The following is a 57,671-nucleotide window of genomic DNA, read 5'->3' as shown; positions in this document are numbered from 1 at the left end:
AAGGTACAGTACTGGACCCACCACAAGCATACGCTTCACGGGAGCCTCCCAATGCACAAGCACTGAAATCACGCTCGGACTGAGTCAGGGCCTTGATATCACGGAAGGTACCATACAAAGTGACATTACCACGACCATCGGCCGTGTTAGCTCCTAACATGAAAGAGAAGTCATTAGAATGACCATCCCTTACATTGCTGTTTGGTAAATCAAAGTCACGTGCTTCAACAACGCTCTGTATATATTCATTATCGTTTTTGTGCTGATAAAAACTGTGCTGATAATCGAAGCTAAAGCCTTCAAAGTCGTCTTTGAGGATAAAGTTAACCACCCCGGCGACGGCGTCAGAACCGTAAGTTGCAGATGAGCCACCGGTCAGCACTTCGATACGCTCAATCAAAGACGCAGGAATTTGGTTAACGTCTGCAGCAATACCACCTGCACCCGGTGAACCAGAAGGCAGGCGACGACCATTAACCAAAACCAACGTACGCACAGAATCTAGGTTACGTAGGTTCAGCGTCGCAGTACCGGTTGAACCGTTAGCAACGTTGGCAGTCTGAGCAGCAAACAGAGCCGGCATATCGTTAAGGATATCTTCAACACGGGTCAGACCAGTGATGGCGATATCAGCCGCAGTGATTTCTGTTACCGGGCTGGCGCTAACCATGTTAACGCGTTGGATACGTGAACCCGTAACGGAGATTTTTTCTACCGCCTGAGCTCCATCTTCCTGAGCAAATGCTGCAGGAGCGAAAGCTGCAGAGGTAGCACCCAGAGTCAGTGCCAAACGCACTGCTCCAGACAGTCTGGATCTTGTATACATGTTTTGTCTCCCTGGACCACTAAATAGTTTTAGTGATTATTGTTTTACCGCTTCAAACGGTTATTTTTCATAAGAGGTAGTGAACCTCTCGGACGATAATATACATAGGGTTAGGTCAGGGTCAATACGAAAGGGGTTCAAGAAACAGGCAGTTGACAGCTCAACACACCTAGGGTGTCGCTTTGTAAAGTAAATAGTACAGGAACACTGCTTGTTATCGAGTCAACCGCCAGGGAACGATCTCCAATAAACAAACAGTGCTCCATGCCTTAAAGTAGTGGAAGCCAACAGTCTAGCCGGCTTCCAAGACTGCCTTAGTAACGCAGAGATGCACTCAAACGGAAGTAACGGGGTGTCTGGGTGTTCTCGGTTAACCCGTAATAACGATTCGGAAGCGGTGTGCCATCATCACGATATTCGCTTTCAGAATCGGCAATCTCTTCCACTTCTGTCACAGTGTCACTATCTAGGACGTTAAATACATCCCCACGGAAGGTTAACTCATAGTCGCCCAACATAGTGGTATAGCTAAGGGATAGATCCAACTGAGTTACAGAAGAGGTAGTACCGCGGCTACCGCGTGGAACCAATACACCTTGCTCATAGAAAGATTCAGAGCCATAGGCGGCAGCAAAGGCATCAGTGGGGTGCTCACCGAATGCGTTGATTGGACGACCAGATTGATAACTGAAATTGGCACCCACAATCAGGTTTTCGGTCAATGCATAACCACCATAGACTTTCAAAGCGTGGCGCCGATCATTTGGCAGGTTACCGTAGGCTCCATCCAACAGTCCGGGCTGATCAAATAGAGTAGTGATACCTGCATCATCCTGACCATTGTCAGAACGTACATAACCTTCGTTATTGCCATAACTATGTGACCAGGTATAAGCCGCTTTCATGAACCACTGATTATCCCATGCGCGCTCTACAGTAAGATCGATGGCAGAGTATTTACGTACAGATTCTGGATAACCCAGGTCCTCTGCTGAGAGGTCCATCCTGGTCAGTTCACCATCGGTCCCAGGCAAATCACGGGTATAGATAGTCATATCTGTACCTGGATTGGTCAATACGTAGCTATGGAAACCTCCCCATATGTCGGACACGTCACCGTACCCGTTGTCCGCTGCCCAGGCTATGACGGCTGCATCGATAGCCACATCCTCAATGGTAGTGGACAATTCACGATAAGTACCTTGGATACCTACAGACCACATATCACTAAGAGCAAACTGATAACCAAGCATGTATTCATCGGAATACATGGCATCAAGATCCTGATCAACTATTTCGCGCTCATCTGGCACAGTTCCGTCTCCAAAGACAGTCAAACCAGTTAAAGCATCTCCAATCTGGGGGGTGTCGTCGGCATTTAGACCCAACAATTCGAAATACTGCTCATCGAATAGTTCAGCACCCGACAAGCGCACGTTTGTGTTGGCAGCAACGGGTAGATAATACCGGCCATAGCTAAACCAGGCTTTCGATTCTCCGTCACCTTTGACATCCCACACAGCTCCCAATCTTGGTGCCCACTGGTTGTCCATTTTGACAAACGTCTCGCCAGCCGCATTCTTGTTGTCGAAGGTGTCATTACGCAGTCCCAAGTTCAGCACGAGACTATCGGTAATCTGCCACGCGTCCTGAATATAAAATGCAGAGGCTTCTGTTTCAAATTCTCCGCCGGTATTGTAGTGACGCACCCGCACCCCATCTCCGGTACTGGAATCGGCTCTGTCCACATAGCGATAATAGATTCCGCCGGAATAGCGTGTTACATCGCTGGCTGTCATTGTTTCATGGTCGATACCAAAGCGAATTTCATGATCGCCAAGATACCAGTCTGCATCAACACGGTACGCTTTACGTTCATCAGACGCGGCACTAGGTGTCGATGCTGCCCAATTACCCAAATTACTATTGCCACCGTCACGTACATCTATAATAAGAGGGTTTTCATCCAAGACGCTGTAATTGGTACGATCATACTTATTGACGCCGTACTGGGCTGAAAGTGAGAAGTCATCGGTAATGACACCTGTATATTTGACTATATAGTTGTCCCCACCACGACTACGGTATTCGGGCTCTTCGCCAAATGTTGCAGTGCCAGTCTCATTGTCGTAAGTGCCTATAAATCTTACAGTTTCACGTGCATCTGAGAATCCGGTAATTTCCAGAATATGATCTTCTGTAATATACCAATCTATCTTCGCCCCCCAGAAAGAATCATCTATTTCGTCACTGTAGTGAGTGAAAGGACCCGTTCCCAATGTTGTGGTACTAAATATCTGTTCTTCCTGGTGAGGGTTAAACATTGCGTAGAAGAACAACTTATCTTCGATGATTGCACCACTGGCCCAGATATTCAGATCCTGCTGTTCAAAGCTGTCTTGACTGTTCAGTAAGACAACCTCCCCTGTTTCCGGATCTATGGTATCGGGCTTGTACTCACGGAAACTTTCCGGCTCCCAATAATAATTCACCCCCCAGTGAAATTCATTGGAGCCGCTCTTGGTTGTAGCGTTGATCACACCACCGGTGGAACGACCAAATTCGGCTGAATAACCGCCAGTTTTCACTTCAAAAGTGTCATAAAATTCAAAAGGAACTTCCGTAGATTCCGTTCCTGTTCTGAAGTCTGTGATATTCAGGCCGTTCACAAAGAAAGCATTTTCAGCAACTGATGCACCACCAATCGAAGGGAGGTTCCCGAAAGCACTATCTCCTTTTGTCGTTCCTGGGGCCAATAATGCCACACCAGTTACATCACGCGGCACTGGCACCTTACTGACTAAGAAGTCATCTACTACAATACCTGCGGTACTTGACGATACATCGACCATGGAAACCATGGAGCCGCGAACTTCAAGGCGTTCCATGCCTTCCACCTGCATAGGGATATTGATGTTAGTTCTTCCCGAAAGACCAACATTTACGGTTTCCTGAACTACCTGCACATAACCATTCTTCTCTGCTGTAACCTTATACTGACCAATGGGTAGCAACGGGAAGCGGAAATTACCATCCTCGTCGCTGGTTACAGTACGAGTCAAACCCGTGTCTTTGTTGGTGATTGTGATAGAGACCTGGGCTAATTCTGATCCAGTAGCAGCAACTGTTTTACCCACAATCATCCCATCTGTATCACCGGCCAAGGCAACTGGTGAGAGTGCTGTCGCTGCGGCAATAGCCAAAGCCAGGCGAATGGACTTCGCCACCTTTGAATTTGTATACATGTAGTTATCTCCCTGTACCACTAAAGGCTTTTTAGTGATTGTTATGTCCGCAGAAGCGGTTCTTTTTTGTAAGTATTTGTTACGAGGTAGTGTGCCTCGGATAAATATTAAACACAGCAAGGCTATGGGGTCAATTGCACATACCGAGGGATGAATGGGATTGAAACCTATGATTTAAGAGACTTTTTGTGGTGAGGCATCTGCCTCAAAGCCTTTGTTTACAAGGAATTTACAAATGTAACTAGAATGTGGATGTCAAGGAAAGTGTAGAAATGTTTACAATTGAAAACTTGCTATTTTAATTTTCTTGGGATGCAAATGCTTACCAGGTCAGGAGTAACCTGGTAAGCATTAGACTCAACTGAGAGAAAATCCCAGTTTGCTGCGTACCTCCGCCGGCAACTCCGGCAGCGCCGCCTTGGGAAGCAGAAAAGTGGACATATTGAAGAAATCTTTGAAGATACGGTTGGACTCGGTGGTACGCTTAAGATACTCATGGCCAGATGAGCCGCCGGTTCCTATCTTCCCGCCCAGCATTCTTTGCACCATCATGGCATGCCGGTAACGCCAGAGGGTCAGTTTCTCGTCTATTTCTGTCAGGCAGGTAATAAACTGGTAAGGCAGATTGAAAAGTGGTTCTTCGTTGTACTGGTTGATAAAAAGGGCTGCCAACAAAGCCTTCTGCGATAATCTGAACTGCCCCTGCTCCTGCCAGAGTGAAAATTTCTCCTTGTCCCACAATGCGTCAAAGGTCTCCCGGGTATTGTCCAGCTCTTTGAGCTCCTGACGCAGCTCCTTGTCACTCAGTGTAGGATTATTGCGGATGATCTGTTCGTCATGTTCGAGCATTTGCCGGGTGGCAGTGCGGTAAAGTTCCCAGAAGCGGAATTTACCAAACTCCAGCAGTGGCAGTCTCTCAAGCCATTTTTGCGTCAGTTCAAAGAGGCTGTCTTTCTTCTCCAGGTTTTCCAGGAAGTCCCGATCGGACTGTTCCAGCCGGTTGTAGAATGATTGCTTGTCGAAATCAATGCGAAACTCACGCTTGAGGCCCAGGCAGATCTCCAACATCTTGAACTGGATACTCTGAAAACCTGACGCCGGCACCAGATAATCCCTGAAGGCCAGAAACTCCTGGGGACTCATGGTTTCCATCACGCCAATCTGATCATTGAGCAGTTCCTGGATGCTGATGACCCGTTTCAGCCGATGCACGACGGTGGTCAACTGCTGATCTTTAACCTCCTGTTCAGAGAACACATCAATTATGGAATTCAGTTCATGCAGTATTTGCTTGAACCAGAGTTCATAGACCTGATGCACAATGATAAACAGGGTTTCTTCGTGGGCGGCCTCACCGTATCTGCTGCTTTGCAGGGACTGTGCACTTAGCAACCTGTCCAACTGCAAATAGTCTCCGTAATAAACCGGCTCCAGATTCTTTTTCATGCTTTATCTTCCAATGCTTTAACCCACCAAAGGATATCACTATTCCAGGCCGCCCTGAATCCGGCTATGGCCTGACAGATAAACTTGGGCTAGCATTCTCACAGACTAACAAAAAAGCTGGAGAGCAGATGAAGCTGGATGACGACATACACAACTATTACGAACATTTGGTAACAGACAGAATAGAAACCATGGGGCTGCAAAAGACCAAAGACGCTGATTATATCGCCGACCTGTGTTGCCTGACTCTGAATCAGGTTCCGCCCAGGTACATCCGTTATGAGGTGGACATGGCCTTTTATGTCTCGCAAAGCGAACGCCATCAAATGGAGATGAATGTCGCCGAAGCCATGGACAAGGCGCTGAAATATCTGGATGCGGCGGTCGCCAAAGAGAAGGAATGAGGTGGCGGCCCAATCAGCCACATCCCGGCACATGAGTTCTTTACTGCGGCTGCTCCCTTCCGGGCCTGACCGGGTTCATAAAGTATCATTGCGGGAGGACCGAAAGGGCCACCATTGAAAAGCCGGCAGGATTGCTGACAACAAACTGAGCAGAAGCACTGCAGGCGGCGCGCATTATCCATCAAGCGTCTGCCGGATTCAAGGACAGACGCCACTGCACACCCTATCGCCGGTTATTTGGCCAGAAAGCGTTCTTCGGCCATGCGGTTTGCTTCGATATTGGTAGGCAGGTTCTGCTCTTCCGAACGCTGGTAGATTTCCACCAGGGTGTCGCCTATGCCCTCAATATGCTTGCGCATCGCTTCGGCTGAACTGTCCATCTTCTGATGGAAGATATCGATAACACCGCCGGCATTGATGACGTAATCAGGCGCATAGAGTATGCCTTTGTCTTTCAGGATCTGGCCATGACGCTCCTCCGCCAGCTGATTGTTGGCTGCCCCAGCCACGACTTTGGCCTTGAGCAGGGAGATGCTGTTGTCGTTAATAACGGCACCCATGGCACAAGGAGCCAACACGTCCACGTCCAGAGCAAAGATTTCATCCGGAGATACCACGGTAGCCCCCAGTTCCTGCGCCGCTTTGTCCAGGTTATCCGGATAAATATCGGTAACAAAAAGTTTGGCACCTTCCCTGTGCAGGTGCTCAGCAAGACGGTAACCCACATGTCCCAGCCCCTGAATGGCCACAGACACTCCGTTAAGGTCGGTTTTCAGGGCGTGGCGGACGGAGGATCTAAGTCCAACAAACACCCCATATGCCGTGGAAGGTGCCGGATTGCCATCAGCCTCCCCACCATCGTATCGATACTTGGCCTGCGTACCGGCGATATAATCGCTGCGCTGGGCCATCAGTTTAAGGTCCTTTACCGCAATGCCCGAATCTTCTGCGGTGATATATTTACCTCCCAGGCTCTGCACGAACTCGCCCATGGCCAGCATCATCTCGTCGGTCTTTAACTTACGCGGATCGCCGATAATGACTGATTTGCCCCCACCCAGCTCAAGGTTGGCCATGGCAGACTTGTAAGACATGCCTTTGGACAATCTGAGCACATCAGTCAGGGCTTCTTCACTGCTGGCATAGGGCCACATACGGCATCCGCCCAGGGCGGGTCCCAGGTTAGTGTTATGCACCGCAATAATGGCTTTGAGACCACTTTTGGCGTCATGGAAAAACGCAACTTTCTCGTGATTATCGTAAGCTTTGTGATCGAAAACGGACATATGGATTCACCCTATTGATAAAGGAGGGATACGGGAGAATTCTCCGGGCATCTGAGACGCCGCTGGCGGGCAGACAACCAGGAAAACTGTTATTGAATTGTTGCACATAGTAGCTCAACGACCAGAGGATATGTCTTGCTAAGTTAATGAGCCGCCAGATCCCTTCTGCAACGAAACAGCTAAAATATGCGACGAACTAGGACGCGCATCCTAGTAAATTCCCTTGAAAAACAGAAATTTTTTCCGCATCCTTGTGCGACTTTGTAACTCCATTGTTATATATGAAATTAGACAAATTTGATCGTGAAATTCTGCGGGTTCTGCAAAAGGATGCCACCGTCTCCATGGCAGAGCTCAGCCAGCGGGTGGGCTTATCGCACACCCCCTGCTGGAGGCGGGTCAAGCGGCTGGAAAGTGATGGGATCATCAAGCGGAAGGTGACCTTGCTGGACGGCAAGAAGCTTAATCTGGGTGTCAGTGTGTTCATTTATGTGACCCTGAAGAACCATGACGAAGAGTCACTGAACAGCTTTGAAGCAGCAGTCCAGCATATTCCCGAGGTAGTGGAATGCCATACCACCAGCGGTGAAAAGGATTATCTGCTTAAAGTGGTGGTGGAAAGCATCGAAGAATACGAGCAGCTTCTGAAGAGCAAGCTGACCCACCTGCCCTGTGTCGACCATCTGAGCTCGACCTTTGCCCTTAAACAGGTCAAGAATACCACCGAACTCCCTATCAAGAGTCAGTGACAGAAAAGCCCGGTACAAGCCGGGCTTTTGCATTTTACTGCCTGTCCTGACTTACTGGGCGTCCGGCTGATTTTCCGGCGCGGCCCTGCTGAAAGCCTCCAGCTTGTTGCAGTTCTCGGCGATCCGTTGAATCAACGGATAATCCGCCATATCCACCCCGAAACGCAGAGCATTGTAGACCTGTGGCACCAGACACACATCGACCAGCGTTAAATCAAAGCCGAAGCAATACTTGCCAGCCGTGGTCTGCAGGCGCTTTTCGATACCGGTAAAGCCTTTTTCTATCCAGTACCGCGCCCAGACAGCCTTGCCTTCTGCATCAGCATCAAATTCCCGTTCCAGGTATTGCAACACCCGCAGGTTTGCCAGCGGTTGGATGTCGGCCGCCACGTCATAAGCCAGCGCCCTGACTCTGGCGCGCTGCAACTTATGTTCGGGCAGCAGCGCCGGGCCGGTGTCGTATTTTTCATCCAGGTATTCGATAATGGCAAGGGACTGGTTGAGGATAATGTCTTCGTCCTCATCCACCAGGGTTGGCACCAGGGCAGAGGGATTCAGGCCCTGATAGGACCGTAGATGTTGCTCCCCGCCATCCCTGACCAGATGCACGGACTGATGCTCAAAAGGAATGTCTTTCAAATGGAGGGCGATTCTGACCCGATAGCTGGCAGAAGATCGCCAATAGCCGTACAACCTGATGCTCATGCCTGGTACTCTCTGACCTGCTGATCGATGGCGCCGAAAATACTGTTGCCATTTTCATCCAGCATTTCGATCCGCACACGATCCCCAAATTTCATAAAACCGGTGCTGGGTTTTCCGTCACGGATCGTCTCAATCATGCGGACCTCAGCAATGCATGAATAGCCCACACCGCCTTCGTCTATGGACGTACCATGTTCGGTGCCCTGCTTGTTGGAGACAGTACCTGAACCAATAATGGCACCTGCTTTCAGGTTTCGGGTCTTGGCCGCATGAGCGATAAGCTCGCCAAAGTTAAAGGTCATGTCCTGCCCCGCCTCAGGTTTGCCAAATGCTTTACCGTTAAAGCTGGACAACAGGGGTAGATGAACCTTGAAATCATGCCAGCAATCGCCCAGTTCATCCGGCGTCACGGCCACCGGCGAAAAGGACGAGGCCGGTTTGGACTGGAAGAAGCCAAAGCCTTTAGCCAGTTCGCCGGGGATCAATCCACGCAGTGAGACGTCGTTGACCAGCATCAGCAAGCGCACATGATTACCGGCTTCCTGGGCTGACACGCCCATGGAGACATCGCCGGTCACCACTGCTATTTCACCCTCGAAATCGATGCCCCATTCGTCACTGGGCAACTGAATATCATCCATCGGTCCGATAAAGTCGTCCGAGCCTCCCTGATACATCAGGGGGTCTGTCCAGAAGCTTTCAGGCATCTCGGCTCCCCGGGCCTTGCGGACCAGCTCCACATGGTTCACATAAGCGCTGCCGTCCGCCCACTGGAAAGCCCTGGGCAGAGGCGACTCACAGTCTTTGGCATCGAAGGCAATCACATCATCCAACTGGCCGATGTTGAGGGCGTGGTAAGTAGCCTGCAGATGCATGGATACCGTATCCCAGTTATCCAGTGCAGTCTGCATTGTGGAAGCGATGTGCGTCACCGCTACCGCTGTTTTCAAATCTTTGCTGACGACCACTAACTGGCCGTCTCTGGTACCATTTTTTAAAGTTGCTAGTTTCATGAATTATTCTGACTTTTGTTTCCAATAGTTAAGTTTCACAGGATCTGTCCTCATACCGGCAAGGGTCCCTGACTGGTTGAAGATGTTCCCGGATGTGCTTAAAGGTTACCTCATCATGTCAGCGATTGTTATGTCAAAAGGCAACTTTTGCCTGACGAGCGCCGCCCAGGGGGAGGCCGGGCGGTTGCTGTCACCGCCCCGGCTCATCAGGCGTAATCACACCTTTACAGTCTTCTTGTTAATACCATATTCACGCAGTTTGTTGGCGATGGCCGTATGACTGAGCCCCAGTTTCCGCGCCAGTTGCCGCGTACTGGGATAGCTGGGATAGAGACGTCTGAGCAAGTCCTTTTCGAAGCGCTTAACCTCCTGATCCAGCGTCCCCTCGATCTCCTCCGGAAAATAGGCCGGACTACCATTACTGCTCGGCAACTGAATATCTTCCTTGCCCAGTTCATCCTGCTCCAGGAGCGTCATTGCGCGGTAAAGGGCATTTTCCAGTTGTCTGACATTGCCGGGCCAGGGATAGGACTGCAAAAATTCCACGCATGACTTGTTCAGCTTGGGCGGGCGGCGGCCCAGCTTGAGGCTCTGCTCTTGCAGAAATTGTTCCGCCAGCCCGATGATGTCAGATTTACGCTCCCTGAGCGGTGGGACTACCAGACTGAGCACATTGAGCCGGTAGTAAAGATCTTCACGAAAACGCCCATCCATGACCATCTGGCCCAGGTCTTTCTGGGTGGTTGCGATGATTCTGACGTTGACCTTGACCTCAACGGCATCGCCCACGCGCCTGAACGACCCATCCTGCAATACCCTTAAAAGCTTCGCCTGCAGAGACAGTGACATGTCCCCCACTTCGTCGAGCAATAAGGTACCTCCTTCTGCCTGTTCCAGCAGACCGGTCTTGGCCTGATCGCGACCATAAGTACCAGAGGCACAGCCGAACAACTCGAGCTCGGCCATTTCATCAGGAATAGAGGCGCAATTGAGTACCAGCAGGGCCTGCCCAGCGCGGCGACTGGCCTCATGACATGCCCTGGCGATGAGCTCCTTGCCAACGCCTGTTTCCCCGTAAAGTAGAATTGGCGCATCCAGCTCAGCCATTTTCTTCGCCTCGCGGACCATCTTTTTCATCTGACTGCTATTGGCCAGCACTTCGGTAAAGGAGTCCCTTCCTGCCTGGTGAAACACGGTCAGTTGCTGGCCCAGGCGATACTCTGATTTGAGCAACAACACGGCACCGGCCAGGATAGAAGCGCCTTCTCCCTCAGGCACCACCACAGGCAGGATATCGGCAAGAAAATCCTGCTCAATGAACTTAACCTTCTGGGTCTGGGCCAACACTTCTTTACTCTCCAGCCAGCGCAGAAAGTTGAAGCCCTTGACCAGTTCGCCTATTTCCTGACCCACCACATCCTGATAACTGCTCTCCAGGCTGGAGACCACCGCTTCATTGACCAGCAGTATCTGCCCCCGGGTATCTATGGAAAAAACCGGGTCGGGTAAGGTCCTAAGCAACGCACGAAGTTGATTCTGCTCCCGCTCAACCGGCATGAAAGGGGTGGTTTTAACGTCTTCGATTCCCTCGATCCGACGGATCTTTGGCATCAGGTGCTGAAACTCGGCAAACTCGATATTGGGAAAATGCAGGAATATTTTTCCACTCTTATCTATTTCGATTCCACGTAAATCGATTTCGTATTCGACCAGGATATCAAGCACATCCTGAGTTATACCGAGCCGATCCTTACAACTGATCTCCAGACGCATAGATGAATCCGACATGTTAAAGTTGTAAACATTTTATGACAATAACAAGGTGGAGGACAGAAAAATGTCTCGAGGATCAGGTACGACTAGTGGGTAAATTCCCTGGGATGGAGGGGCAGATTGAATAGAAAAAGGAGTGTCAGGATTTAAAAGTACGGAAACACTGGGAAAGACCAAATCCGGGAAGCAAACTGACAGGCCCCGACGCACGCCGGAGCCATCCAAAATCAGTCGAATAGTTTATCCGTCTTGGCCGCGCAGATAAAATCGTTCTTATGCAGTCCTTTGATGGAATGTGACCACCAGGTAACGGTGACCTTGCCCCATTCCAGAAGAATGGCCGGGTGGTGTCCTTCCTCTTCGGCCATGTTACCCACCTTGATAGCAAACTCCATGGCCAATTTGAAGTTCCTGAACTTGAACTCTCTTTCCAACTGCATGATGTTGTCCCGCACATGGGGTACCCAATCAGGAATTTCTTTGATCAGGGTTGCCAGTTCCTCATCTGTAACCTTCGGCGCATCGGCCCGGCAGGCTTCACATTTCTGTTGTGTCAGTTCAGTCATCTGAATGATTTTCCTTAGCTTTAATTAAAATGTCAGACCTGAGCTTATCCGGCTCAACTGGCCATCTTCTGTGGTTTCGGAGGAAACTTGGGGTCATGCAGGCCCAATGCTTTGGCTTTTTCTACCAATGCCATCAAATCCAGCTCTGCCAGTTCGAACAGATCATCAAGACCATCCAGAATATAATAAACGGGCTGCATGATATCGATTCGATAAGGGGTCCGCAGGGCTTCCACCGGCTCCATCCTGTGCCGCTCTGGTTTGTCGCTCTCCAGGGCATAGATAGTCTCACCCGGCGATGACAGAATGCCACCGCCGTAGATGCGCAACTCATTCTGCTGACGCAGTAGGCCAAACTCAATAGTGAACCAATAGAGTCTGGCCAGATATACCCGGTCCTGTTTGCTTGCGGCATACCCCAGCTTGCCGTAGGTATGGGTAAAGTGAGCAAAGGCCGGGTTGGTCAACAGCGGGCAATGACCAAAAATTTCATGGAATATATCTGGTTCCTGCAGATAGTCGAACTCTTCCCTTGTGCGGATAAAAGTCGCCACCGGAAACTGCTTGTTGGCCAGCAGACGGAAGAATTCGTCAAAGTTGATCAGGGCTGGCACCTTGGCCACCTGCCAACCGGTTTCCCTTTCCAGGACCTCATTGACTTCATGCAATTGCGGAATACGGTCCTGGGGTAAATTCAGCAGTTCAAGGCCGTGCATAAATTGATCGCAGGCCCTGCCCTGGATGATATCCAGTTGCCTGGCAACCAGATCACTCCATACAGCATTTTCTTCATCTGTCCAATGAATGACCCCCTTCTCGTCTGCCTGACGGGAAACATACTGGGTTGTCTTAGTCATAAATTCTGTCACTCGTTGCTGGTTTGCCCTGACTGAAACGGCAGGGTCTGATAGTTGGACGTGAGTCTACTGAATTGTATGCAAAGAAAAAGCGACTTCCCCCTTTCCCGGCCCCGGCAAGGCGTAACAATAATTTTACATGGAGGGTCAGTAACAGGGCTTCCAGACAGTGAGGAGCCCTGCTGCGGCAGACAAGGAGTCAGGTGGTTTTCTGAGCGGCTTCCGGCGTATCCAGCTTTTTCAGCCGTTTGACCAGATCGGCAGCAATCTGACCCAGGTGGGGTCTCTTAACACTGATAAAGGGAACAGGCCTGCACACCTGCATTGCCTGGAGGCCAAATCTGGCCGTCAGCACCCCAGCGCCCAGTCCCTGAGCCGCACGGGATGATATTTTTGCGGTCAGACTGCCACCCAGGGCCCAGGCCGATGCATCGGCTGCCAGTTCGCTGGCCCCTGCGTACAGCATGGAATGACACATACGCTGAAGCAGACGGACCTTGGCCCAGTAGCCGGGCCTGACACCATAGCAGGCGCAAATCCTGTTGACCATGCGCAGGTTGCGCCAGAACACCAGAAGCATGTCGAGCAAGACAAAGGGACTGATAGCAATCATGACAGCAGAAGCGCTGGCCTCCTGGCTGATGTGCCGAAGGGCTTTTTCATCGGCCTCCTGCAACACCTGCTGTTCGAACAAATGCATTACCTCCCGGTCTGAATGATGCTCCTGCATGGCATCCTCCCAACGAACGAGGGCTTGTCGGCTATCCAGTGGCAACTTGTCAGCAAGTTGCAGACAGTACCCGCGGGCTTCTCCTATTGCCGGGCTCTGTGCCAGCCACTTGGCTTTATCCTGCTGAGACTGCCTGATGTCGAGCTGTCGCAGGGCCCGCCATTCCCTCCCCAGGAACACTGCTGCCGCCAGCCCTGCGGCACCGAGCAGCAGATACCAACCCACTGCCAGCCAGTCGTCTAACTCGATACTCCTGGTAATACCCACAGCAAACTGGGCGCAACCCAGGATCACCAAGACCAGTAGCAACCAGAACAGGAGCCTGGGCCTGAAGGAAATCGACTTTTCTGTAGGGAGCTCGGCAGCCTCTCCTGAGCCGGGGTCCACATCCAGCTCTCTGGGAGGCGATGCCAGTCGGATCGCTTTTGACAACTCGCTGTCTCGCTGTGCTGGCTCTCCTGGGTCAGCCTTCAGCCTGATCGCCGGCCGTAAGGCCTTATTCTGACGGTCATTGTTCATCGCAATTTATCCCCCAACAGGAATTCGAGCATCTGATCCATACGGATATGTGGCAAAGCCGACAACTCTGTCGAAGACTGGGGGGAAAACTGAGGAAAATCAAAGCCCTGAGTCGACCAGAACGCCGGGGAGGGTCGACCGACGGGTACATCGCCCGGATACAGGGTCAGCGGCTGGCCTTGCTTGTCGTGACCGGTCAGTACACTGAGGGTCTTCCCCTGATAATCAGCTTTACCGCTTTGGGATGCCCGGATCGCCGCCAGCGCCGTAGTTTGGATACTGACACCTTCATAATGAATGGTCTGTCTGGCCTCATGTATCATCGACTCCAGCAAGCGAATCAGATTGTCCTGCTGATCAGCAGTGATGTGATCGGCCTTACTGGCAGCAAACACCAATTTATCGATTCGTGGCGAAAACAAACGCCTGATCAGGGAGTTGCCACCGTAATGAAAACTCTGCAATATCCAGTTTATCGCCTGCTGCAGTTCGTTGAAGGCTTCCGGGCCTTTATTCAGAGCCGACAGACAATCCACCAGTACTATCTGGCGATCAAAGTCACGGAAGTACGCCCGATAAAAGGGCTTGATCACCTTGTCCCTGTACTGGTTGTACCTGTCCATCGCCAGGCTGAGATTTGAACCTATTGGCACCTGTTGCCAGTCAAATCCGCCTGGCAATCCTAGAGCGGGTATAAATTGCAGAATAGGTGCACCTTCGAGCTCCCCGGGCAAAACAAAACGCCCTGGTTGAATCAGTTCCAGTCCCGCCTCCTTGCAATCCCGCAGGTATTGCCGAAAACATTCAGCCAGTTTCTGCAACTGCAACTCGTCCCCTGGCGCCAGCCAATCCAGTTTGGAGGCCTGTTCCCGAAGAGTTCGCGATAATTCCTGCCTGATACTGCCTTGCATCTGTTGCTGACAATACAGAGTCCACTGAGCAAAATTCATATCCAGCAAAGGCAAATCCAGCAACCATTCACCCGGGTAGTCGAGAATATCCAGAATCAGTGTCGAACGGTTGCTGACCAATTTACGCAGTCCGGAGCCTGGATAGTAGCGAAGATGCAACCGGATTTGACTGACCCCCCGGGTGGGCACTGGCCAGGCTGGCGGGTTGCCCCTGAGCATTTCCATGGCCTGTTCATACTCAAACCTGGCCAGTCGCAGGTCAGGCTGCACGGCTCGTTTGGCGCCAATAAAGCGGGATTGTTTGCACACTGAAAAAAATGGCAGGCTGGACGTACTGGCGCCTTCCATCAATTGATTGATCAAAGAAGTGATAAAGGCCGTCTTGCCGGCACCGCTCAGCCCCGTCACCGCCAGCTTCACATGTTGATCGCTCAGGCGGTTGGCCACTACCCGGGCCCTGGTTTGCAGTTTGTCCAACAGGTTGCCTTGGCGCGACATGCTGCTTTCCCTTTTATAACACCATTGTATATAAACAAAAGGACGGCCTTGTGACCGTCCTCGACCTCCACGCTAATGAAGTTATTTTACAAACGGCTGATCTCACGATTGAGTTGGAATTCCGGCGAGGTCACATAGGTTTCCATCCGGCGCAAACGCAATTCCAGACGGTCAAAACGCCCTTTTATATCATGAAATGCCTGCCTGGGAGGTTCACCCGCCTGCCAGACCCGGGACTTGACTTCTACATGGCTTTCTTCCCTGTTGTACCATCCCTTTCCCTGCATCTGGCCAAATACCGATTTGTCGGTGGTACCCGGCTTCTTGTCCAGAATAAACCAGGCGGCAATATACGCCATGATGAAGAAGGGACCCGACAACAATACCGCTGAGACGATGATGATGCGAATCAGCCAAACCTCCCAACCGAAATAGTCGGCGATTCCTGCACAGACTCCGGCAATTTTACCCCGTTGGGGATTACGATAGAGTTCACCTTTGGTCTTCATGCACGGTTCCTCCATTGCGGCGCTTCGGCATCCAGAATGGCCTCCAGGGTCTGAATGCGTTCAGCCATAACTTCGGCCTTGTTCGCCAGTTCTGTTAGGGCGGCGAACTCTTCCTGAGACAGCCCCTGCGCTACCTGTTTTTTACTGCGATAGTGCATGACCAGCCAAATGGGCGCCACAAAGATCAGAAAGATAACGATGGGTGCCACTATGATTCCAATTACGCCTTCCACGATAGTCTCCTCAACACCTGCTAGTGGTTAATTCAAGCTTTGCTATTGCTTTTGGCGTCTTTTGATTTCATCTTTTTCTTCAGGGCCGCCAGTTCATCATCTATCTTATCACCGGCTTCCAGGGCCGCAAATTCATCCGCCAGGCTATGTTTACCCAAATCATAGGCTTCAATCTGGCTTTCCAGGTCATCAATTTTGCGCTCATAACGCTCGAAGCGACCCATTGCCTCGTCAACCTTGCCACTGTCCAGACTGCGTTTGACTTCCAGCCTTGATTCGGCAGTTTTCTGGCGCAGGATAATGGTTTTCTGGCGTGCTTTGGCGTCGGCCAGCTTATCCTGTAACTGAGCCGTCTCGCTCTGCAGCTTGGAAATCTGCTCTTCCACCAGCTTCAGCTCTTTCTTCAGTGCTTCGGCATGTTCAGCGGCTTTTTTCTTCTCCATCAGGGCAGCCTTGGCCAGGTCATCCCTGTCCTTACTCAGCGCCAGCTCAGCCTTGGCCTGCCAGTCCAGTGACTGCATCTCCAGCTTGGTGATCTGAGCACTGATCTCTTTCTTGCTGGCAATGGTCTTGGCGGACGTTGAACGCACCTCAACCAGTGTGTCTTCCATTTCCTGAATAATCAGGCGGACCATTTTTTCCGGATCTTCTGCCTTGTCCAGCAAGGCATTGATGTTAGAGTTCACTATGTCGGTGAAACGGGAGAAAATACCCATAATGCATACCTCTTTGTCATTGACTGCGATGGCCATGGCTTTGGCCTCGTCTGGGTTTTACTATTCAATTACCAGGCCAACCGCTACAATTAGCTAACCTCTTGATTTAAGAGCCTTATTAAATTGCTACCTTTTTAGGTTTGCCTGGAATATTATTAATCCCAACCACAAATTAGTCTTTTAGACCACTTTTAAGGATTGCAGTGAGCCGTTTTCGCCAACAAGACAATCTGATAGGCCAATCCAACAGTTTTCTGGAAGTATTGGAACAGATATCCCAAATCGCTCCTCTTAACAAGCCTGTCATGATCATCGGAGAAAGGGGCACGGGTAAGGAGCTGGTTGCAGCAAGGTTACATTATCTTTCCGGACGCTGGGATCAGGCGTATCTGAAGCTTAACTGCGCTGCCCTGAACGACAATCTGTTGGAAAGTGAACTGTTCGGTTATGAAGCCGGTGCCTTTACCGGTGCGGCCAAAAAACGTGAGGGCCGATTTGAAACCGCCAACAACGGCACTCTGTTCCTGGATGAGTTGGCCAATACGTCAGGGCTGATTCAGGAAAAGCTGCTGCGGGTCATTGAGTACGGTGAGTTTGAGCGGGTTGGCGGCTCCCGTAGTATCAAGGTGGATGTACGCCTGATTGCCGCCACCAATGAAGATTTGCCCGCGCTGGCCGAACAGGGAGAATTCCGCGCCGACCTGCTGGATCGGCTTGCCTTTGACGTCATTACCCTGCCTCCTTTACGGGAGCGCCTGGAGGATATCCTGATCCTGGCAGAGCATTTCGCCATCAATATGGCCCGCGAACTTGAGATGGAATTGTTCAGTGGCTTTACCGAGAGAGCCAAACGGACCTTGCTGGAATATGACTGGCCCGGCAATGTCCGGGAGTTAAAGAATGTCGTCGAGCGTTCAGTTTACCGGTGTAATAATCCCCATTTACCCGTCCATCAGATTGTCCTCGATCCCTTCGAATCGCCTTATCGGCCCACGGGGAGGATTAAAACCCGTGACAGAATCACACCATCTGTCTCAACGGTCTCTGAGAAAAAGCCGGAGAGTCTTCCTTCAGCCAACAGCCACAACGGGGCCGCAAATCAGCTCCCTCATTTCCAATTCCCGGTCGATCTGAAGACGCTGTCCCAGGACTTTGAAATGGATCTGTTACGCAAGGCTCTGTCGGAAAGTCAGTTCAACCAGAAAAAGACTGCCGACAAACTGGGGCTGACTTACCATCAACTCAGAGGCTACCTGAAAAAGTACAATCTGCTGGATACCGCAGCAAGAGAGCAGGATTGATGAATAAATTGCACTGGCTGGGCCTGGCTATGCTGGTTCCCTTGGGCACCGGCTGCCAGGATCTGCAGGACAGAACGGTGCAACGTCAGGGACTCATCTACTGTTCAGAAGGCAGTCCGGTAACCTTTAATCCACAGTTGGATATCTCCGGCACGACCGCCGATGCCGCTGCCCATCAGATTTATGACCGACTCCTGGAGTTTGACTCGCAAACCAGCAAGATAGTCCCTGCCCTGGCAAGCAGTTGGCTGGTCAGTGACGATGGCCTGACCTATACCCTGCAGTTGCGTAAGGACGTAACTTTTCACAGCACAGAGTATTTTCAGCCGACCCGGCTCTTCAATGCCGATGATGTGTTGTTCAGCATCAACCGCTGGAGGCTCAGCACCCATCCTTTCCACGCTGTTTCCGGAGGAACCTATCCCTACTTCGAGAGCCTGGGTTTGCAGGAAATGGTGGAAGAAGTCAATCGTATCAATGGTTACAGGGTGGAAATCAAACTCAAGAAGCCGGACAGCTCCTTCCTGGCGACACTGGCCACAGACTTTTCCGTTATGCTCTCGCAAGAATATGCAGACCAATTGATGGCAGCCGGCGATCCAGACTCCATCGACACTCTCCCCATCGGCACCGGACCTTTTAAGTTTGAACGCTTTCGTAAGAATAATTACATTCGCTATCAGAGACATCCGGACTACTGGGATGGTCCGGCCCACCAGAAGCACCTGATCTTCGATATCACCCCAAGCAGTTCCATGCGACTGGCCAAGCTGATCACGGGGGAGTGTGACGTCATTGCTTTTCCCGCCCAGACAGAACTGAAGGTAGTGGAGGAAAGACCCGATCTGGTCCTGGAAGAAAAGCCCGGACTTAACGTCGGCTTCTGGGCTTTCAACACCAACAAGCCGCCGTTTGACGACGAACGTGTCAGGCGTGCCCTGGCCATGGCCATCGACAAGAACACTTTACTGGACGCCGTTTACTTTGACAGTGCGGTGGCCGCCAAAGGACTGATTCCCCCGACTTCATGGGCCTATGATGAATCACAGAAGGAAGTGCACTATAACCCGGTGATGGCCAGGCAATTACTGGATGAAGCCAATATCCCGGCCGGGTTCAGCATGGACATCTGGGCCATGCCGGTTGAGCGGGCTTACAACCCCAATGCCACCAAGATGGCGGAGCTGATACAGAGCTACCTTCAGCGGGTGGGGATCCGGGCCAATATTGTCAGCTACGAGTGGGCTACATTCCGGCGATTGCTCAGACAAGGTATGCATGACTCTGTGCTGATAGGCTGGTCGGCGGACAACGCCGATCCGGACAATTTCTACCGTCCGCTGCTGAGCTGTTCAGCCATTGCATCCGGCACCAACCGGGCGGGCTGGTGCAATCCGGCTTATGACGATCTGATTGATGAAGCCCTGCGCTATACCGAGGAGGAGATCCGCCAGTATTACTATCAGCAGGCTAATGACATTCTCTCTGCACAAATGCCGCTGGTACCCATTGCCCACGCTTACCGATTCCAGGCCTACAGGCGGGGAATCACCGGTTTGGAGATCAATCCTTTCGGCGGCATAAGATTCGCCAAGGTGGATAAGGCGATGCAATAAGATGTTGATTTATCTCGGCCGTCGATTGAATCTGCTGGTAATTACCCTGCTGATCCTCTGCATTGCCTCCTATATCCTGGCTTTTCTGGTTCCGGGCGACCCGCTGATAAACCTCTCGGGCAATCCCTCTCCTTCGGCCGATCAGTCCGCCCAGCTCAGACTGATGTATGCCCTGGATCAGGGCTATGTTGCCGGTTTCTGGCAATACCTGAAGCTGACTCTGGCTGGCAACTGGGGGCTGAGCCTGACTTCGCAGAATCCCGTTTTTCAGGATATTCTGCAGTTCCTGCCGGCCAGTCTGGAACTGAGCTTTTATGCCATGCTGATATCGCTGCTGGTAGGGTTACCCCTGGGAATCATGGCGGGTCTTAAACACCGGAAGTTCGCCGACATGGGCATTTTGTCGGTCAGTCTGATGGGATTCTCCGTTCCGGTATTCTGGCTAGCCCTGCTGCTTATCCTGATTTTTGCCCTGCAGTGGGGCATGTTGCCCATCTCAGGCAGGTTGAGTCTGCTTTACGAAGTCCCACATCAGAGCGGGTTTATGCTGATAGATATCCTGCTTGCAGACATCTCAGATAAATCGGCGGTCCTCAACGATGCGATAAGACACCTGGTTCTGCCCACCCTGTCCCTGTCCATCGTAACCAGCGCTCTGGTAATCCGACTGACCCGACGCTCGGTGATCAATGTCATGAGCAGTGATTATATCAAAGCTGCCTATGCCAAGGGACTGAGCCATGCACAAGTGTTCTGGCGGCACGGCATGAAGAACGCCTTACTACCCATTATGCCCCAGTTGGCCATGCAGTTTACCGTGCTGCTGACCAATGCGATGATAATTGAGGTGATTTTTTCCTGGCCCGGTATCGGAGAATGGCTGATCCAGGCCATTTACCAGCGGGATTTTCCGGCTATCAGAGGGGGCATGCTGGCCGTCTCTTCCCTGGTAGTCATCTTTACCATCGCCGTGGATATTATCATCCGTCTCATCTACCCCCTGAGCAAGAGACAATTTCATGCCCAAGTCTAGTTTCTATGAGGAAGAAGTCTATCCCTCCCCCATGCGTCAGACCTGGAATGAATTTCAGCGCAACCATATCGCTCTGGGGGGACTCTGGTGTCTGGTCTTTTTTCTGCTGACTTCACTGGTGGGTCCCATGCTATTGCCTTACGGCCCCTTACAGCAGAACACCGACGCCTTATTGCTGGCGCCGGCATGGGCTGCCAACGGTGACATCGAGCACTTGTTTGGCACTGATGCCCTCGGCCGGGATATCCTCACCCGGGTGGCGCACGGTTGCCGCATCACTTTTGGGGTCAGTTTTATCCTCGTCATATTGTCCATGCTGGTTGGCTGCAGTATTGGCGCTTATGCGGGCATGAGCCGGGGTATTCGTTCCAGTGTTATCAACCATCTGCTGGATGCCATCATGGCTATCCCGACTCTGTTGATTGCCATCATCATCGTGGCCATTCTCGGTACCGGCCTGATGAATGCCATGTGGGCCATCTCACTCGCCCTGATCCCACAGTTTATCCACCAGACCCGGGACATTGTGCGCCGGGAGTTTCACAAAGAATACGTCACCGCCGCCAGGCTGGACGGAGCCGGCAACAACAGGATCCTGTTTCACAGTATCTTGCCCAATATGATAGAGATGCTGGTTGTGCAGGGCACCATGGCCTTGTCGGTTGCCATCCTGGATGTTTCCGCACTGGGATTTCTGAGCCTGGGTGCCCAATCCCCTTCCCCTGAACTGGGCGCCATGTTGTCCGATTCGCTGGAAACAGCCTATGTGGCCCCCTGGAGTATTGCATTGCCTGGCGCCGCTATTTTCCTGATGGTATTGTCCATTAATCTGGTCGGTGACGGCCTGCGTACCGCCCTGAAGAACAGGTTGACCCAATAATGCCTCTGCTGGATATCAAGAACCTGACCCTGGAAATCGATACCGCCCTTGGCTGGGTCAAAGCCCTGGACAAAATCAACCTGAGCATCGACAGCAAAGAGGTGCGTGCCCTGGTGGGAGAGTCGGGGTCGGGCAAGAGCCTGATAGTCAAGTCCATCGTCGGCGCACTGCCTGACAGGTGGCGGGTTACCGCCGACAGAATGAACTGGAAGGGCCGGGACCTGCTGTCCATGTCGGACACGCAGAGGCGTAATATTACCCGCAATGAGATGTCGGTTGTGTTGCAGAATCCGACCACCACCTTGGATCCCTCTGCGACCCTGGGTGAGCAAATAGGCGAAAGCATTCCCGACAGCATGCTGGACAAAGGCTGGTTCTGGCAGCGTCGTGCACAACGCCACACCATCGCCATGCAACAATTGCACAAGGTGGGGATCAGGAACCACGAACTCTGCCTGTCCAGTTACCCTCATCAGTTACCGGATGACGTATGCCAGAAGTTCGCCATCGCCATGGCCCTGGTCTCAGATCCTAAGTTGCTGATTGCCGATAACCCGACCATGGGTATGGAAACAACGACCAAGATTCAGGTCCTGAGGCTGTTGGCCAAACTCAACAAGACAAGGGGACTGAGCATACTTTTTGTCAGCCATGACCTGCTGGCCATTTCAGCCATGGCGGACACTATGACCGTCCTCTACTGTGGGCAAACAGTGGAAAGCGGACGCATGTCACAAATCAAGCGCCGACCACTGCACCCTTACACACAGGCACTGCTGGACAGCGCACCGAGTTTCCGCCGGGATCTGCCGCCCAAGGCTGCCTTATCCTGTCTGGAGGGAACCATTCCGACCTTGCAACATCTGCCCATCGGCTGCCGTCTGGGACCCAGATGTCCGCGGGCACAAAAGGATTGCGTGAAAATGCCCGCCGTCAGGCGCATCCATGATCATCACTATGCCTGTCATTTTCCGTTGCACAGGGACAAGCCATGACACCGTTGTTAACCGTCAACAACCTGACCTATTGCAAAAAGGTCCGCCCCTGGTTGGGTAAAAAGGAAATCTTCCGTCTCGCCCCGGTCAGCTTCGAACTCAAGGCAGGTGAAACCATGGCAATAATGGGCGAGAACGGCTCAGGAAAATCCCTGCTGGCCAAATTGCTGGTGGGGGTGGAGCGTCCCTCTGGCGGTAATATCCTGCTCAACGGCGAGGCGCTGAGCCATTCAAATAAGCAACAGCGTTTCAGGGCCATCCGCATGATATTCCAGCACAGCAAGGAATCACTGAACCCGGCTCTGACTCTGGGAAGCCTGCTGGAAGAGCCGCTTATCCTGAATACCGACCTGGATGCACCGTCCCGTAAGAAAAAGATTGAGCTGACGCTGACTCAGGTGGGTATGCTGCCGGAACACCAGTATTTCTATCGGCATATGCTCTCCGAGGGACAGCGTCAGCGTGTCGCGGTAGCCAGGGCGCTTATCCTCAATCCGCAGATTATCGTCGCTGACGAGCCGTTTGCGGCCCTCGACCCTTCAGTGCGCTCGCAGACCGTGAACCTGCTGATGAAGCTGCAACGTGACCTGGGGCTCGGTTTTATTTTCATCTCCCACAACCTTGGCATTGTGCGGCATATCAGTGACAGGATCCTGGTGCTGGCTGACGGTAATGTGGTGGAATCCGGCAAGACTGACGTCATCTTCAACTGGCCGAAATCCGAGTATACCCAGCGCCTGATTCAGGCCTATCAGGCGCTGATCACGCGGGATGACTAGTCCAGAACGGGCTGTTGCCGGGGTAGCTAGCTGAAAATGAGGTATAAAAAACGCGGTGATTCACCGCGTTTTTTATTAATCCGAGACGGCAACTACTCAGGTTGTGCCGCGTAAATCTCGATATCAGCCTTGGCTTTGAGGGCCTCGACAAAGTTCGTATAGAGCTGCTGACCACGGTTGCTAGTCAGGCGCTGTTCCAGACTGGCCAGCAGCGATTCTTCCGCCTGCGGTGCATCGTGAATGGTCTCGACTCTGACCAACCCAACATTGCCGTCGGCCGTATTGACTGCTGCAACATTCTCACCTTCAGTGGCTGGCAGTTTAAAGGCTTGCTCCACCAGCGCGGGCGGCAACATGGCGCCAAAGCGGCGAACACCTTCTACGGGGGTCCATCGCAAAGATTTTTCTTCCAGAGTGCTGTCTACGCTTTGTCCGTCCCTGAGTTGCGCAACCAACTGGCCAGCCCATTCATAGGCCTGTTGCTGAGCCTTGTTGTCTTTCAAAGTGGCAATGATGTCTGTTCTGACTTCATCCAGGCTGCGGGTTCGCTGCGGCTCATGTTCGGCAACCCTGAAAACCACCAGATGATCGTCTTCCACGTCCATGACTTCACTGTTGACCCTGTCTTCTATCAGTTCTTCGGAAAACGCGGCATTGAGCATCATATTACCCGCAAAAAGCTCAGGTGCCTGATCACGGCTGAACAGTTCTGTCGATTGCACCGGATTACCGGCTATGGTCGCCACTTCGTCCAGATTGTCAGGCATCTCGAAGGCCACTTCCGCGATCTGCTGGTGGAGTCGGTAAAATTCAGCCTGCGCCTTATCCCGCTTGACCTGGGTCAGAATTTCTTCACGGACCTGTTCAAGGGTCTGCGTCTGCTCAGGGCGGATACCGGTAAGCTTGATGATATGCAGACCAAAGTCGCTCTGAACGATACCGCTGAGGTCTCCCTCCTCTGACAGGTTGAACACTGCCTCCTCGAAGGCCGGATCCATCACGCCACGGCCAAACCAATCCAGATCGCCGCCGCTTTCTGCGCTGAAGGTGTCGTCTGAGACCTCACTGGCCAGCTCTGCAAAGTCCTCTCCCGCTTCTATGCGAGCCAGTATATCCTCGGCCTTTTGTCTGGCCGCACCTTCATCTTCACCTGTTTCAAGCAGGATATGCGAAGCACGACGCTCTTCCTCAGTCCGATACTGGTCCAGGTTGGCCTGATAATGGGCTTCCAGTTCCTCTTCTGTGGCATCAATGGCCGACATCAGATCTTCCAGCTTTAGCTCCACATAACGCAGGGCCACTTTTTCCTGGGTATCAAACTGGCTGATATTGGCCTGGTAGTACTGATTGATTTCATCATCGGTGACTTCAACGGAATCAACGAATTTCGCGGCAGGAATCAGGACGTGGCTGATATCACGGCTTTGCTGCTGCAGCTGGTAGGCCTGCTGCACTTCGCCCTCCAGGCTGAACTCGCTGCCCAGCATGGCGCGAACGACCTGCTGGCGGGTCATGTCGGTACGCATCATGTCGCGAAAATCCTTGGGCTGGAAACCCGCCTGGCGCAGGATGGCCTGATATCTGTCGTTATTGAAAGTACCGGCGATCTGGAATTCAGGCATGGAAATAATTGCCTGCTTGAGTTGCTCGTCACTGACTCCCAAGCCCATTTCCCGGGCCGTCTGTTCGAGCAACTTATCGGCGATCAACCTGTCCAGCAGTCCGCGACGGAATGTCTTCATATATTCCGAATCGGCCATCAGGTTGGCAAAAGCATCACCGTACTGAGCTTCCATCCTCGCCCGCTCATTCTGATAGGCACGCTCTAGGCTGGACTGAGGAATGTCGTCTCCGTTAACCGTAGCAACCGGCTGATCGCTCTTGGCATTCAGATAGCTACCCACCCCGGCCAGGGCAAAGGTCAGTATCACCAGGCCAAGAATGGCCTTGGCCCAGAAGCCCTGGGATCCTTCTCTAATTCTCTCTAACATCTTGGTCTTTAAACTCCAATTTGATTGGTAGGGCTCAATCGGTCTGATCGGCTTGCCAGAAAATGTGCCGGATTATAACCCAGAGCCAGACCAAACAGGAAGATAATGCGGGATACAAGGTCACCCAGTGCAGGGCAATCTTGTGCGTAGCAAAAGATTGATCCCATGGGTGTCTTTTCGGGTGGCATAAAAGAAAAAAGCGATGATCTCTCATCGCTCTTTTACTGATTCTCTGTCAGCTTAGTTGCACGCGTCTTTCAGGGCTTTACCGGCTTTGAAAGAAGGAACCTTGGCTGCGGCAATCTGAATGGTCGCACCGGTTTGAGGATTACGTCCGCTGCGAGCGGCGCGTTCACGTACGGCGAAGGTGCCAAAGCCAACCAGCGCAACTTGATCGCCACCTTTGAGCGCATCAGTGACTGCATCAGTAAACGCGTCGAGTGCGCGACCTGCAGCTGCTTTGGAAATATCTGCGCCTGCAGCAATTTTATCGATCAGTTGAGACTTATTCACAATATCATCCCCTTCAATTTTTATTATATTGTCTGTTCCGCAACCCTTTGTTGCCGAAATGTTATAACAAGCTTGAGTACTAACTTCAAGCCATTAAATTGAACCTTTGATTCAGTATCAAAACGCTGACATCCCTTTTGTGACAAGGCCTGAAGCGCTTCCATCCTCAAGGCTACCACAACTTTACCCACAGGGAAGCCCGTTTTGCCAAAAAATCAAAAAAAACAGGCCGGAAAGCCTGTTTTTCTTTGCTTAGTCAGCCTTTACAGGCTCGAAACCCTCGGGATTCTTCTCCAGCGCCAGTACCAGTACCTCGTCGATCCATTGCACCGGGTGGATATCCAGATCCTGTTTGACATTGTCAGGGATCTCTTTCAGATCCCTCTCATTTTCCTTGGGAATAATCACCGTCTTGATCCCGCCCCGATGGGCGGCCAGCAACTTTTCCTTCAGGCCGCCGATGGCCAACACCTCACCCCGCAGGGTGATTTCTCCGGTCATAGCCACATCGCAGCGAACGGGGTTGCCAGTCAGGCTGGAAACCAGGGCAGTGCACATGGCGATACCGGCGCTGGGACCATCTTTAGGGGTCGCTCCTTCAGGCACGTGCACATGGATATCACGCTTCTCATAGAAATTACTGTTGATACCCAGTTTCTTGGCCCTGCTGCGTACCACCGTCATGGCAGTCTGAATGGACTCCTGCATCACATCGCCCAGTGAGCCGGTAAAAGTGGTCTTGCCCTTACCCGGCACGGCAGCCGTTTCAATGGTCAGCAAGTCACCGCCCACCTGGGTCCAGGCCAGTCCGGTGACCTGACCAATCTGGTTGTTCTTGTCTGCTTTGCCGTAATCGTGGCGTTGCACTCCCAGATAGTCAGACAGGTTGTCCTGGTTCACCACCACTTTCTTGATGGACTTGTCCAGCAGGATATTCTTCACCGCCTTGCGACAGATCTTGGAAATCTCCCTCTCCAGATTCCTGACACCGGCTTCCCGGGTGTAATAGCGGATAATGCCGATGATGGCGGACTCTTCAATAACCAACTCGCCTTTTTTCAGGCCATTGCGGGTCATTTGTTTCTCAATAAGGTGGCCGCGGGCAATATTCAGTTTCTCATCTTCCGTATAACCAGACAGACGAATGACCTCCATTCTGTCCAGCAAGGGGCCCGGGATGTTCATGCTGTTGGAGGTGGCCACAAACATCACGTCGGACAAGTCGTAGTCCACTTCCAGGTAATGGTCGCTAAAGGTACTGTTCTGTTCCGGGTCCAAGACTTCCAGCAGGGCTGAAGCCGGGTCCCCCCGCATATCAGAAGACATCTTATCGATCTCATCCAGCAGAAACAGCGGGTTCTTCACTCCCACCTTGGCCATTTTCTGAATCAGTTTGCCGGGCAGTGAACCGATGTAGGTGCGACGATGCCCACGAATTTCCGCTTCGTCCCGCACTCCACCCAGGGCCATACGGACATACTGGCGGCCCGTAGCCTTGGCAACAGATTGCCCCAGTGAGGTCTTACCCACACCAGGCGGTCCGACCAGACACAGAATCGGACCTTTTAATTTACGTACCCGTTGCTGGACGGCCAGATACTCCAGAATACGTTCCTTGACGCGTTCAAGGCCATAATGATCCGCATCCAGAATCTGCTCGGCCAGCGCCAGGTCTTTTTTGACTTTACTGCGTTTATGCCACGGCACCGACACCAGCCAGTCGATATAGCTGCGCACCACGGTGGCCTCTGCCGACATGGGTGACATCATTTTCAGCTTCTGCAGCTCGGCCGTCACTTTCTTCTTCGCCTCGGCCGGCATCCGGGCGTCCTCAATTTTCTTATTGAGGGTTTCAAATTCATCCGGTGCTTCGTCCAGTTCACCCAGTTCCTTCTGAATGGCCTTCATCTGTTCATTGAGATAATACTCACGCTGGCTCTTTTCCATCTGCTTTTTGACCCGGGTCCGGATCTTCTTTTCCACCTGCAGCAGATCGATTTCACTTTCCATCAGCGCCATCAGGTATTCCAGCCGCTCGTTCACCTTGGCCATTTCCAGCACTTTCTGCTTCTCTGCCAGCTTCAACGGCATATGGGCGGCCATGGTATCAGCCAGTCTGGCCGCATCCTCAATACCGTTTAGGGAGGTCAGGACCTCGGGTGGAATTTTCTTATTCAGCTTCACATAGCCTTCAAACTGGGAGGTAGCCGAGCGGATCAGGACTTCCTGCTCGGCTTCGGCGATCTCGCCATCATCCTTTTTCAGCACCTCGGCAATGAAAAATTCTTCAGTCTGCAGGTAGGTCTGGATTTCGCCGCGGACATTACCCTCAACCAGGACCTTGACGGTTCCATCGGGCAATTTCAACAACTGCAAGATGGTGGCGATGGTTCCCACCTTGTAGATATCGTCTGTTTCCGGCTCGTCGATGCCTGCATCTTTCTGAGCGACCAGGAAAATTTGCTTATCCTTGTTCATGGCCGCTTCCAGGCATTGGATTGACTTTTCCCGGCCGACAAACAACGGGATTACCATATGCGGATAGACCACCACATCACGCAGCGCCAGGACCGGCATTTCGACGTGTTCGACTTTCTCACTCGTCATAAAAAATCTCTTTGTTTCAATTCAACTGGGTTCAATATGGGGATAGTTTTAAGAAGATCAATTGTTCCCCGGATGACTGGCTTTCAGTCAAGCCTGGCAGGCCTTTAAGAAATAGCCGGCCCACCGAAGCGGGCCGCCTGCATCCCTTGCAGAAAGGCACGAGGCCGTCACCTATCCAAAACACAAAAAGGCCCGTTCGGGCCTTTTTGTTATTCAGAAGCAGCTTTCTTTTCCTTGGCGTTGTCGTAAATCAGTATGGGTTTGGACTCACCGCGGATCACTGATTCGTCGATGACCACTTTACTGACATTGGACATGGAAGGCAGATCATACATGGTTTCCAGCAGAACACCTTCCACGATTGAGCGCAGCCCGCGGGCCCCGGTTTTGCGATCCATGGCTTTGGTGGCAATGGCATGCAAGGCATCCTCGCGGAATTCCAGTTCGGTATTTTCCATAGAGAACAGCGCACCATATTGCTTGGTCAGGGCATTTTTGGGCTCCTTGAGAATCTGAATCAGGGCTTCCTCATTCAGTTCCTCCAGCGTCGCTACCACCGGCAGTCGTCCAATGAACTCCGGAATCAAACCATACTTGATCAGATCCTCCGGCTCCACTTGCTGGAACAGCTTGCTGAGCGCCTGTTTCTGGTCCTTGCCCCGGACCTCAGCACTGAATCCTATGCTGGTCCCGGTATGAGCACGTTGCTCAATCACTTTATCCAGACCGGCAAATGCCCCACCACAGATAAACAGTATCTTGGAGGTATCCACCTGCAGGAATTCCTGTTGCGGGTGTTTACGGCCCCCCTGTGGCGGGACCGACGCAATGGTGCCCTCGATCAGTTTCAGCAGGGCCTGCTGGACCCCTTCACCTGAAACGTCACGAGTGATAGATGGATTGTCTGACTTGCGGGAAATCTTGTCGATTTCATCAATATAGACGATACCCCGCTGGGCCTTCTCCACGTCATAATCGCATTTCTGCAAGAGCTTCTGGATGATGTTTTCCACATCCTCACCCACATAACCGGCTTCGGTCAGGGTGGTAGCATCGGCCATGGTGAACGGCACATCCAGGAAGCGGGCCAGTGTCTCGGCCAGCAATGTCTTACCACTGCCTGTGGGACCAATCAGCAGGATATTACTCTTGCCCAATTCCACCCCGTCATGCACATCACCATTGCGCAAACGCTTGTAGTGATTGTATACCGCGACAGCCAAGACTTTCTTGGCATGTTCCTGCCCTATGACATAGTCATCCAAATGCTTATGGATATCCTGAGGCTTAGGCAGAGCGCTTTGCTTCTTCTTCGGGGCAATTTCCTTTATCTCTTCACGAATGATGTCGTTGCACAACTCCACGCATTCATCGCAGATAAACACTGAAGGACCGGCGATGAGTTTACGCACCTCATGCTGGCTCTTGCCGCAGAAAGAGCAATACAACAATTTGTTGTCACCTTCCCCGCTCTGATTATTACTCATCTAAACATTACCTCTGTCTGATCTGGCTTACTACTACTCGTCACTACAAGTATTAACCGCTATCGGCCAAATCCTCAATTTATTTATCCTTTTGGGCATCCAGACGGCTGCTCAGAACCTGATCCACCAGACCATATTCTTTCGCGTCTTTGGCACTCATAAAGTTGTCCCTGTCAGTATCCCTGGCGACGATATCGTAATCCTGTCCTGTATGCTCGGACAGCAGACGATTGAGCTTCTCCTTGATAGACAGGATCTCGCGGGCATGGATTTCAAAATCCGACGCCTGGCCCTGGAATCCCCCCAAAGGCTGGTGAATCATGACCCGGGAGTTTGGCAGACAGTAACGCTTACCTTTTGCCCCGCCCGACAACAAAAATGCGCCCATACTGGCCGCCTGGCCGACGCACACCGTACTCACATCCGGCTTGATGAAACGCATGGTGTCGTAAATGGCCATACCGGCCGTCACCGAACCACCGGGTGAATTGATGTACAAAAAGATGTCCTTGTCAGGATTCTCTGACTCCAGGAACAGCATTTGTGCGACGATCAGGTTAGCCATGTGGTCTTCCACCTGGCCAACCATGAAAATAACCCGCTCTTTGAGCAAGCGGGAATAGATATCGTAAGCCCGTTCACCCTTTGAGGTCTGTTCGACCACCATGGGTACCAGAGAGTTCATGGGCTCTATTGGATTCTGCAACATATAAGGCTTCTCACAATTTGCCGCTTAAGCACATCCTGCGCACGGCTTGGTTTTTCATCCACTGAAAACAAAAATGCTCGGTAGGTACCGAGCATTTAAGCAGTTGCTAACTGATCAAGTCAACGAACAACAGCCAAATTAGGCCTGTCTGTTCATGATTTCATCAAAGCCTTTCTTAACATCCTTGACCTTGGCGTCGGCCAGCAGGGTTTCCACCGCTTGCTCTTCCAGAGCCAGGTTTTGCATCTGCTGCATCAATTCCTTGTTGCTCTTGTAGTAACTGACGACTTCAGCAGGATCTTCGTAGGCAGAAGCCTGTGTCTCGATCATGGCTTCAACCTTGGCCGGGTCGACTTTCAGTTCTTTTTGCTTGATCACTTCACCAAGCAATAACCCAACGCTGACGCGGCGACGAGCATTTTCTTCGAACAGCTCCGCTGGCAGCTCAGGCATATTGCCTTGCTGCTGGCCGCCAAATCGCTGCATGGCCTGTTGGCGCAGCACCTTGATTTCCTGGTCCACCAACGCTTGTGGCAGATCTACCTTATTGGTTTCCAGCAAGCCTTTAATGACCTGCTCTTTGACCTGGTTCTTAAGTGTCTGCTCCAGTTCGCGCTGCATGTTTTTCTTCACCTCTGCGCGCAACGCTTCCACACCGCCTTCTTCCACACCGAAAAGTTTGGCGAATTCGTCATTTACAGGAGGCAGGTCCAGGCCTTCCACTTTCTTCACTTTGATAGTGAACTGGGCAGCTTTACCTTTCAGTTTCTCAGCATGGTAGTCGTCAGGAAAAGTCACATCGGCAACCACTTCCTCGCCGGGCTTCTTGCCCACGATAGGCTCTTCGAAGCCGGGGATCATACGGCCCTTGCCCAGCTCAAGCTGGAAGTCTTCCGCTTTTCCGCCTTCGAACTCTTCGCCATCAATGGTGCCGACGAAGTCGATAGTGACACGGTCATCTTTCTTGGCCTTACGCTTGCCTTCTTTCCAGTTGGCGTGCTGCTTGCGCAGGGTATCCATCATATTGTCCAGATCTTTGTCGCTGATCTCGACCACCGGCTTTTCGACCTTGATCTTGTCCAGGTCTTTCAGAGCAACTTCAGGATACACTTCGAAGGAAGCCACAAACTCAAGATCTTCCCCGTCAGTATCTTTCTTCAGCTCGAAAGCTGGCATACCCGCCGGGTTCAGTTTTTCCTGAACAATGGCTTCATAAAAATTACGTTGCATCACTTCACCGGCGATTTCCTGGCGAACAGCCTGACCGAAGCGCTTCTTGATCACGTTAACAGGCACTTTACCTGGACGGAAACCGTTGATTCGTTGGGTTTTAGCTAACTGCTGTAGACGGGATTTCACTGCAGTATCGACTTTTTCAGCCGGTACGGTGATAGTAAGACGGCGCTCTAAACCTTTAGTCGTCTCTACTGAAACTTGCATTCTTTTACCTCAACTTTGCGCACTAGGCTGCTTTTCTATGTAGTCATCCCAAACCTGACAAACCGCCATAGAAAGAAGCGAAAATGTCGGGAAAAGGGTCAGGATGAGCTGGGACCTGATAAAAAGACGCAGCATTATAGCGGCAGCCCTATCCCAATTCCAGTTCAAAAAGTGAAAAATTTGTGAGAATGAAATGGAGGCTTAGACGGAATGGATGAAAACGTTAAGAAGGAGAGAGTGGGGTGGACGATGGGACTTGAACCCACGACAACCGGAATCACAATCCGGGGCTCTACCGACTGAGCTACGCCCACCACTGATTCTCTGATTTGCTTTCTCTGCCCGGCTTGCATGGCGCGCCCGGCAGGATTATGAAATACGTCCTGTATTTCCCCTCTTACGAGGCCGCCCCTTGGGGCGTTCAAAATCGCTCCAGGCGATTTAGTACTCCGTGCGTCCTGCACTTCGTCTCTTCGAGATCGCCCCTGCGGGCGTTCAAAATCGCTCCAGGCGATTTAGTACTCCGTGCGTCCTGCACTTCGTCTCTTCGAGATCGCCCCTGCGGGCGTTCAAAATCGCTCCAGGCGATTTTGTCGAACGGTTCTCATCTCTGCCGGCTTGCATGGCGCGCCCGGCAGGATTCGAACCTGCGACCCACGGCTTAGAAGGCCGTTGCTCTATCCATCTGAGCTACGGGCGCTCATCGAACCTTAAAAGCAAGAGATGGTCGGTGAGACAGGATTTGAACCTGCGACCCCTTGTACCCAAAACAAGTGCGCTACCAAGCTGCGCTACTCACCGACTCTTGCTGCAGCAGGCTAACCACCTGCTACGGGGCGCGAATATTACCGGCTTGGTATGGGAGCGTCAAACACTTTTTCACGGCCGCCAGTCCATGTGCACAAATTTAAACCATGCTGCTCAAAAAAGCGCAGATCCGCGTACTTAGGATGCAGAATCCGGGCACTGCAACAGGCTGAGTTTAACGTCATATGCCTGACCGACATGGCATTTTAAATACTTTCTGTGGGACAATAGCTGCGTTTTAATCCACTCATGCAGAAAAAGAGTCCCATGCCAGCACAACTGATCAACGGAAAACTAATTGCTCAGCAAATCCGCCAGAATGTCGCCAATCACGTCAGCTCAATCACGGCCTCGGGTAAGAGGGCCCCTGGTCTGGCCGTTATTCTGGTCGGCAGTGATCCGGCTTCCCAGGTCTATGTGGGCAGCAAGCGTAACGCCTGTGAGGAAGTGGGATTTGTCTCCAAGTCATTTGACCTGCCCGCGAACACCAGCCAGCAGCACTTACTGGAACTGGTGGACGAACTCAACCAGGACGAAAGCGTCGATGGGATCTTGTTGCAGTTGCCGCTACCGGCCGGACTCAACGCAGAGCAGATACTGGAGCGTATCAATCCGCACAAGGATGTTGACGGTTTCCACCCTTACAACCTGGGACGCCTCGCTCAGCGCCTGCCTGCCCTGAGGCCCTGCACGCCCAAGGGAATTATGACATTGATTGAGTCCACCAAACGACCGGTAAAGGGCCTGGACGCTGTGGTCGTGGGGGCATCCAATATCGTCGGCCGACCCATGTCTCTGGAGCTTCTGCTGGCGGGCTGTACCACCACCGTATGCCATAAATTCACCCGGGATTTGCGGGCCCATGTGGAACGAGCCGATCTGCTGGTGGTCGCCGTTGGGAAAGCCGAGTTTATTCCCGGAGACTGGATTAAACCAGGGGCCATAGTAATCGATGTGGGCATCAACCGCATGGACGACGGCAAACTGGTCGGGGACGTGGCGTTCGAGTCAGCAAGTCAGAAAGCCGGTTGGATTACGCCGGTGCCAGGGGGGGTCGGCCCCATGACAGTGGCCAGCCTGATCGAGAATACCCTTGAGGCTTACGTGAAATACCACAGTTGATGACAACGACAGACAATGAACTGATAAACGCCACCCAGAACTGGGTCAGCTCAGTAGTGGTGGGGCTGAATTTTTGTCCCTTCGCCAGGCGGGAACTGGCCAATACGCGCTATCTCGTCTGCCGTCACCCACAAATAGTCAGGGCCATTGATGCGCTGCTTGATGAATGCGCAATTCTCGACCGGCAGCCAGAATTCGCAACCAGTCTGATAATCTATCCTGCCTTTGTAACCTTTGAACACTACAACCAGCTATTGAACGAAGGTAATCTGGCTCTTGAGCGCTGCGGCTTGTTGGGAGTTTACCAGTTGGCCAGTTTTCATCCAGAGTATCTGTTCGAAGGCGAGCCGGACAATTCTCCTTCCCATTACACCAACCGCGCCCCCTACCCCATCCTGCATCTGCTGAGAGAGTCCGCGGTAGAGCAGGCGCTGAAAAGCTACCGCGATCCTGAATCCATTCCGGCAAGAAATATTGCCAGGACCCAGGTTCTGGGAAATGAGGAATTAGCGAGAATGCTGGACAGCTGTTTTAGCCACGGCCATAAGCCCACATAAAAAAGGCCCGCGGATGCAGGCCTTTCATGCTGTTAAAAAACTCAGCGGGGTGCGTCCCCCTCCTCGACCGACACAGGCAGTTTGTCCTCAGGCTCCGCCGGTTCTGCCAGGAAGTCTTCCTGCTCCTTGTTGATCTGGCTGGCGGTAAAATTAGATACCTGATAAAGCCAGTTTTCCCAGTAAGCCCCCTGTTCTGTGCCAGAGACCCTCAGGAAGTGTTTTCCGTCCTGCACCGCCAGTTCCAATGTCAGTTCTGTGCCATCAAACAAACTGAGCTGAAGGCTGGCAACCGGTGTCAGGCTCTGCCAGAAACTATCCTCCAAAGGGCGCACATCCTCAAAGTTTATATTGGTCAGGTTAGACACCAGGCCGTTGAGTATGGTGGCGTATTTCAACATCCTGCCATCGGGCTTTGAGGCGAGCAGGAAGTCCTCCGTCATAGTTGTCCGCTTAACCTGCCAGCGCTGATTAGCGTCCAGGCGGGATACGCTGGCGACATTTTCCTCAGGGATGTCCAGCACTGGTTGGCGCATCCAGTCCCTGGCCAGCACCGGCAGGCTCAGGCCCTGATCTATCAGCCAACTCTGTCCGCCGTCTGCCATACGGACAAACTGCCCCTGTCCACTGGCGGGTACATTGCCCACCAGCAATTGCCAGCTTTGTGTCGCTGTACTGATAGTCAACAGGCTGGCTGAACTGTCGGGCGCATCAATATCCTGCAAACCCAGCCGATGGTAATGTTCTGCCTGGCCGGTCTTGGCTTGCAGTTTCTTTGCTTCTAACAACTCGGTCAGCAGTTGGGAGAGTTTTTCTTCATCTGCCGGATACTGGCCATGGCTACTAACCCGCCATTGGCCATCAACCAAAGACACCTCTATATTCTGGCCCTGACCATCCTGAACCCGGATTGTCACCAGGTCACCGGCCCTGGCTGCCAGTTCAGGTAACAACAGTCCCTGCTCCAATCCTCCCACCTGCTGATCCTTCTGCATAAGCAGGAACCCACCCAGGCCGCCCAGCAGCAGTATTAACAACAGATACAACACATGCCTGTTCATTTACTTCACCTCCGCTGTCTTGCGGCTCAGCCTGGCCACCAGCCCAAGCAGCAGGACCAGCAATACCGGCGCTAAGGCAATATTGACAAACTTCAGCCAACTGCCGAGTCTCTCAATATCCTTATCGAGCTGATGCCGGACTTCGCGCAGGGCTTTGCGTATTTCAATCTTCTTCTGCATGAACTCCTCCAATGCCTGTTGTTGCTGGGCATTGAGCACAAGGGCTCCTCCCTCACTGCGTTGTCCCTGCAATTGGGCAAGTTGCTGCTCGGTTTCCTGCAATTGCTGCTGCAGCAACTGTTCCTGATCCCTGAAGGCCTGCTCCGCCTTGACGGTGAGCTCGTCAACCACTTCAAATGGTCGCGAGAAGGTACCGCGGCTGCGAACACTGATCAGGGCAGTACTACCGCCCAGATTGTCCACGGCATTGGTCAGGAAATCACCGTTATTGGCAAAAGGTGTGGCAATGGTCTGACCAAAGAAGTTGGCCTGGCTGACCCAGAATCTGTCTGTCAGCAGGTCCGTGTCCCCCACCAGGATCACGTTCAGGGCATCGGTAGAGGCCATCAACTGCTCATTGGCATTGCCCTGGGGTGCTTCGCTGAACGCGGATCTTGCCGTTCCGGACAGCCGCACTGCCAGCACATGACGGGTTTGACTGTCCACAAAACCGCTGGCCAGTTGTTTGGCATCCCGGGTCACGGCATAGCGACCGCCGTCCATTAAGGCACTGTTGGCAGAAGAATGCAGCAAAGGCTGCCAGCCGACGGATCCCTCATCGCGGGTGAAATGACCGAAAGAGGCGCCGTTTATCAATTCAAGGCCCCGGGTTACCACATCTGTGTTATCCAATTGGGCAGCATCCAGACCCAAAAAACCCAAATGCCGGGTTACCCCGGCCTGGGTGCGGATATCCAGGCCACTGGCGGCATCCAACACTACCTGGCGGGCGTCAAATTTGATGCCCCAGGCAGACAGCAACTTGTCCAGATCCGAACTGTTAGCGCCCCCCATAGCGGCCATGGGGTCCGATTCGTGGTGCGGATCGAGAAACGCCAGTAACTTGCCGCCGCCCATCACATACTGGTCAATACTGTACAGCAGGGTTTCACTCAGATTGCTGGGATGGATGAGTAACAACACATCCGTCTGCTCAGGTAAGCTGGTGGCATCTGAGCCCAGGATTTCCAGCTGGTAAAGCTGTTGCAACTGATCCACGCTGGTCCAGGCCGGATCGAAACGTCCTGTCATCGGGTTCTGCCCCCCTTGCACGGCAAGGTCAGTGATCAGGGTCACCCTGACCGGTTCAGGATCGCTGAGCTGATAAATCAGTTTACTGATTTCATACTCAAGAAAACTTTCCTGCTGGGGGTCAAAAAACGCAATGGTCTTTTCATCATCAAAGGCATTGCGGGCCGCAAGACCAAGGTAGATAGCATCACCTGCCGCCCCTATAGTGGCCGCCGTCAGGCCAAATCGGGTAGCCTCATCCTCTGCCTCAGAGAACGGCTCCGGATCCACCTTGTGCAGGATAATCTTGCCATTGGCCTTGGAGCGATACTCTTCCAACAGGCTGTCGACCCGATTGGCGTAATTTCGCAGGCTGGTCATGCCCTTGGAGGCTTTATCCGAATAGAAAAAGTATAAATGAATGGGCTCATCCAGATCCTGCAGGATCTGTTCTGTCCCCTCTGAGAGCGAGTAAACCTGATTCTCAGTCAGGTCAAGTCTGGCGGATCCGAGGAGTTGGTTGTTCAACAATACCAGGACAAAGAACACCAGTAACAATAATATGGCGGCCAGCCAGGAAGAAAATTTGTTCAACATCTGCATTACTCCGCTTTTTTCTGCTCGACGGCCAGAAAGCCGGCATATAACCAGACCCCGATGACAATCAGGAAGTAGCCAAGATCATTCAGGGCGATGACCCCTTTGGCCATGGATTCAAAATGGGTCAGAAAACTGAAGGAAGCCAGCGTGTCCAGCAGCAACGGTGGCATCCAGCCCTTGAACGAATCCAGCACGATACCGCTGCCTGACAGAACAAACAGAAAACAGACCACCACAGCCAGAATAAAAGCCACCACCTGGCTCTTGGTCAGGGCCGACATACAGATGCCGATGGCAAGAAAAGCACCGGCCATCAGCCAACTGCCCAGATAGGCGGCAATGATGATGCCGTTATCCGGATTGCCCAGATAATTGACCGTCAGCCACAAAGGAAAGGTCAGCAGTAAGGCCAGGCCCAAAACCGCCCAGGCGGCAAAAAACTTACCCAGCATGACCTGAAACGTCGTCACCGGCAGGGTCATCAACAATTCAATGGTGCCGCTCTTGCGTTCTTCAGACCAGCTACGCATAGCCATGGCTGGCACCAGAAACAGATAGAGCCAGGGATGAAAGTTGAAAAACGGCAATAAATCCGCCTGTCCCCTTTCGTACAGGTTACCAATAAAGAAACTGAACACGCCGCTCAGCATAAGGAATATCAGGATAAACACATAGGCCACTGGCGTGGCGAAAAAACTGGCGAACTCTCGCCGAAACAGAATCCAGGTACTGGCCATTATACTTTCACCTCTGCGGTCATTTGTCGGAATACGTCATCCAGGCGGCCCTGTTCCTCGTACAGACTGTCCACCTGCAACCCCCGGTTTTTAATGTACGCGGAAACACCCGGCATCAGTTCCTGCTCGCCTTCCGGGAACAGCAGGACCCGGCCGCTATGCCGCTCCACCTCCATGTCGGCCACCCCAGGCAACTCGGCCAGGCCGGAGATATCCGTCATCTGCGTAAAATGCAGACTGATGGCCCGGTAATAGCGGGACTTTTTCTGCAACGCTTCGGGCGTGGCGTCAAACAGCATTCTGCCGCTGGCTATGATCATGGCCCGGTTACAGACAGCAGCCACTTCCTCAAGGATATGAGTGGAGATGATCACCAGCTTGTCTTTGGACAGATTTTGGATCAGCTCACGAACCTGGTGCTTCTGGTTGGGATCCAGTCCGTCTGTGGGTTCGTCCAGGACCAGAATTTCAGGATCATGCAAAATGGCCTGGGCCAGGCCAACCCTGCGCTTAAACCCCTTTGACAGGTTTTCAATGGGACGATTAAGCACCTCTGTGAGCGCCACCTGCTCAATAACTTCGTCCAACCGCTGCTGTTTTTCCCTGCCTTTGAGCTTGCGGATATCGGCAATAAAATTAAGGAACTGAATGGGCGTCATATCGCCGTATGCCGGCGCTCCTTCGGGCAGGTAACCCAGCCGCTGCTGAATGTGCTTGCTGGATTGGTCCATTGCCTGGTCTGCAATACGGATCTCCCCACTGCTCGGGGTCAAAAAGCCGGTCAGCATCTTCATTGTGGTAGATTTTCCCGCCCCGTTGGGACCGAGAAAACCCACAATGTCACCGGGCTTGACCTCGAATGAGAGGTTGTCAACGGCGGTAAAGCCACCGAAACGTTTTGTCAGGTTCTTTACTGAGATCATAAGATTCCTTAAATGATCAAAGAGTTAGAGAAGTCGGCTCCGATATGGGATCGGTTTGGTTAATTTCAACATCAAACTATAACCCGGCGGCAAGCCGGATAAAACGTCCGCAGTTAGGAGACCCGGCATGGTATGTCCGGCAGATAAAAAAAGCCCGCCAGTCGGCGGGCAACATTGTCCGGGAATGAGCATTTGATTACTTGCCTCAAATGTCCCGACCAGTTTATCCACAAAAGACTTTGTAATCATCTGACAATGAATTGAAAATGTTGCAAATTATGTCGCACAGAAGACCATGATGCAGCTCAGTCCAATAGGGTTCATCCGGACCCCCTATCAGGAAAAGTTCGCCATTCCTAGGCAGCCTGGGCTGGTGCCCAGTGCAATAGGCGAGATTCATTTCCAGGCACCCTTTGACGATGTTAACTGTTTAAGAGGCATAGAACAGTTTTCCCACCTGTGGCTTATTTTCCAGTTCCACCAGACCCTGGAGCGGGGCTGGACCCCGCTGGTGCGGCCACCCAGACTTGGCGGAAACCGCAAACTGGGCGTGTTCGCTACCCGCAGCACCCACCGCCCCAACGGCATGGGCTTGTCGGTCGTCGAAGTTGCCGGGCTGACCACGCGTCAGGGCAAGCCATTATTAAAGGTACGCGGCATGGATCTGCTCGACGGCACGCCGATTCTGGACATTAAGCCTTACCTTCCTTACGCCGACGCCTTGCCAGAGGCTGAGGCCGGATTCGCTGACGCCCCCCCGGCCATCATGGAGGTAGTGTTTACCGAACAGGCGAGGAGGCATTTACAAGAGATCCGGTGCCAATCTACTGAGCTGGAACAGCTAATCAGCGAGGTGCTGACTCAGGATCCCCGCCCGGCTTACAAACAACAAAATAAGCAAGAAGAGTTCGGTATGCGTATAAGCGGCTTCAACATCCGCTGGCAGGCAGAAGCGGGGGTCAATCGGGTCCTGTCTATAGAGCCCGCTGCAACGCCTGCAGAAAAAGGTTAAAAAATCCCGCCCCTTTGGCTTCAGCCACTGCAGTCGGACTGATAGAATGACGCGATTTTTTTCCTCCTGGTAACCAAAACTATGCGAAGCAGTCAGTATTTATTAGCGACCCAGAAAGAGACCCCAGCCGATGCAGAGGTCATCAGTCATCAATTGATGCTGCGTGCCGGCCTTATCAGAAAGCTGGCTTCAGGTCTGTATACCTGGCTGCCGACCGGACTGAGGGTACTGAACAAGGTAGCCGGCATTGTACGGGACGAAATGACCCGGACCGGTGCCATTGAAGTACTGATGCCGGTGGTTCAGCCAGCCGATCTCTGGCAGGAGTCAGGCCGTTGGGAGGAATACGGCCCGGAGCTGCTGCGCATCAAAGATCGCCAGCAGCGGGATTTTGTTTTGGGCCCCACCCACGAAGAAGTCATCACCGACTTGGTAAAGCGTGAAGTCAGCAGCTATAAGCAACTGCCGCTCAACCTCTTCCAGATACAGACCAAATTCCGTGATGAGATCCGCCCACGCTTTGGTGTGATGCGCGGACGCGAGTTCACCATGAAGGATGCCTACTCCTTCCACCTGAGCCATGACTGCCTGGAGAAAACCTATCAGGACATGTATCAGGCCTACTGTAATATCTTCGAGCGCATGGGTCTGGAGTTCCGTCCTGTGATTGCCGACACCGGCTCTATCGGCGGCAGCATGTCCCACGAATTCCATGTACTGGCCCAATCCGGTGAAGATGCGATCGCCTTCAGTACCGAGTCGGAATTTGCCGCCAATGTGGAAATGGCCGAAGCCCTCGCCCCCTCCACAGAAAGGACCGGGCCCACCGCTCAGATGCAGTTGGTGGATACGCCTCATGCCAAAACCATTGCCGAACTGGTGGAGCAGTTCAACCTGCCCGTCGAAAAGACCGTCAAGACATTGATCGTCAAAGCCTCTGATGATATTGAGGCGGGGCTCGTGGCCCTGCTGGTGCGTGGTGACCATGAGCTCAATGGGGTAAAAGCGGAGAAGCTGTCTCAGGTGGCAACCCCCCTGACCTTTGCCAGCGAAGCGGAAATCCGCTCGGCGCTGGGGGCTGGTCCGGGCTCACTGGGGCCGGTTGGTTTGCCCATCCCGCTGATTGTTGACCGGGCGGTGGCAGCGATGAGTGATTTTGGCGCCGGCGCCAACCAGGATGACAAACATTATTTCAATATCAACTGGGAAAGGGATGTGGCGCTGCCCCAGGTGGCCGATATCCGCAATGTACAAGCCGGCGATCCCTCACCAGATGGCAGGGGCGTACTGGAGATAAAACGCGGCATTGAAGTGGGACATATTTTCCAACTGGGTGATAAGTACTCCAAAGCCATGAACTGCGGCGTACTGACCGAGTCAGGCAAGCACCAGGTGCTGACCATGGGCTGCTACGGCATCGGGGTGTCCCGTATTGTGGCGGCAGCCATTGAACAGAACCATGACAAATTTGGCATCATCTGGCCCGACGCCATTGCCCCTTTCAGGCTGGCGCTCATCCCCATGAACATGCACAAATCCCATCGTATACAGGAAGCGGCCGAGAAGCTTTACCAACAGTTGACCCAAGCCGGTATTGACGTGCTGTTCGATGATCGCAAGGAACGCCCCGGTGTCATGTTCGCCGATATGGAGTTGCTCGGCATTCCGCATCACATAGTCATCGGCGAACGCAATCTGGATGACAATAGGGTGGAATACAAAAGCCGGCGCAGCGGGGAAAAACACTTGCTTGAACTGGAACAGGTCCTGGCCTTTATACAGGCCCTGTAAGAAAAGCGCCGACAGGCGCTTTTTTATTTCATTAAACCTCATACCCACGTGTTAAAAATCATATTCCCGGCCTCTACTGGATACTTGGTTTATGGCCGGGCTTTAATTAGAGTAAGCTAATCGAGATGTGTGCTTCGCCTGCCTGGGTAGTTACCGGCCGCAGAAGACGATTTGCCAGGGACGGTTGCCAGGCTGCAATCCCGCAGAACTGCATAGGAAGCGCTTGAAGGAATACTATGAAACTGACGTTTTACGGAGTCAGAGGTTCGATCCCCACGCCGGGCCCGGAGTTTATCCGCTACGGCGGCAACACCGCGTGCGTGCATGTGGAGCTGGACGACGGCACAGATATTATCCTGGATGCAGGAACGGGTATCAAAGCACTGGGCAGGAAGCTTGCAGATAAAACAAATGACCTGCACCTGCTACTGACCCACAACCACTGGGATCACATACAGGGCTTTCCGTTTTTTGCTCCTATCTATCAACCGGGGCGCAATATCTACGTTACACCCGGACAAACCCACCCCCGGGAGGATAATGCTATTTTGCAGCAGATGATGGGTAGTTACTTTCCCGTCCAGTATCATACCCTGCCCTCCAATATCGAGATCAGGCCGGTTCCACCGGGTACCGACCAGTGGAAGCTCGGCAATGCCAATATCAGTCGCAACAGCATGAATCATCCGGGCAGCGGCAGCTCATACCTGATTGAAGCCGACGGGGCCAAAGTGGCCTATATTACCGACAACGAACTCTATCCCCCCTATAAAAAAGCCACAGGTTTTCTCGACTGGGCAAAGTTTGCCGAGGGTGCTGACCTCATCATCCATGATGCACAGTACATGATTTCCGACATGCCCAGAAAAGCCGGTTGGGGACATTCTGTCGCCGAAGAGGCCGTCAAGCTGGCTATGGCCTGCCGGGCCAGGCGCCTGGCCCTTTACAGCCATGACGACAGCCGTACCGACGATGAAATCGAAAGCATCGAACGTCATTGTCAGGAAGTGATCGAGGTGGGAGAAATGGATCTGGATCTGTTTGCCGCCGCAGAAGGCATCTGTATCGATTTCAACCAGGAATCCCATGCTGGAGCGGCATAGGTTTTCGTTACTATTGTCGGGAGGAGGTGCGCGGGCAGCCTATCAGGTAGGGGTCCTCCGGGCCATCACCAGGCTGTTGCCACGCAATCACAGTCTGCCGTTTCCCATCCTGTGCGGCACCTCAGCCGGCGCCATCAATGCCACGGCCCTGGCCTGTTTTGCTTCCTGTTACCACCTGGGCGTGAGGAAACTGGAATGGGTCTGGAAAAACTTCCGCACCCAGCAGGTTTACGAAAGTGAATTTTATCCACTGTTCAGTTACCTGCTCAGAAATCAACTACAGAATCTTATGTCTGAGCAAATCGCCCGACGCCCGGCCAGCCTGCTTGACAACCAGCCGCTGCGGGGTTTGCTGCGCCAGGCGTTGAATTTCAACAGAATCGATCGCAACATCATCACTGGCCATCTGAAAGCCATCAGTGTGACAGCCTCCAGCTACAGCACCAACAACTCAATCAGCTTCTTCCAGGGCGATGATCAATTGGCGGATTGGGAACGGGCAAAACGCCGCGGCGTCAGGAGCAGCCTGAATGTGGAGCATCTGATGGCCTCGGCCGCCATTCCACTGGTGTTTCCCACCGTCAAACTGGCCGATGAATACTTTGGCGACGGCTCCATCCACCAGCTTTCCCCCCTGAGTACGCCGATTCATCTGGGGGCAGAAAAGATCCTGATCATCGGGGTGGAGCAACCAAGGCCGGACAGGAAGCACCTGTTGTCCCATTATCCCAATAATGCGGTGGTTGCCGGCCATTTGCTGGACACCATTTTCGCCGACACCCTGCATTCTGATCTCGAAAGGCTGCACCGTATCAACCATACCCTGTCCCTGCTGTCCGATAAGCAACGACAGGCCACGCACCTCAAACCGGTGGAGTGTCTGGCCCTCAATCCGGCTTTCAATGTCAACGAAATCGCCGCACGCCACTATCACCACCTGCCGTGGGGTATTCGCAGTCTGATGAAACTCCTTGGTGTGAGGCCCGATTCAGAGTCCAGCCTGCTCAGCTATCTGTTGTTTGATGGCCGTTTCTGTCAGCATTTGATGGACCTTGGCTATCAGGATGGGCTCAATCGTCTGGACGAAATTCGCGCCTTTCTTGAGATCTGATAAGTCTATAATTGATTATCTCCGGTGGGAGTTTTAATGACGTCGTGACACTAAGGGTGAGAAGGGGGCAGTGCAGGCTGTCCTTCACAGCCGTAACCACAAGGAATGTCTATGGACAGAAGTACCTTATTGATCGTCGAAGACGAGCAGTTGATTGCGCTGAACCTGTCGCTGGATCTGCAGGACAGTGGCTATGAGATATGTGCCATGGCGAGTTCCGAACAGGAAGCCTTTGAGCTGGCTCAAGCCCATCGTCCGGATCTGGTATTGATGGATATCAATCTGGGCGCCGGAGGCGATGGTATCAATGCCGCCCGACGAATAGGCCAGGACTTGCACATACCTGTCATCTACCTGACAGCCTATACCAGTGACGACCTGATCCGGCGTACCGGTCTGACAGCGCCCTACGGCTATATTGTCAAGCCCTACAACAGCCGCGAACTCAAAGCCAGTATCGAAACCGCCCTGGCCCGTCACCGATACGAAAAGATCACGGAACGCTCGGAGAAGAGACTGCAGGCGGCCGTCCGGGCTGCTCAGCTTAGCCTACTGGAATACGATGCCGAACATAACACCGTACAACTCGAGGGGGTGTTCGGCGACAGGCTGCAGATAGGTAAAACCGGTGTCGAGCTTGAAGCCAACGCCTTTTTCTCCCGCCTGGCTGATGAAGAGGCGCCCGAACTGCAGCAACTGCTCAGAGACGGGCGCTCCATCAGTCGCACTTTCAGACTCAGGGCCACACAGGATATCCAAACCCCACGATGGATTGAGCTCTATCTCAGCGACATGACCCTGGAAGAGGGCAGGATCCGCATCGGCGCCATCAAGGATGTGTCAGAACGGGAAAGCTTCGTTAACGAACTGCGCACTGCCTCCAAAATTCTCGCCAACATTGACGAGTCGGTCATCGTCCTGTACTCGGATATGACGATTCGCTCGGTCAATCAGGCGTTTTTCCGCCAAACCCATTTCAGGGCAGACGAGATAGTCGGAGAACCTGTATTTCGGGTACTCAGCGGCAACCGCCAGCAGGATCTGCATAGTCCCGATGACAAACAGGCCCTCAACCAGCGCCGTGAAGTATTGGTACACCGGCAGGACGGCAGCCACTTTCACGCCCTGCAGAATATAAGCCGCATTCCCGCCACCGCTCATCATCCGGAACTTTTTATCATGATCCTGACCGACATTTCCGGGTTGAAAACAGCCCAGCGCGAGCTGAATCGCATGGCTTATCGCGATGGCCTCACCGGATTGGGTAACCGGAACATGATGAATCAGGTGCTGGCTGAGCTGGACTGCAACAGCCAAACCGGTGCGGCCTTGTATTTCATAGACATCGATTCATTCAAACTAATCAATGACTCCATGGGCCATGATCCCGGCGACCAGTTACTGGTGACCTTTGCCCAGCGGCTGATACAAATCATACGCAGTGAAGACGTGCTGATCAGGCTCGGAGGTGACGAATTTGTCATCATAGTGCAGGGTATTGAAAACCGGCAGGGCTTTGAACACCTTGCCCAGAAAGTTATAGGTATCTGCCGGCAGCCTTTTCAGGTTGCCGGGCGTGAGATGATGGTCACCTGCAGTATTGGCGTCGCCATCGCCGATGAAACGGTCGAGGACGCAGCCGCTTTGCTCAAGCACGCCGATGCGGCCATGTACGCTTCCAAACGCAAGGGCAAGTTTACTTATACGTTTTATTCAGAGGAAATGGTTGAAGGGGCAAGATATAGGCTGTTTATCGAACAGGGCCTGCACAAGGCTCTGTCTGACAAAGCCATCCAGGCTTACTGGCAACCCATAGTGGACGCCCACAGCCACAGGGTTGTGGGTATTGAAGCCCTGTGTCGCTGGATAGACAAAGACGCAGGCATGATCCCCCCCGACTCCTTCATTCCCGTGGCCGAGGAAACCGGGCTGATCCAGGCGCTTGGCCTGCATATGTTGCGGGAGGCCTGCATGCTGCTCAAGCTGCTGGAACGGGAGGGCCTGGAAGAAATAGAAGTGGCGGTCAATGTATCGGGCCAGCAACTCAAGGACTCACAGTTTCTCGAAGCGCTCCAGGAAATACTCGAAGATACACAGATACAGCCGCAGAGACTGGAGCTGGAAGTCACCGAAAGCACTCTGCAATCGGAACAGGCCTCGTTGCTGATATGGCAACTGCGCCAGGCAGGCGTCAGCATCGCCATAGACGACTTTGGCACCGGTTACTCGTCCCTGTCCAAACTAACCCAGATGTCCATCTCCAAACTGAAAATCGATCGCAGCTTTGTCAGCGGGCTGGGTGAGGATTCCCGCCAGCAGATTGTGGTTGAAGCCATTATCAACCTGGGTCGCAGCCTGGGACTGCGGATGACGGCTGAAGGCATTGAAACCATTGAGCAGCGGGACTACCTGCGCGATAAAGGGGTGCATAATATGCAAGGCTACTATTTTGCCAGGCCCATGCCCTTAACGGAGCTGCTGGCCTATCTGCTGGAGCAGCGCCCGCAAAGCTCCGGCTAGGGCCGCTCGATCAGATCAATACGGGTTCCCTGTTCAACGCTGAGTTTAATATCGAATCCTGCCTGTTTGGCAAAGGTTTTCATCAGTGTGAAACCGAGATGTCGTGACAGGCTGGCCTGCTCAAACAGACGGATATCAAAGCCGGGACCGTTGTCCCGGATACTGATGCAGATTTTCTGCTCCTGCCGGCTCAGATTGACCTCCAGCCTGCCCTGCCCTTCCTGAAACGCGTATTTGAAAGCATTAGTCACCGCTTCGCAAATCAACAAACCCAGTGGGACCATACGATTGATGGAAACCTGTATAGCCTGCGGTGGCGTGATCAATTGGCAATTCATGGCATCGCCCTGTCCTTGGTACAGGGTGTCGCCAATGAGGCTCACCAGCTTACCCACATAGGTTTCCAGATTGACCGAGGCGAGATCGTCAGTCTGGTACAGTAGTTCATGGATCAGGGCCATGGCCCTGACCCGGTTTTTCAGATCATTCATCAACGCCACATCTTCTGCTTTTACCTGTCGGCTTTGAATGTCCATCAGGCTGCTGACGATCTGAAGGTTATTCTTGACCCTGTGATGAACTTCATTAAGCAAGGAGACCTTTTCCTGCAATGTATTCTCCAGACGCTGTTCAGCCAGTTTCAATTCGGTGACATCGCTGGATGAGATGATGATGCGATCAATCTGACCCGAATCATCCTGCAGTGGGTGAATATCCAATTGCACCCAACTGTGTGACGGATCCTCATGGATTAGACTGTGAGTCCGACCGGTATCAGTGCTGGCCAGTTGGTCAATATGGGAACTCAACTTGCTGAGAGCACCATCGTAGCCTCGCTCCAACAGGGTGCTGAGCTTCAGGCCCTCGATTTCAGAGCGCTGACAGCCCAGCAATTGGCTGAACCTCTCGTTGGCGGCCGAAACCACCAGTTCCCGGTCTTTTTTGTCAAACACCAGGATACCTCCGGAACTGCCGGTAAACACAGACTCAAGAAACTCTGACTTGTCCAGCAGCGCGGCTTCCATCTCCTTTTCTTCCTGAACATCGGAGATAACGCCGGACATCAGTACCACTTCACCCTGCTCGTCCCTGACGCTGCCCCCCCGGGTATTAAACCAGTGATAGGTTCCGTCGGCGGCCAGCCCCAGATAATTGATGTCATACTTGCTGTTACCTCTGAGGTGATCCTGCAGATGTTGTTCGACCCGCTGCCGATGTTCCGGATGGATGTGTGCCAGCCAGGTATCAAGCCGTTTAGGTATGTCGCCGGGCCAACCCAGGAGTTCATGAAACCTTGGCGAGAACCAGTTGGAGTCCTGCCTGACATTCCACTCCCAGGGGGCGTCCCTGGCACCCGACAAAACCCGCTCGAACCGCGCATTGGCCTCCAGCAGTCGGGACTCGTAGTTCAGCCGTTCACTGATATCCACCACAGTGGCAAACACCTTTATCTTGCCATTCAACTCGCCCCGGTGCAGGGTCACCTCCACGGGTATCTTCCCCCCATCCCTGGCCTGCCCGTAGACCAGACGCGATGTCATCAAACCTGCGCTACGCTGTCCCTGCGTGATCTCCGCGACCTGCTGTCTGTGCCCGTCCCTTAGCTCCGGTGGCAGCAACATATTGACATGCTGGCCCAGCAGTTCCTTTTCCTGGTACCCGAACAGCTCGCACAAAGCGCTGTTGGTCAGCACAATCTCGCCCCTGGCATCGGTGACCAGCTTACCGAAGGGTGACCCCTCCACAGCCATACGCACCGTCTGCATTTTTTCCTTTTCGTTTTCCAGGGCCAGCTTTTCCAGTTCGGCCCGGTAAGCCCGTTCCTTTTCCCTGGCGTAATCGGCCGGGCCGGGCAAGGCCAAAGCTTTAGGGAGCAGACTAATGAGTGCGTAGGCCGTGCTCACCGAAACGATGGCGGTGACCAGTTTGGCCAGTCCATGATAACCGTAGGCTCCCTGCCAGACCGTATAGATACCGAATAGATGGGTCACGCCACAAAGAAAGATAAAGGCGGAGAACAGATGGAAAATCCAGCCGAACTTCAAATCTTCACGCTTTTTCACAAACAGATAGAGAACAAAGGGAATGGTAAAATAGGCACTGGCGATCAGTGCATCGGAGATAACGTTCAGCCAGAGGATTTCCGGCTTCCAAAGATAGCAGTGCCCATGAGGCATGTAGTCAACACTGAAAAAATCCCCGATTCGGCTTGTCATTCTCAGGCTCCCTGTCAGATGGTTTGAAACTGGACTCAGTTGCTCTAAAATCACCTTCCCTCCAGCAAGTAACGCTCTGCCCGCTCCACCCTTCTGGGCTTACCGGAAATGACCAGGACGTCATTTGCCTTAAGCTGCAGGTCATTGTCTGGATTAGCCACTTCTTTATTGTCACGCCTCAGTCCCTTGAGAGTCACGTTGACCCTGTCGAAATTGAGTTGGCTGAGAGGCTTTCCGACGGCCCAGGCGTCGCTATTGAGTATTACCGCATGAAGGAACTCCAGCTTGCTCTGTTTCTCATAATTGACCTGCGTGGTTTCGCCGGGGAAAAAACCGTGCATGTGGCCATAGTGACCTTTACGTTCGGCCCTGACCCGCTTGAGGATCCTTGACATGGGCACTCCGGACAGATGCAGCACCTGGGAAACCAGCATCAGGCTGCCCTCCAGGATCTCCGGCACCACCTGGGACGCTCCGGCCATGTACAACTCATCCATGCGATAGTCCTTGCGGGTTCTGACCACGATGGGCAGGTCGGGATTGAGTGACATGACAGCGCCTATCACACTGATGGCCTTAATATGCTCATCAAAGGTAATGATGGCCATCTTCGCCCTGTCTACTCCCACTGCCCGCAGAATGTCCTTACTGGCCACATCACCAAAGAGTACAGGTTCGCCGGCATTGCGGCTTTCCTGGACCCGGATGGGATCGGCATCGACAGCCACATAGGGAATGGCTTCTACCCTGAGCATCCGACTGACCGACTGGCCAACCCGTCCATAGCCGAAAATCAGCACATGATCTTTTTGTACTTTGAGATCAGCGGGAATGTCCTCATCCTCTGTGGGCGGGGGCTGGGTCAGATTCTGCGCCAGTCGTTTGCTGTGGGTGATCAGGTAGGGGGTCACTGCCATACTGAGTATTCCCACAGACAGTAATACCGATGCCAAGCCGGGATCCAGAATCTGCTCAGAAATGGCCAGCGAAGCCAGAACGAAGCTGAACTCGCCCATCTGGCAAATCTTAATCCCCGCCGCCCAGGCGTCCTGTGCCGGCTCCCTGAGCAACCAGGCTGCCAGCCGAACCAGCAACACTTTGCAGACCATTAAACCGGTGACGCCCAGCAGCACCCAGTACCAATCCTGCAACAGAGGGGCAAATTCCAGCTTCATGCCGATGGTAATAAAGAACAAGCCCATCAGAATATCCCGGAACGGCCTGATATCGGCTTCCAACTGGTAACGGTACTGACTTTCACTGAGCATCATCCCCGCCAGGAACGCCCCCAGCGCCATGGACAGACCAAAGCTGTAGGTCAGACCCGCCGCCATCAGAGTCACCAGGATAGCCGTGAGAACAAAGAGTTCGTCGGTTCGTGTTCTGGCCACCTCACTGAAGATCCGGGGCAACAACCACTTCCCCACGGACAGCAGGATAACCACCACCAATGCCCCTTTGAAAACGGCCGTCACTATAGCCAGGGCCAGTCCCTGACTGACATCCTCTGCCAGCAGCGGAATAACAATCAGAAAGGGGACCACCGCCAAATCCTGGAACAGCAGAATACTCACAGCCATCTGCGCACGGCCCGTGTTCAGGCTCCCCATCTCAGACAGTTGTTTGATGACAATGGCGGTCGAGGATAATGCTGCCATGGCGCCAATGACGAAGGCTTCCCGGACAGAGGTCCCCGCGAGCAGGCACAGGCCCATGAAAAGGCCTAGGGTCAGCAGCACCTGGCCAAACCCGACACCGAACACCAGGTGGCGCATGGCCAGCATCTTGGGCAACGAAAATTCCAGACCCAGAGTGAACAGCAGGAAGACGATGCCCAGCTCGGCGATAAAGTGGATGTTCTGTGGATGGGAATACAGACTCAGCAGCTCGGGACCGGCCACCACGCCGGCGGCCAAATAGGCCAGAATCGGCGGTAGATTGACTCGACGGAACAGCCAGACCATCAGGATAGCGACTGCCATCAGCAATAAAATATCGGAAAAGTTGCTTTCCATTCAATACCCTGTCAATCAGATACCGGCTCAAATAACGATGCAGGCACACATTTTGCTAGTTCCATCTCAGTAAACTCAATTTAGCACAGGTTGCCGAAAAACCGTCAGGTTAACGCCAGGAGCAGAAATTGGAACAACTTACCTCAATTCACGATAGCACATCTGTTGACGGCGTCTTCCATTTCACTGCGACTGATCAGTTGCTGCGGGAGGGTGAAATGTTGGAACTGATGAAAAAGCTGCTGACGACTCTGGACACTCAGGAGCTGCTCAGACAATACCTTAACGAAGTAAGGGAGCGGATACCGCTTGCCGGTGTAGAAGTGCACTGGCAGCAGGGCAACGTTCTTGTCGGCACGCAGGCGGCGCACAGCCGGAAGTTCCACTGCCAATGGGACTCGAACCTGGAAGCCGTGGTCGCCTATCAGTTTGACAGCCTGCCTGCGCCGTCGGAGTTGAAGCTTGTCCAGGAGCTGCAGGACTTGTTCAGCCTGGGTTTGCGCAACTGCCTGACCCATGGTCAGTTAAAGCGTCTGGCCAACAAGGATCACCTGACCGGCCTCGGCAACCGCGCCAGTTTTGACGAGGCTCTGCTGCGCCAGATCAGCCACGCCAAACGACGAGCAGAAAAACGTTTCGGCCTGCTGGTCATCGACATGGACAGATTCAAAGCCATCAATGACAGGTTCGGCCACCAGGAAGGTGACAGAGTACTCGTTGCCGCTGCTGAGTCTATCGCCGGCTGCTTGCGTGACACGGATTTTGCCTTCCGCTTTGGCGGGGACGAATTTTGTTGCCTGATCGAAGATGCCGATCAGCAGATTCTGCTGACTATCGCCCAGCGAATTCATAGGGCCCTTGCCACCCAGCCGCTGTTGGCCAAGCACCAGGTCAGTTGCAGTATAGGCACCAGCCAGTACCAGGACGGTGACGAACATTTCAATTTGTTCGAACGCGCCGACGGCAACCTGTACCGGGTCAAACAGGCAGGTTACCGGCAGATGCGCACTGCCTGATACCCATTTGCTGATTTGAATGGGCCCAAGGTTATGACGGCAAGGTTTTGCCGCTACCGGCAAGACGAATCCGAAGCCACCCCGGCTTATTCCCCTCCGTATCGGCCAGTTCAGGCCCCTCCAGGCCAAGCACCGCCACCAGCCTGTGATTCAGGTAGATCAGTGGCAGTTGCGAACGTTGCCACGGCGGCACCCGCCAAAGTTTGAGCCATTGTTTAAGGGGTTTGCTGTGACGAGACCCTGCGGGTGTGAAGCGATCATTAAGCCTGGCGAAGCACACCGCGACGCTGTCCTCCTGAGCAATATTCAGCAGGATCTCATTGGATTCCCCCCCTTTGTAGCCCGGTGTAAACTCCAGCCGGCGGCCATCCGGGAGGACGAACACTTTTTCCCCCCGCCAGATCAGCTCCTCGGGCATGGTATTGACGATGGATCCGGTTAAATACAGGCGTTGCTGAAAACGCCGCACCTGCCAGTTAGCCACCTTTACACTGGGGGCAGCATCTTCCCTGGCCTGCATCGCCTGCCTGATTATCTGCTCCAGCTGTTTTTCCGTGGGTACAGGTAATCCTGCGTCCAACAGCCACAGACGTACTATTTGTCTTTGCCAGGAGAGAGAAAATCCTACCAACCCTTTTAAGCAGAGGCTGCCATCCTTTTGCCTGAGCCTGGCCAGATGTCCACTCGTACACTCATCCAGCAAAGTCTGTTGTTCGGCACAGAGCCTGGCGCTGCGGGCCACCGTCGAACCTATATGCGGCCAGCGGGCCTCGAGCAGGGGGACGATCTCATGGCGCAGAAAGTTGCGCTCAAACCCGGTGTGCAGGTTGGACTCATCCTCCACCCATTGCAGAGCGAATTCCTGGGCATACTGTCTGAGCGACGAAGGAGGCTGCTGCAGTAATGGCCGCAGGTACAGCCGATCGCCAGAACGCTGGCTATCGGCCATGGCCGACAGGCCTCTTGGCCCGGCACCGCGCTTGAGCTGCAACAGAAAGCTCTCCAGTTGATCCCGCTGGTGCTGGCCCAGCAGCACGGCGGTATCGGTCCCAACCGCCTCGTCGATAGCCTGATAACGGGCCTCCCTGGCCTGAGCTTCCAGACTTTGCCGGCCCTTCATCAGCACTTTTACCCGCCGGCTTGTCAGGGCTATTCCCAGCGCCTGACAGACCCTTTCGCAATGACTCTGCCATTGATCGGCATTAGGACTCAGGCCGTGGTGCACATGCACGGCGCCAATCTGCATGAAAGGATGTTGCTCACGCAGACGCCAGAGCAGGTGCAGCAAGACATGGGAGTCCATTCCGCCGCTGTAGGCAACGGACAGGGGTTGGTGAATATAGGGCGCCATAAAGGCGCGAAAGTCATTGAACAGCAAGGCTGGAATTAAAAAAGGCCGCGAATGCGGCCTAGTTTATCGGCATTGATCAGCAATAGCCAAATGACATGAGTCGCTCGTAGCGTTCGTCCAGCAGGTTGGCCTGAGACAGCTTCTGTAACTGGGACAACTGCTGTTTGATGCAGGCTTTCAGATTCGCGGCCACCCCGTCATAGTTACGATGCCCGCCACCCAGTGGTTCTTCGACTATCTGGTTGATCAGGCCAAGCTTTTTGATTTGCTGAGCACTGACCCCCATGGCTTCCGCTGCCAGGGGCGCTTTTTCTGCGCTTTTCCACAGGATTGAGGCACAGCCCTCGGGAGAGATCACCGAATAGGTGCTGTATTGCAGCATATTGACCCGATCCCCCACACCGATGGCCAATGCGCCGCCCGAGCCACCTTCGCCGATGACCGTACAGATGACCGGCACTTTCAGCCCCGCCATCACCTTGAGGTTACGGGCGATGGCCTCGCTCTGGCCCCGTTCCTCTGCGCCAACGCCCGGATAGGCGCCCGGTGTATCGATAAAGGTAATAATGGGTAAACGGAAACGCTCAGCCATTTCCATCAAACGCAACGCCTTACGGTATCCTTCGGGTTTGGGCATGCCGAAATTCCGTTTAATCTTCTCGGCGGTGTCCCGGCCTTTCTGATGGCCGATCACCATCACCGCCTGTCCATCGAGTTTGGCCAGACCGCCTACAATGGCCTTGTCATCGGCGAACGCCCGATCACCAGCCAGTTCATCGAAGTCGGTGAAAATTCTCGGCAGATAATCCAGGGTGTAGGGCCTTAGCGGATGACGAGCCAGCTGTGACACCTGCCAGGCTCCCAAATCGGCAAAGATTTTTCTGGTCAGTTCGGCACTTTTTTCCTTGAGCTTGGTGATTTCCTCTTCCAGGCCCACGTCGAACTCACCGCCCTGATTGACCAGGCGCAATTCCTCGATTTTGGCTTCCAATTCTGCAATTGGCTGCTCAAAACTCAGATAGTTTAAACTCATCCCACTACCTTAATATTGTTTGTGATCCGTCTTCTTTATTTCCGAAGACGGCTATTGCCATGTGATGATCGCTTGTAAGCCGTCAATGGAACATCAGGGCTACCTGTTTGTCACCCACAAGCAGTTGCAATTCGTGTATCAGTTCGTCGGCCGGTGTCACATACCAGTCGGCCCCTACAGACAGCATAGCCGATGCATGGGGATGCAAGTATGACAACTGGACCGGACAGGTGCCACCACGATATTTATCCAGAACAGCCTTCAGCCCCGCCACCTGTTGGGGGCTACACCAATCCTGGGACAGAGTCAGCAGCAGGGCCCTGGCGTTCTTTTCCCTGGCCTGGACAATATCCATGACGTCGCGGCCGGTCATTGTATTGCCAGCGGAATACTCATCAAAGCTGACCTGTCCAGATACTACCAAAATTCTGTCTTTTTGCAGCACAGCTTCGAATTGTTCCAGCATATCGGGGAAAAAACGTACATCCAAACGGGCGCTCTTGTCATCCAGGGTGACAATGGCCCAGCGCTTCCCCCGTTTGTTGACCATCACCCGCATATCCATCACCAGTCCCACCGCGGTGGCGCTGCCTTCCCGGGAAGTGGGTTTGATATCCACCAGCCTGGCCTTGGTGTAATGACGGATCTCCTGCTGATACTGATTGATAGGATGCCCTGTCAGATACAGTCCCAGCGTTTCCCGCTCTCCTTCCAGCCAGACTTTTTCCGGCCATCTGGGCACATCGGCAAAGGCCTGCCGGACTTCTTCTGGCTCGGTGGTTAACAGCCCGAACATATCCGCCTGGCCGAAGGATTCAGCCTTGGCATGCTGGTCAGCGGCGGCAATGGCTTCGGGCAAACTGGCCATCAAAGAAGCGCGGTGGGGGCCCAGGTTGTCCATGGCTCCCGCCAATACCAGCTTCTCCAGCACCCGTTTGTTGATTCTTTTCAGGTCCACCCTGGCGCAGAAATCGAACAGATCCCGGTAGGGTCCCTCCTCTGCCCTGGCCTCAATAATGGCTTCGATGGGGCCTTCTCCCACCCCTTTTACTGCGCCGATGCCATACACAATCTGGCCTTGCGGATCAACGGTGAACTTATACTGGCCGGTATTCACGTCCGGAGGCAAAACCGTCAGGCCCATGCGCTGGCATTCGTCCACCAGCGTCACTATCTTGTCCGTGTTATCCATATCCGCCGACATGACTGCCGCCATGAACTCGGCCGGGTAATGGGTCTTCAGCCACAAAGTCTGATAAGACACCAGGGCATAGGCAGCAGAGTGAGACTTATTGAAGCCATAACCGGCGAATTTTTCTACCAGATCGAAGATCTTCGTCGCCAGTTCGGCGTCAATATTATTGTTTTTAGCCCCTTCGGCGAAGGTGGAGCGCTGCTTGGCCATCTCCTCGGGCTTTTTCTTGCCCATGGCCCGGCGCAGCAGGTCAGCGCCTCCCAGGCTGTAGCCGGCCATGACCTGGGCTATCTGCATCACCTGTTCCTGATAAAGGATGATGCCATAGGTCGGTTCGAGGATTTCCTCCAGACACTCGTGCTGATACTGGGCGTCGGGGTAGGATATTGCCTCCCGGCCATGTTTGCGGTCGATAAAGTTGTCTACCATCCCCGATTGCAACGGGCCCGGACGGAACAGGGCGACCAGGGCGATAATGTCTTCAAAACTGTCGGGGCGCAGACGTTTGATCAGATCTTTCATGCCCCGGGATTCAAGCTGGAATACCGCCGTGGTTTCTGCGTTCTGTAACAGCCTGAAGCTGGGGTTGTCGTCCAGCGGGATGGCGCTGATATCGATGTCCTGTCCCTTGCCGCTCTTGATCATATCCAGGGCCCACTGAATGATGGTCAGGGTGCGCAGGCCGAGAAAGTCGAATTTAACCAGTCCGGCCGTTTCCACATCGTTCTTGTCAAACTGGGTAACCGGGTTGTTACCCGCTTCGTCACAATACAGGGCGGCAAAATCAGTAATTCTGGTCGGCGCGATCACCACACCACCGGCGTGTTTGCCGGCATTACGGGTGACCCCTTCCAGGGTTCGCGCCATATCGATGAGGTCCCGGACCTCTTCATCCTGTTCATACAATTCGGGTAACCTGGGTTCAACCTCAAAGGCCTTGGCCAGGGTCATGCCCGGATCGCCCGGGATCAGCTTGGAAATTCGGTCAACAAATCCATAGGGATGGCCCAACACCCTACCCACGTCCCGCACCACCGCCTTGGCGGCCATGGTGCCGAAGGTGATGATCTGCGAGACCGCTTCGCGGCCATACAGGTCGGCTACATGGTCGATCACTTCATCCCGGCGATCCATGCAAAAATCCACATCAAAATCCGGCATGGATACCCTTTCTGGGTTGAGGAAGCGTTCAAACAGCAGATCGAATTCGAGGGGATCAAGATCGGTGATCTTCAGCGCATAGGCTACCAGTGAACCCGCACCCGAGCCCCGGCCGGGGCCAACGGGTATGCCGTTATCCTTACTCCACTGAATAAACTCCATCACGATCAGGAAGTAACCCGGGAAGCCCATCTGGTTGATGACCTGCAACTCAATGGCCAGGCGCTCATCATATTCGGCACGACGCTCCGCCCGTACGGCAGGATCCGGGAACAGAAATTCCAGGCGCTCTTCGAGTCCTTCCTCGGACTTCTTGACCAGGAAATCTTCTGTGCTCAGATCGCCGGTGGGGAATTGGGGCAGGAAATATTCACCCAGGCGGATGGTCACATTGCAGCGTCTGGCAATCTCAACGGTATTCTGCAAGGCTTCTGGAATATCGGCAAACAGCTGGGTCATTTCCTCTGCGCTACGCAGATACTGCTGCTCGCTGTACCGCTTTGGACGGCGGTTGTCCTCCAGGGTATATCCGTCATGAATGCAAACCCGCACTTCATGGGCGTCAAAATTTTCCGCCTCGATAAAGCACACCTCGTTGGTGGCCACCACGGGTAGATTTTGCTGTCCAGCCAGCTCCACTGCCTGATGCAGATAATCTTCCTCTCCCGGGCGGCCGGTACGAATCAGCTCCAGGTAGAAGTGCTGATCGAAATGTTGCTGGTAAAAAGCCAGCATGGTCTGAGCCATTTCCCGGTTGCCCTTGGCAAGGGCCAGGC

The 57,671-nt window shown here is 53.2% G+C and carries 44 protein-coding genes, 3 tRNA genes, 1 other RNA gene and 1 pseudogene (2 of these 49 cut by a window edge); 16 read left to right on the top strand and 33 right to left on the bottom strand.

Translation table 11 applies throughout. The features are described 5' to 3' along the window. The 3 genes from J0A66_RS06660 to J0A66_RS06650 form a co-directional block, all read right to left on the bottom strand. Positions 1-826 carry the 5' portion of a TonB-dependent receptor plug domain-containing protein gene (locus J0A66_RS06660; RefSeq protein ID WP_206573017.1) on the bottom strand. It extends 2,135 nt beyond the left edge of the window, so the window shows 826 of its 2,961 coding nt (coding positions 1-826); it begins with the start codon at positions 824-826; the stop codon falls past the left edge of the window. A 314-nt stretch (positions 827-1,140) separates the two neighbouring features. Then, positions 1,141-4,071, bottom strand: coding sequence for a TonB-dependent receptor (locus J0A66_RS06655; RefSeq protein ID WP_206573016.1), 2,931 nt, complete (start codon positions 4,069-4,071; stop codon positions 1,141-1,143). Between the two features lie 357 nt (positions 4,072-4,428). Continuing rightward, positions 4,429-5,517, bottom strand: coding sequence for a tryptophan 2,3-dioxygenase family protein (locus J0A66_RS06650; protein WP_206573015.1), 1,089 nt, complete (start codon positions 5,515-5,517; stop codon positions 4,429-4,431). 128 nt (positions 5,518-5,645) lie between these two features. Between J0A66_RS06650 and J0A66_RS06645 the strand changes: the two genes are divergently transcribed. Continuing rightward, positions 5,646-5,921, top strand: coding sequence for a late competence development ComFB family protein (locus tag J0A66_RS06645; RefSeq protein ID WP_206573014.1), 276 nt, complete (start codon positions 5,646-5,648; stop codon positions 5,919-5,921). A gap of 8 nt (positions 5,922-5,929) precedes the next feature. Here the strand turns inward: J0A66_RS06645 and ffs are convergent. Continuing rightward, positions 5,930-6,026, bottom strand: an RNA gene (ffs, locus tag J0A66_RS06640) — signal recognition particle sRNA small type. Positions 6,027-6,154: 128 nt separating this feature from the next. Continuing rightward, on the bottom strand, positions 6,155-7,207 hold the full coding sequence (locus tag J0A66_RS06635) for a Leu/Phe/Val dehydrogenase (RefSeq protein ID WP_206573013.1): 1,053 nt from the start codon (positions 7,205-7,207) through the stop codon (positions 6,155-6,157). 281 nt (positions 7,208-7,488) lie between these two features. On the opposite strand from J0A66_RS06635, the gene J0A66_RS06630 reads away from it, so the two are divergent. Next, complete coding sequence (locus tag J0A66_RS06630; protein WP_206573012.1) at positions 7,489-7,956, top strand: Lrp/AsnC family transcriptional regulator; 468 nt, start codon at positions 7,489-7,491, stop codon at positions 7,954-7,956. Between the two features lie 51 nt (positions 7,957-8,007). Here the strand turns inward: J0A66_RS06630 and maiA are convergent, their stop codons facing one another. From maiA to pspA, 10 genes and pseudogenes are all read right to left on the bottom strand, one after another. Continuing rightward, on the bottom strand, positions 8,008-8,661 hold the full coding sequence (gene maiA, locus J0A66_RS06625; protein ID WP_206573011.1) for a maleylacetoacetate isomerase: 654 nt from the start codon (positions 8,659-8,661) through the stop codon (positions 8,008-8,010). Beyond that, on the bottom strand, positions 8,658-9,674 hold the full coding sequence (locus tag J0A66_RS06620) for a fumarylacetoacetate hydrolase family protein (protein ID WP_206573010.1): 1,017 nt from the start codon (positions 9,672-9,674) through the stop codon (positions 8,658-8,660). The genes maiA and J0A66_RS06620 overlap by 4 nt, the downstream gene beginning before the upstream one ends. A 216-nt stretch (positions 9,675-9,890) precedes the next feature. After that, a complete protein-coding gene (gene tyrR, locus J0A66_RS06615; RefSeq protein ID WP_206573009.1) occupies positions 9,891-11,447 on the bottom strand; it encodes a transcriptional regulator TyrR in 1,557 nt (518 codons plus the stop codon). A 227-nt stretch (positions 11,448-11,674) separates the two neighbouring features. Continuing rightward, positions 11,675-12,013: a 4a-hydroxytetrahydrobiopterin dehydratase gene (locus J0A66_RS06610; RefSeq protein WP_206573008.1), complete on the bottom strand. Its 339-nt coding sequence runs from the start codon at positions 12,011-12,013 to the stop codon at positions 11,675-11,677. Positions 12,014-12,066: 53 nt separating this feature from the next. Then, positions 12,067-12,909, bottom strand: a pseudogene (phhA, locus tag J0A66_RS06605) (phenylalanine 4-monooxygenase); the annotation flags it as partial. A gap of 160 nt (positions 12,910-13,069) precedes the next feature. After that, entirely contained in the window at positions 13,070-14,032 is a 963-nt protein-coding gene (locus J0A66_RS06600) for a TIGR01620 family protein (RefSeq protein ID WP_206573006.1), read from the bottom strand. 83 nt (positions 14,033-14,115) lie between these two features. Continuing rightward, entirely contained in the window at positions 14,116-15,528 is a 1,413-nt protein-coding gene (locus tag J0A66_RS06595; protein WP_206573005.1) for a YcjX family GTP-binding protein, read from the bottom strand. Positions 15,529-15,614: 86 nt separating this feature from the next. Continuing rightward, positions 15,615-16,037, bottom strand: a complete 423-nt coding sequence (pspC, locus tag J0A66_RS06590; RefSeq protein WP_206573004.1) for an envelope stress response membrane protein PspC — start codon at positions 16,035-16,037, stop codon at positions 15,615-15,617. Beyond that, positions 16,034-16,273 carry an envelope stress response membrane protein PspB gene (gene pspB / locus J0A66_RS06585; protein ID WP_206573302.1) on the bottom strand — a complete coding sequence of 80 codons (240 nt, stop codon included), beginning with the start codon at positions 16,271-16,273 and terminating at the stop codon, positions 16,034-16,036. Before pspB ends, pspC begins: the two co-directional genes overlap by 4 nt. Before the next feature lie 29 nt (positions 16,274-16,302). Then, positions 16,303-16,986, bottom strand: a complete 684-nt coding sequence (gene pspA, locus J0A66_RS06580) for a phage shock protein PspA (protein ID WP_206573301.1) — start codon at positions 16,984-16,986, stop codon at positions 16,303-16,305. Between the two features lie 203 nt (positions 16,987-17,189). Here pspA and pspF point away from each other — a divergent pair, with 203 nt between their 5' ends. The 6 genes from pspF to J0A66_RS06550 are packed head-to-tail and all read left to right on the top strand — an operon-like array spanning position 17,190 to position 23,590. Beyond that, on the top strand, positions 17,190-18,287 hold the full coding sequence (gene pspF / locus J0A66_RS06575) for a phage shock protein operon transcriptional activator (protein ID WP_206573003.1): 1,098 nt from the start codon (positions 17,190-17,192) through the stop codon (positions 18,285-18,287). Continuing rightward, positions 18,287-19,903: an ABC transporter substrate-binding protein gene (locus tag J0A66_RS06570; RefSeq protein ID WP_206573002.1), complete on the top strand. Its 1,617-nt coding sequence runs from the start codon at positions 18,287-18,289 to the stop codon at positions 19,901-19,903. Before pspF ends, J0A66_RS06570 begins: the two co-directional genes overlap by 1 nt. Before the next feature lies 1 nt (position 19,904). Beyond that, complete coding sequence (locus J0A66_RS06565) at positions 19,905-20,936, top strand: ABC transporter permease (protein ID WP_206573001.1); 1,032 nt, start codon at positions 19,905-19,907, stop codon at positions 20,934-20,936. Next, positions 20,923-21,816 (top strand): ABC transporter permease subunit, encoded by an 894-nt coding sequence (locus J0A66_RS06560; RefSeq protein WP_206573000.1) that lies wholly within the window; start codon positions 20,923-20,925, stop codon positions 21,814-21,816. The genes J0A66_RS06565 and J0A66_RS06560 overlap by 14 nt, the downstream gene beginning before the upstream one ends. Then, positions 21,816-22,811 carry a peptide ABC transporter ATP-binding protein gene (locus J0A66_RS06555; RefSeq protein WP_206572999.1) on the top strand — a complete coding sequence of 332 codons (996 nt, stop codon included), beginning with the start codon at positions 21,816-21,818 and terminating at the stop codon, positions 22,809-22,811. The genes J0A66_RS06560 and J0A66_RS06555 overlap by 1 nt, the downstream gene beginning before the upstream one ends. Then, the gene (locus tag J0A66_RS06550) at positions 22,808-23,590 is read left to right on the top strand and encodes an ATP-binding cassette domain-containing protein (RefSeq protein WP_206572998.1); all 783 of its coding nucleotides are present in this window, start codon (positions 22,808-22,810) and stop codon (positions 23,588-23,590) included. The genes J0A66_RS06555 and J0A66_RS06550 overlap by 4 nt, the downstream gene beginning before the upstream one ends. A gap of 92 nt (positions 23,591-23,682) precedes the next feature. Here J0A66_RS06550 and J0A66_RS06545 read toward each other — a convergent pair whose 3' ends face one another. The 9 genes from J0A66_RS06545 to J0A66_RS06505 form a co-directional block, all read right to left on the bottom strand. Continuing rightward, positions 23,683-25,581 (bottom strand): SurA N-terminal domain-containing protein, encoded by a 1,899-nt coding sequence (locus tag J0A66_RS06545; RefSeq protein ID WP_206572997.1) that lies wholly within the window; start codon positions 25,579-25,581, stop codon positions 23,683-23,685. A gap of 240 nt (positions 25,582-25,821) precedes the next feature. Next, the gene (gene hupB, locus J0A66_RS06540; protein WP_206572996.1) at positions 25,822-26,094 is read right to left on the bottom strand and encodes a nucleoid-associated protein HU-beta; all 273 of its coding nucleotides are present in this window, start codon (positions 26,092-26,094) and stop codon (positions 25,822-25,824) included. Between the two features lie 252 nt (positions 26,095-26,346). Beyond that, the gene (lon, locus tag J0A66_RS06535) at positions 26,347-28,701 is read right to left on the bottom strand and encodes an endopeptidase La (RefSeq protein ID WP_206572995.1); all 2,355 of its coding nucleotides are present in this window, start codon (positions 28,699-28,701) and stop codon (positions 26,347-26,349) included. Between the two features lie 209 nt (positions 28,702-28,910). Further along, complete coding sequence (gene clpX / locus J0A66_RS06530) at positions 28,911-30,188, bottom strand: ATP-dependent protease ATP-binding subunit ClpX (protein WP_206572994.1); 1,278 nt, start codon at positions 30,186-30,188, stop codon at positions 28,911-28,913. A 79-nt stretch (positions 30,189-30,267) separates the two neighbouring features. Beyond that, the gene (gene clpP, locus J0A66_RS06525) at positions 30,268-30,897 is read right to left on the bottom strand and encodes an ATP-dependent Clp endopeptidase proteolytic subunit ClpP (protein WP_206572993.1); all 630 of its coding nucleotides are present in this window, start codon (positions 30,895-30,897) and stop codon (positions 30,268-30,270) included. A gap of 138 nt (positions 30,898-31,035) precedes the next feature. Beyond that, positions 31,036-32,337 carry a trigger factor gene (gene tig, locus J0A66_RS06520; RefSeq protein ID WP_206572992.1) on the bottom strand — a complete coding sequence of 434 codons (1,302 nt, stop codon included), beginning with the start codon at positions 32,335-32,337 and terminating at the stop codon, positions 31,036-31,038. A 238-nt stretch (positions 32,338-32,575) separates the two neighbouring features. Continuing rightward, positions 32,576-32,651 (bottom strand) — tRNA-His (locus tag J0A66_RS06515). Positions 32,652-32,960: 309 nt separating this feature from the next. Beyond that, positions 32,961-33,037 (bottom strand) — tRNA-Arg (locus tag J0A66_RS06510). 24 nt (positions 33,038-33,061) lie between these two features. Beyond that, positions 33,062-33,138, bottom strand: a tRNA-Pro gene (locus tag J0A66_RS06505). 273 nt (positions 33,139-33,411) lie between these two features. On the opposite strand from J0A66_RS06505, the gene folD reads away from it, so the two are divergent. Further along, entirely contained in the window at positions 33,412-34,266 is an 855-nt protein-coding gene (gene folD / locus J0A66_RS06500) for a bifunctional methylenetetrahydrofolate dehydrogenase/methenyltetrahydrofolate cyclohydrolase FolD (protein WP_206572991.1), read from the top strand. Beyond that, positions 34,266-34,823 (top strand): DUF1415 domain-containing protein, encoded by a 558-nt coding sequence (locus J0A66_RS06495; RefSeq protein WP_206572990.1) that lies wholly within the window; start codon positions 34,266-34,268, stop codon positions 34,821-34,823. Before folD ends, J0A66_RS06495 begins: the two co-directional genes overlap by 1 nt. 41 nt (positions 34,824-34,864) lie before the next feature. Here J0A66_RS06495 and J0A66_RS06490 read toward each other — a convergent pair whose 3' ends face one another. The 4 genes from J0A66_RS06490 to J0A66_RS06475 are packed head-to-tail and all read right to left on the bottom strand — an operon-like array spanning position 34,865 to position 39,371. Then, on the bottom strand, positions 34,865-35,881 hold the full coding sequence (locus tag J0A66_RS06490; protein WP_206572989.1) for a DUF4340 domain-containing protein: 1,017 nt from the start codon (positions 35,879-35,881) through the stop codon (positions 34,865-34,867). Continuing rightward, positions 35,882-37,708, bottom strand: coding sequence for a GldG family protein (locus J0A66_RS06485; protein WP_206572988.1), 1,827 nt, complete (start codon positions 37,706-37,708; stop codon positions 35,882-35,884). 5 nt (positions 37,709-37,713) lie between these two features. After that, positions 37,714-38,448, bottom strand: coding sequence for an ABC transporter permease subunit (locus tag J0A66_RS06480; RefSeq protein WP_206572987.1), 735 nt, complete (start codon positions 38,446-38,448; stop codon positions 37,714-37,716). Next, positions 38,448-39,371: an ABC transporter ATP-binding protein gene (locus J0A66_RS06475; RefSeq protein ID WP_206572986.1), complete on the bottom strand. Its 924-nt coding sequence runs from the start codon at positions 39,369-39,371 to the stop codon at positions 38,448-38,450. Before J0A66_RS06475 ends, J0A66_RS06480 begins: the two co-directional genes overlap by 1 nt. A 298-nt stretch (positions 39,372-39,669) precedes the next feature. Here J0A66_RS06475 and tsaA point away from each other — a divergent pair, with 298 nt between their 5' ends. The 5 genes from tsaA to J0A66_RS06450 all read left to right on the top strand — a co-directional run bounded on the left by tsaA (position 39,670) and on the right by J0A66_RS06450 (position 46,908). Then, complete coding sequence (gene tsaA, locus J0A66_RS06470) at positions 39,670-40,383, top strand: tRNA (N6-threonylcarbamoyladenosine(37)-N6)-methyltransferase TrmO (RefSeq protein ID WP_241264059.1); 714 nt, start codon at positions 39,670-39,672, stop codon at positions 40,381-40,383. Between the two features lie 81 nt (positions 40,384-40,464). Beyond that, positions 40,465-42,174, top strand: a complete 1,710-nt coding sequence (locus J0A66_RS06465; RefSeq protein ID WP_206572984.1) for a proline--tRNA ligase — start codon at positions 40,465-40,467, stop codon at positions 42,172-42,174. Between the two features lie 236 nt (positions 42,175-42,410). Beyond that, a complete protein-coding gene (locus tag J0A66_RS06460; protein ID WP_206572983.1) occupies positions 42,411-43,277 on the top strand; it encodes an MBL fold metallo-hydrolase in 867 nt (288 codons plus the stop codon). After that, a complete protein-coding gene (locus J0A66_RS06455; protein WP_206572982.1) occupies positions 43,261-44,388 on the top strand; it encodes a patatin-like phospholipase family protein in 1,128 nt (375 codons plus the stop codon). Before J0A66_RS06460 ends, J0A66_RS06455 begins: the two co-directional genes overlap by 17 nt. A gap of 111 nt (positions 44,389-44,499) precedes the next feature. Further along, positions 44,500-46,908, top strand: a complete 2,409-nt coding sequence (locus tag J0A66_RS06450) for a two-component system response regulator (RefSeq protein ID WP_206572981.1) — start codon at positions 44,500-44,502, stop codon at positions 46,906-46,908. On the opposite strand, the gene J0A66_RS06445 is transcribed toward J0A66_RS06450, so the two are convergent. After that, a complete protein-coding gene (locus J0A66_RS06445) occupies positions 46,905-49,124 on the bottom strand; it encodes a PAS domain S-box protein (RefSeq protein ID WP_206572980.1) in 2,220 nt (739 codons plus the stop codon). The genes J0A66_RS06450 and J0A66_RS06445 overlap by 4 nt on opposite strands. 50 nt (positions 49,125-49,174) lie before the next feature. After that, entirely contained in the window at positions 49,175-51,139 is a 1,965-nt protein-coding gene (locus J0A66_RS06440; protein ID WP_206572979.1) for a monovalent cation:proton antiporter family protein, read from the bottom strand. 128 nt (positions 51,140-51,267) lie between these two features. Between J0A66_RS06440 and J0A66_RS06435 the strand changes: the two genes are divergently transcribed. Continuing rightward, positions 51,268-52,155: a GGDEF domain-containing protein gene (locus tag J0A66_RS06435; RefSeq protein ID WP_206572978.1), complete on the top strand. Its 888-nt coding sequence runs from the start codon at positions 51,268-51,270 to the stop codon at positions 52,153-52,155. Between the two features lie 31 nt (positions 52,156-52,186). Here J0A66_RS06435 and tilS read toward each other — a convergent pair whose 3' ends face one another. From tilS to dnaE, 3 genes are all read right to left on the bottom strand, one after another. Continuing rightward, a complete protein-coding gene (tilS, locus tag J0A66_RS06430) occupies positions 52,187-53,533 on the bottom strand; it encodes a tRNA lysidine(34) synthetase TilS (protein ID WP_206572977.1) in 1,347 nt (448 codons plus the stop codon). A 49-nt stretch (positions 53,534-53,582) separates the two neighbouring features. After that, the gene (accA, locus tag J0A66_RS06425; protein ID WP_206572976.1) at positions 53,583-54,539 is read right to left on the bottom strand and encodes an acetyl-CoA carboxylase carboxyl transferase subunit alpha; all 957 of its coding nucleotides are present in this window, start codon (positions 54,537-54,539) and stop codon (positions 53,583-53,585) included. An 82-nt stretch (positions 54,540-54,621) separates the two neighbouring features. Continuing rightward, a protein-coding gene (dnaE, locus tag J0A66_RS06420) for a DNA polymerase III subunit alpha (RefSeq protein WP_206572975.1) crosses the window boundary here: on the bottom strand, positions 54,622-57,671 show its 3' portion. 418 nt of this gene lie beyond the right edge of the window; 3,050 of the gene's 3,468 nt are visible here — the last part of the coding sequence; the start codon falls outside the window, past its right edge; the stop codon is at positions 54,622-54,624.

It is taken from the genome of Bowmanella dokdonensis (assembly GCF_017254865.1).
GTDB lineage: Bacteria > Pseudomonadota > Gammaproteobacteria > Enterobacterales > Alteromonadaceae > Bowmanella > Bowmanella dokdonensis.
The sequence above is the reverse complement of the archived record's forward strand: the minus strand, read 5'-3'. Positions and strand labels throughout refer to the sequence as shown.

Coding starts and splice junctions, on each gene's coding strand:
- J0A66_RS06495 (WP_206572990.1), top strand. CDS start 34,266: ATGACAACGACAGACAATGAACTGATAAACGCCACCCAGAACTGGGTC.
- J0A66_RS06455 (WP_206572982.1), top strand. CDS start 43,261: ATGCTGGAGCGGCATAGGTTTTCGTTACTATTGTCGGGAGGAGGTGCG.
- J0A66_RS06450 (WP_206572981.1), top strand. CDS start 44,500: ATGGACAGAAGTACCTTATTGATCGTCGAAGACGAGCAGTTGATTGCG.
- clpX (WP_206572994.1), bottom strand. CDS start 30,188: ATGAGTAATAATCAGAGCGGGGAAGGTGACAACAAATTGTTGTATTGC.
- J0A66_RS06545 (WP_206572997.1), bottom strand. CDS start 25,581: ATGTTAGAGAGAATTAGAGAAGGATCCCAGGGCTTCTGGGCCAAGGCC.
- J0A66_RS06445 (WP_206572980.1), bottom strand. CDS start 49,124: ATGACAAGCCGAATCGGGGATTTTTTCAGTGTTGACTACATGCCTCAT.
- J0A66_RS06570 (WP_206573002.1), top strand. CDS start 18,287: ATGAATAAATTGCACTGGCTGGGCCTGGCTATGCTGGTTCCCTTGGGC.
- pspC (WP_206573004.1), bottom strand. CDS start 16,037: ATGAAGACCAAAGGTGAACTCTATCGTAATCCCCAACGGGGTAAAATT.
- J0A66_RS06465 (WP_206572984.1), top strand. CDS start 40,465: ATGCGAAGCAGTCAGTATTTATTAGCGACCCAGAAAGAGACCCCAGCC.
- J0A66_RS06490 (WP_206572989.1), bottom strand. CDS start 35,881: ATGAACAGGCATGTGTTGTATCTGTTGTTAATACTGCTGCTGGGCGGC.
- J0A66_RS06480 (WP_206572987.1), bottom strand. CDS start 38,448: ATGGCCAGTACCTGGATTCTGTTTCGGCGAGAGTTCGCCAGTTTTTTC.
- J0A66_RS06620 (WP_206573010.1), bottom strand. CDS start 9,674: ATGAAACTAGCAACTTTAAAAAATGGTACCAGAGACGGCCAGTTAGTG.
- pspA (WP_206573301.1), bottom strand. CDS start 16,986: ATGGGTATTTTCTCCCGTTTCACCGACATAGTGAACTCTAACATCAAT.
- J0A66_RS06460 (WP_206572983.1), top strand. CDS start 42,411: ATGAAACTGACGTTTTACGGAGTCAGAGGTTCGATCCCCACGCCGGGC.
- J0A66_RS06655 (WP_206573016.1), bottom strand. CDS start 4,071: ATGTATACAAATTCAAAGGTGGCGAAGTCCATTCGCCTGGCTTTGGCT.
- J0A66_RS06610 (WP_206573008.1), bottom strand. CDS start 12,013: ATGACTGAACTGACACAACAGAAATGTGAAGCCTGCCGGGCCGATGCG.
- J0A66_RS06555 (WP_206572999.1), top strand. CDS start 21,816: ATGCCTCTGCTGGATATCAAGAACCTGACCCTGGAAATCGATACCGCC.
- J0A66_RS06595 (WP_206573005.1), bottom strand. CDS start 15,528: ATGTCGCGCCAAGGCAACCTGTTGGACAAACTGCAAACCAGGGCCCGG.
- J0A66_RS06635 (WP_206573013.1), bottom strand. CDS start 7,207: ATGTCCGTTTTCGATCACAAAGCTTACGATAATCACGAGAAAGTTGCG.
- tyrR (WP_206573009.1), bottom strand. CDS start 11,447: ATGCGTCTGGAGATCAGTTGTAAGGATCGGCTCGGTATAACTCAGGAT.
- J0A66_RS06550 (WP_206572998.1), top strand. CDS start 22,808: ATGACACCGTTGTTAACCGTCAACAACCTGACCTATTGCAAAAAGGTC.
- accA (WP_206572976.1), bottom strand. CDS start 54,539: ATGAGTTTAAACTATCTGAGTTTTGAGCAGCCAATTGCAGAATTGGAA.
- J0A66_RS06630 (WP_206573012.1), top strand. CDS start 7,489: ATGAAATTAGACAAATTTGATCGTGAAATTCTGCGGGTTCTGCAAAAG.
- lon (WP_206572995.1), bottom strand. CDS start 28,701: ATGACGAGTGAGAAAGTCGAACACGTCGAAATGCCGGTCCTGGCGCTG.
- J0A66_RS06645 (WP_206573014.1), top strand. CDS start 5,646: ATGAAGCTGGATGACGACATACACAACTATTACGAACATTTGGTAACA.
- J0A66_RS06565 (WP_206573001.1), top strand. CDS start 19,905: ATGTTGATTTATCTCGGCCGTCGATTGAATCTGCTGGTAATTACCCTG.
- J0A66_RS06560 (WP_206573000.1), top strand. CDS start 20,923: ATGCCCAAGTCTAGTTTCTATGAGGAAGAAGTCTATCCCTCCCCCATG.
- folD (WP_206572991.1), top strand. CDS start 33,412: ATGCCAGCACAACTGATCAACGGAAAACTAATTGCTCAGCAAATCCGC.
- tig (WP_206572992.1), bottom strand. CDS start 32,337: ATGCAAGTTTCAGTAGAGACGACTAAAGGTTTAGAGCGCCGTCTTACT.
- J0A66_RS06650 (WP_206573015.1), bottom strand. CDS start 5,517: ATGAAAAAGAATCTGGAGCCGGTTTATTACGGAGACTATTTGCAGTTG.
- J0A66_RS06475 (WP_206572986.1), bottom strand. CDS start 39,371: ATGATCTCAGTAAAGAACCTGACAAAACGTTTCGGTGGCTTTACCGCC.
- tsaA (WP_241264059.1), top strand. CDS start 39,670: ATGCAGCTCAGTCCAATAGGGTTCATCCGGACCCCCTATCAGGAAAAG.
- J0A66_RS06440 (WP_206572979.1), bottom strand. CDS start 51,139: ATGGAAAGCAACTTTTCCGATATTTTATTGCTGATGGCAGTCGCTATC.
- clpP (WP_206572993.1), bottom strand. CDS start 30,897: ATGTTGCAGAATCCAATAGAGCCCATGAACTCTCTGGTACCCATGGTG.
- maiA (WP_206573011.1), bottom strand. CDS start 8,661: ATGAGCATCAGGTTGTACGGCTATTGGCGATCTTCTGCCAGCTATCGG.
- J0A66_RS06485 (WP_206572988.1), bottom strand. CDS start 37,708: ATGTTGAACAAATTTTCTTCCTGGCTGGCCGCCATATTATTGTTACTG.